A 57,671-nucleotide genomic window follows, 5' to 3' on the forward strand; every position below is an offset into this window, starting at 1 on the left:
CTGTACCGGGGGGCGATCTGCGCTGATATAAGAAACTTGGGCACAGCCTCGCGCTGCAGTTTTTGGACAAAGCCCGGGGGGTGCGGGGGGGGGGGCGGGCGCGGGTAGGGTTTCGCCATGTCTGCTTTCGTTTCCGGCCAGGAATTGAGCCGACGGTTCTATCTGGAAGCTGTCAGGCCGATCCTGGATTCCGCCTTTCCGGGTCTGCCGCACAGTGCGGCACTGCTCGGGCGCGGTTCCGAAGTCCTGGGGTACGACGACGAGATGTCGACGGACCACAACTGGGAACCCCGCGTCCTGCTGTTTCTTCAATCCAAGGACGATGTTGAAGTGCTCCGGGCCAAGGTGCCTTCTGAATTCGAGGGCCGGAAGACCGAATTCAGCGTGCACACCCTGCAGAGCTTCATCCAGCAGCACCTGGCCTTCGACCTCTCCCAGGAGATCGCACCGCGCGACTGGCTGACCTTCCCGGAACAACGACTCCGGATGATCACCGCCGGCGCTGTTTACCACGACGAGGTCGGCCTCGAAGAGCTTCGCGCTCGTTTCGCCTACTACCCACAGGACGTCTGGTATTACCTGCTGATCGCAGCCTGGTGGCGCGTCCACCCCGAATTCAACCTGGTAGGCCGAGCAGGTTCGGTAGGTGACGAACTAGGCTCCGGCGTCATCGGCGCCCAACTGGTCGACGACCTGATGCACCTTTGTTTCTTGATGGAACGCGAATACGCCCCCTACTCCAAATGGTTCGGTACGGCGTTCTCCCGGCTCCCCTGCGGCCCCTCATTGACCCCTCTGCTGCAACAGGTTCTGCACGCCCAGACTTGGCAGGATCGCGAATCGGCTTTGCAGACGGCGTACGAGGCCATCGCCACCCGGCATAATTCGCTGGAGATCACCCCACCCGTTCCTCTCACGGTGGAACAAATGTGGAACCGCCCGTTCAAAGTCACTTGGGGCGACTTCCCCACCGCACTGTCCGCTCAGATCGAAGACCCTCTGGTCAAAGAGATCGCCGCCCGCTGGCCGGTCGGCTTCATCGACCAGCTACGGGAGATCCTCTGGTTCCCCGGCGACCGAGAACGCCTACTCCGCCTTTTCGACTGACCACGGCTCAGCGGAAATACGAGTCGGTGGCCAGGTCTTCGAGCAGCGTGGGACCGGTCGGGGTCCAGCCGAGAAGTTGCTGGGTGAGCGTGCTCGACGTGGGGACGTCCATGCCGAAGAATCCGCCGATCCAGCCGAAGTGCGCCGGCGCATCCTCCCTGGTGACGGAGACGGCCGGTACTCCGAGTCCGCGACCGATTGCCTCGGCGATCTCGCGGGTGGGGACTCCTTCCTCGGCGATCGCGTGCAGGATCGCGCCCGCGGGCGCCTTCTGGAGTCCGAGGCTGACCAGCCGCCCGGCATCGGAGCGGTGTACTGCGGGCCAGCGACCCGCCCCGTCGTCCACGTAGCCGGCGACACCCTTCTCGCGGGCAATGCCGACGAGATGCTTGATCAGGCCGTGGTCGCCGTCGCCATGCACGGTCGGCGCAAAGCGCACGACGACCGGGTGCACCTCACGGTCGACGTACTCCAACCCGAGGTTCTCGCTCCCACCACGGGGCGAGTCGGGGCCGTGGTGCGGCGACGGATCCTGCTCGGTGAACGCGCGTCCCGGCGCGCTCCCGACACCTGAGGCCAGCAGGAAGACGCGGTTCGATCCGGCCAGAGCCTCTCCGATCGCCTCCACCGCTGCACGCTCGGCGCTGTTCGAGACGGCCGGGTTGCCGAAGTCGTGCTTGTTCGCGAGATGGATGACCGCATCGGCGGCCGCCGCGCCGGTCCGGATGCTGTCGAGGTCGTCGAGATCGCCTCGCTGGACCTGGGCACCCTTGGCCTTCAGTGCCGCGGCCGACGCATCGGAGCGGGCCAGGCCGACGACGTCGTGACCGCCGGCGAGCAACTCGTCGACGGTGGCGGAACCGATCCATCCGGACGCTCCGGTGATGAAAACACGCATGGGGAGATCTCCTTCTGATGACAGTGACTGACATCAATCCCTACACCCTCATGTCAGTCACTGTCATCACGTAGTCTGTCACCTATGGTGCGATGGGAGCCCGGGGCGCGGGACCGACTGCGGAAAGCGGCGTTGGAGCTCTATCTGCAGCAGGGCTTCGAGCAGACGACCGTCGGCGAGATCGCCCGGAGCGTCGGTCTGACCGAGCGCACTTTCTTCCGGCACTTCGCGGACAAGCGGGAGGTGTTGTTCGACAACCAGGACACGCTCCAGCACGCATTTGTGGACAGCGTGAACGCAGCTCCCCCGGATGCCTCGCCACTCGAGATGGTCGCCTCGGCCCTCGCCGCGACCAGGGAGTTCTTTCCCGACGAACGCCGTACCTGGTCACGCCAGCGCCAAGAGGTCATCATGGCGAACCCCCCACTCAAGGAGCGGGAACTCCTCAAGATGGCAAGGCTGTCGGAGGCGGTGGCTGAGGCACTCCGGGCCCGCGGCGTAGCCGAGCCCGCCGCAACTCTCGCCGCCGAATCAGCCATCACCGTCTTCACCGTGGCATTCCTCCAATGGCTGGCCGACGGCGAGACCCGGTCGCTGGCAGCCCTGGAACACGAGGCCCTCACCGAACTGGGAACCTTCACCGCCGCGCTGGCCAAAGCCTCGAAGGCCTAGCCGTACGTCAGGCTGCCAGGGCTCGGGCCACGATGTCGGCGGCAGCGTTGATGTCTGGGAGAGGACCGTCGAAGCGGCGGGCATTTGCCTCGTGCAACAGAACGGCCACATAGGTGTCGGCGGCCTGACGCCGCCTGCGCCGATCGAGCGACGCCGGGCTGGCGGCATCCAGCACCCGCTCGGTCAGCTCGATCAGCCCGGAATGCAACGCATGGAGATAATCCCGTACTTCGAGGTAGGTGCTCGCCTCGCGGAACAGGATCGTGCGGAGCACCTGCGACTCGTGCCGGCCGAGGTCGAGTTCACCGGCGAGCCGCACCAGCGAACCCGGCACATCACCGGCGACGACGAGGTCGTCAATGGCACACAGCGGATGCGGAGGTAGCCGTTCCGCGAACAGCGCCCGCAACAGATCGAGCTTCTTGGGGAAGTAGTAGAACAGCAGCCCTTTCGCGACGCCGGCCCGGTCGGCGACCCGTTTCGTCGGAGTCGCGTCGAAGCCGTCCTCGGCGAACAGCTGCTCGGCCGCGTCGAGGATCCTGGTCCGGGCAGCGTCGGTCCCACCGGGGTCGGCTTTGCGCACCCGGTGGGGCCGATGGGGCGTCCGCATCTGCCGTCAGGACATCGCGGCGGGCTTGTGATGCGACCTGGTGATCTGCAGATCCGCCGCGCCGACCAGGAAGGTGATGGCGCCGACGATCCAGGCCGTCCAGGCCATCGGGTGGGTGCCGCTGAAGCCCATCACCCACGGCGAGATGAAGAACAGCACGCCGAGCAGTGCGGTAGCGCCCTCAGCGGGCAGCAGATCGGGCCTGGCCAGTTCGACGACAGCAATCGCTGCGGTCAGAATGCCGAGCACGATCATGGTCGTGGTGGCCTTACTCGTTGTCGTCGTCCAGATCGGCGACAGGAAGGCGTAGATCCCTGCGAGCAATGCAATGAAGTCCTGCGGGTGGGTCCATCTCTTCATCCGGACCGACCACCTTTCCAACTGTGGTCCCGTCGCTCCCATAGGCGGGCCGAACATTTTCAGTGTCGTCCTGACTGACCGCCCGGTCAAGCCTTGCTTCCGGCCCACATCTCACGGGTCATTTCGTACTCGACCTCGCCCTGGTCGGAGTCGGGAAGGGCGTCCTCGCCCCAGTCGGTGAAGTAGGTGCGGACGTACCGGAGGCCGACCTTTTCCATCACGCCTCGGGAGCCGGCGTTCACCGCCATCGTCTGCGCGATCACCCGGCTCTGCCCGACGGTCTCGAAGGCGTGCTGCAACAGGACTAAGGACGCCTCGCTGGCGAGTCCTCGACGCCAGTACTTCCTCCGCAGCCGATAGCCGAGATCGCACACGGTCGGATCGTGCGGCTGATCGGGACCGTGCGCGGGCGGCAACATCATCAACCCGACGAAGTCCTTGTCCTCGGCACCGAAGGCGATCCAGTACCCGAGCCCGTCCACCACCTTCCCCAGCGCCATCCGCCGAGCATGCGACTCGACCACCTCATCCCTCGACCGCGCCCGGCCGAACAGATACCGCAGTACCTCCGGATCGGAGTCGAGCTCGACCTCCAACTCGAAATGCTCATCGGCAAGGGGCACCAGCAGGAGACGCTCGGTCCGCAGAATCGGTTGCGGCATACCCCTACCGTCGCACGCCCACCATCGCCCCCGCGAGGCGATTTCTACTTCGGCCAGAGCACCATCTGCGTACACCTGAACATCGCGATCGTCCGCCCACTCGACTCCGCGGTGACCTCGGCATCCCACACCTGCGTAGTACGCCCACGATGCACCGGCCGCGCCTCGCACACCACGACCCCGTCCCGCGCTGTCCCGAGGAAGTTGCTCTTCAACTCGATCGTCGTGAACCCGGTCGCCCCCTCCGGCAGATTCACGATCGTCCCGTACCCACACAACGTGTCCGCGAAGGAAACCACCGTCCCCGCATGCAGAAACCCGTTCGGAGCCAACAGCTCATCCCGTACTACGGTCCGCCCCCGCACCAACTCCGGCTCCACCGAGACGATCTCCACCCCGATCAACCCCGGCAGCCGCCCCACCCCGAACTCGTTCAACGCCTCAGCGTCGACGTTGCCCTCGTGCACAGTCACGATGATGTCCCCCTTCGGTGTCGGCACCTGTCTATCAGGAAGCGGAGAATGGGTGGATGGACAGTGTCTTCGTCAACGGGTCGGTCTTCGACGGGCAGCGGTACCGGCCGGGATGGTCAGTGGCGGTGGAGGCCGGCCGAATCGTTGCCGTCGGCCCCGATCTCGGACCGTCCCGCGGAGCCGAGGTGGTCGATCTCGCGGGTGGCTTGTTGCTGCCCGGCTTCGTCGACGCGCACATCCATCCGATGCAAGGCGGCCTCGAGCGCGGACGCTGCGACCTGTCGCCGGTCTGGGGCCGCGCGGAGACGCTGCGCACGATCTCGGCGTACGCCGCGACGCACCCCGAAGCCGAATGGATTCTCGGCGGCGGCTGGCACCAGCCCGACTACCCCGGCGGCGCCCCCACCACGACCGACCTCGACGCCGTCGTCAGCGACCGGCCGGCCTTCCTCGTCAACGCCGACCACCACGGCGCCTGGGTCAACTCACGGGCGCTCGCCCTCGCCGGCATCGACGCCCGTACGCCGGACCCCGCCGACGGCCGGATCGAACGCGGACCGGATGGCACCCCGACCGGCACGCTCCACGAGGGAGCAATGGATCTCGTCGGCCGGCTGGTTCCACCGACGACGCACGAGGAGCAGGTCGCCGCGTTGCTCGATGCGCAGGCCTACCTCCATTCGCTGGGAGTCACGGGGTGGCAGGACGCGATCTTCGGCGACTACGCGAATCTCAGCGACTCGACCCCGGCGTACGAGGAACTGGCCCGCAACGGACTGCTCACCGCACGCGTCAACGGAGCCCTCTGGTGGCGGCGCGACCTCGGCGCCGAGCAGATCCCTTCCCTGGTGGAACGACGTGAGGCACTCCGCTATCCACGACTCCGCGCGGGCAGCGTCAAGATCATGCAGGACGGCGTCGCGGAGAACTTCACCGCGGGAATGCTGGACCCGTACTACGACGGCTGCGGCTGCCGTACTCCGAACGCGGGACTCTCCTTCGTCGACCCACTCGCGTTGCGCGAGCACGTGACCGCGCTCGACGCCGCCGGGTTCCAGGTCCACGTCCATGCGATCGGCGACCGCGCCGTACGGGAGGCTCTGGATGCCTTCGAAGCGGCCGTTCTTGCCAACGGGGCCGGCGATCTCAGGCATCACATCGCGCATCTCCAGGTGGTTCATCCCGCGGATATCGCCCGGTTCGCCACGCTAGGAGTCACGGCGAACATGCAGGCGTTGTGGGCGGTCAACGACGCGCAGATGCTCGAGCTGACCATCCCGTTCCTCGGCCCGGAGCGCACCGGCTGGCAGTACCCCTTCGGCGACCTCCACCGCGCCGGCGCCCGGCTCGCCGCAGGATCCGATTGGCCGGTCTCCAGCCCAGACCCATTGGCCGCCATCCACGTCGCCGTCAACCGCCAGACCGACGACGAGGCCCCCTTCCTCCCCGAACAGTCACTGGACCTCACCACAGCCCTAGCCGCCTACACCTCAGGCAGCGCCTGGCTAAACCACGCCAACCAGACCGGCCTTTTAGAACCCGGCTTCCTCGCCGACCTGGCAATCCTCGACCGAGACCCCTTCCGCGCCCCACCAGAAGAGATCAGCCAAGCGCGCGTCACAGCCACCTACATCGAAGGAGACCGCGTCTTCGGTTAACCAGCAGTGACCGCACTCCCAACATCCCAACTCATGGCAGTGGAGTAGAGCGCAAGGCGGTAGTCACCGCCGCTCGAAGTACTTGTCGGTCGTCACCGACTAGAGCAACGAGGTTCCCGTTCAGCGTCCCGGACCTCCAGCCAGGCAGTCCGCCCCCGAACCCGGACGGTCGGAGCGTGACCGGTCGCCGATTGGCGCCCTCGATCCGACTACTGCCTGCCTGCAGATCCACCCCGTGCCTGGTTCGGCGGGGTTCGCTCCTCTCGGCGGGGTTCACCTCCTGCTATAGCAGGGGGTGAACCCCGACTGCAGGAGGTGGGCCGCCTCTTCGCCGAGGATCGGGCTCTGTCCCTTGGTCGTGTCGCCTCATCTGGGGTAGCCCTGGACGACCGAGATGATCGCCATGGCTACGAAGTACCCGAACCTGACCTAGGCGAGGCAGCCAAACAAACTGCGCCTTTGTCAGCGGCGCGTTGCGGGCAGCAGGATTCGGCCTCTTGGTGGACACGCGGCAGACGGGTCGGCGTTCACTTTCTCTGTCATTGTCGGAAGGGATGGATGCCGCCCCCGCATCCGGTGGTTCGCCCTGCCGGACGCGCCTCCCGAAAGAGTGCCGCATGAGAGTTGAACCCCCCAAGAAGAAGGGGAAGCGCCGTGTCCTCGGCGTCGCCCTCGGTACTGCAGCGCTGATGGTCACCAGTGCCGCAATGGCCTTCGCCGCACCGCCTCCGCATCTCCCACAGAACGCGGGTGGCTGGGAGCAGTCCTTCTCCCCGGCGTACGACTACGACACCGACGGCTGCTACGCCACGCCCGCGATCGGTCCGGACGGCACGCTCAACGGCGGCCTGAATCCGAGCGGTGCCGTGAACGGCAGCTGCCACGACCAGTCCGACCTCGACAACTCCCAGACGTACGCCCGGTCGAAGTGCAACAACGGTTGGTGCGCGGTCGTCTACGCGAGCTACTTCGAGAAGGACCAGGCCGTGGCTGGCAGCAGTCTCGGCGGTCACCGGCACGACTTCGAGCACGTCATCTCGTGGATCAACCAGTCGGCCAACGAGGTCCAGTACGTGACCACGACGCAGCACAGTAGCCAGGTGACCTACACCCGGTCGCAGCTGCGTTTCGACGGTACGCACCCGAAGGTCGTCTATCACAAAGACGGTTTGAGCACGCACTTCTTCCGGCTCGCCAACACCAACGACGAGCCGCCGGAGAACCACTACCACAACTGGCGCTACCCGCCGCTGGTCGACTGGAACGGCTGGCCGACCACCTCGCTGCGGGACATCCTGATGAACGCCGACTTCGGTTCGGCGACCATCAAGATCACCGACAAGGACGACCGGTTCCGGAACCTCCTGAACGCGTCGAAGCCGTCGGGAATCCCCTTCGATCCCTGGGCCTGAGCTTGTCGCTGAGGCGGGCCCCTGGTCGGCCCGGCTCAGCGACTCACATGCAGAAAGCTCCGCCCGCCTCAGCGACGTCCGTGCAGAAAGCTCAGTGTTTTGAGCGTTTTGGCGATGTCCTTCGGCGTCCGGCTGAAGGACAGCGTCGTCACCGGCGCTGTGAACCGCCTGCGCGCGATCGCCTTCGGCCGGGTGAACTCCTTCAACCCGTCCGGCCCGTGGATCCGCCCGAAGCCCGAGTCCCCGGTGCCGCCGAACGGCAGCGACGGGATCACCGCGAACGACTGCACCGAGTTGATCGAGGTCATCCCGGATCGCAGTCTTCTTGCCACCTGGTACGCCGTACGCCGGCTCCTTGAGAACACCGCGGAGCCCAAGCCGTAGCGACTCCCGTTCGCCTTGGCCACCGCCTCGTCGAGATCGTCGACCTTCGTGATCGTCAACGTCGGACCGAACGTCTCCTCCTGCACAGCCTCGCTGTCCTCCGGTACGCCGACCAGCACGACCGGTTCGACGTACGGCGCTCGCACCGACCCGACTCCGCCGACAACCGCCCGCCCGCCGCGTGCCAGCGCATCCTCGATGTGCCGTTGAATGACCGGGACCTGGCTCGGCATCGTGATCGGCCCGATCTCCACGCCGGCCGTGATCCGGCCGGCCAGTTCGCTCACCTTGTCGACGAAGGCGTCGTACACCGAAGCCTCGACGTACGCGCGTTCGATCCCCACGCAGGTCTGCCCTGCGTTGCCGAAGGCACCGAATGCGACCGCATCCGCAGCTTTGTCGAGATCGGCGTCAGCGGCAACAATCGCCGCGTCCTTACCGCCGGCCTCGATCAGCACCGGCGTCAGTGTCTCGGCGCAGGCAGCCATCACCTTCTTAGCGGTCGCCGTCGATCCGGTAAAGCTGATCTTGCCGACGTTCGCTTTGCAGAGCGCTGCTCCGGTCTCGGCGTATCCGGTGACTACTTGCAGAACGGGCTCTTCCGAGACCTCCGCAAAGGTGTCGACGAGCCAGACCCCGACGCCTGTCGAGTACTCACTCGGCTTGAAAACAACGGCATTTCCGGCGGCGAGGGCGTAGCCGATCGATCCCATCGGAGTGAGCACCGGGTAGTTCCACGGACCGATCACGCCGACCACACCAATCGGCTGATACTCGACCGCGGCCGCGAAGTCGATCCCGATCAGCCCGGATGGGACTCGTCGCGGACCGAGGACTTTTTCGGCGTTCTTCGTTGCCCAGCCGAGGTGGTCGATGGCGACGACACATTCGAGCCGGGCATCGTCGAGAGGCTTGCCGGTTTCCTCTTGCATGAGCTTGGCGAGTTCGTCGATACGGCGTACGAGGAGATGTTTCCAGGCCTTCAGGTGTTCTTTGCGACCGTTGAATCCTTTGGCTGCCCATTTGGTCGCGGCCTGGCGTGCTGCTTCTACGGTTGCCTGTACTGCGGCCTCGTCGAACACCGGATACTTGCCGACGACCTCGCCCGTCGCGGGCTGGTAGGACTCCAACATCATCGATGGTCTCCTCGCGCTCCAGTTTAGTGTTCAGGCTAGGAAGCGCGCGGCGCGGAGTGAAACAGCGAGTTCTCCGGGGATCTACACTCTTTTGTTGTGGACGTCTCCACCCGCAAGCTCCGGTACTTCGTCGCGGTCGCCGAGGAATTGCACTTCAGCCGGGCGGCCGCGCGGCTCTACGTCGCCCAGCAGGCGATGAGCAAACAGATCCGCGAACTCGAGGAATCAGTCGGTACGACGTTGCTTCGGCGGACGACCCGGAGTGTCTCACTGACCCCGGCCGGCGAACTGTTCCTGACCGCGGCCCGAGAGGCACTCGCGGTGCTGGACGCCGGCGTACTGGCGTCGCAGCAGGAGGGGCGGCGACTCGGTGGGACTCTGCGACTCGGGTTCATGATCGGGGCGGCGCTCGAGCTCACCACGCCGATCACCTCGGCGTTCGCGGACCGCTACCCCGGCGTACGGGTGGAACTGCGCGAATACGGCTTCAGTGATCCTTCTTCTGGGTTGGCCGACGGGTCGGCGGATCTCGCGCTGCTGCGGCTTCCGGTGCAGGTCAAGGACCTCCACTTCGAGAGGCTCTTCGAAGAACCTCTGATGCTGATGCTGCCGGCCGGGCATCGCTTGGCATCTCGTTCGTCAGTCTCCGTGAGCGAGATCCTGGATGAGCCGCTCGCGATAGGCCGATCTGCGGACACAATGTGGCGGGATTTCTGGACCCTGGCCGACCATCGTTCTCATGCCGCAACCGTCGTACGGGAAACCTCCTCGCAGACCGAGGAACTCGAGGTCGTCGCGTCCGGCGTCGCGTGTGCGATCACCGTCGCCGGAGCGGCTCGCTACACGGCCCATCCCCGCGTCCGCTACGTTCCAATCTCCGACGCCGGCGGGGCCGTGCTGGGCATCGGGTGGCGAGAGCCCAACGAACTGGTCGACCGCTTCATAGACGTCGCCCGCGAAGTCCGCGACTCTTCGCCCGAGTTATTGGCCTTAATCGAGTGCTCCACCCCTCCGCCTTCCTTCCCTTGAGCCCCTCACCTCGTTCCTTCCTTACACTCACCCGCCCAGAGCCGCTGACAACCAATCGTTGTAGATCCGCTGCGGTTCTGCTGTTTCACGAGGCCACAATCTCCCCTTAAGGTCCTCGCTTAAAGGGGAGGGCCATGACTCAGGTCGTCGCAGTACGCAGCAAGTGGTCGGCGATCGTGGCCTATGCCTTGGTCGGCGCCGCCACCCAACTCGTCTGGCTCAACTTCGCCGGCGTCACCACCGTCGCCTCCGAGCGCTACGGCGTCTCCGAAAGCGCCATCGGCTGGCTGGCCCAGGTCTTTCCGTTGCTGTACGTCGTACTCTCCATCCCCGCCGGCCTGGTCCTGGACCGCTGGTTCCGCACCGGTCTCCTGATCGGCGCTATTCTCACCGCCGTCGGAGCCTCGGTCCGCCTGATCGGCGACAACTACAGCTGGCTCCTAGTCGGCCAACTATTAGCCTCCGTAGCCCAGCCCCTGGTCCTGAACGCCGTCACCGGAATCACCGGCCGCTACCTAGCCGAAAAGGACCGCCCCACCGGCATCGCCGTCGGCACCGCCAGCGTCTTCGCCGGCATGGTCGTGGCCTTCATAATGGCCGCCATCCTGGCCGACGCCGACGAACTACCCACGATGCTCTGGCTCTCAGCCGCCTTCAGCGTTCTCGCCGCCCTGATCATGCTCGTCGCCCTGCGAAAGCCCGGCGAACACAAGGTCGAACGCCGCGGTCCCGTCCGAGGCGCCTTGAAGATCGCCTGGGGCGACCCCCTCATCCGTCGAGTAGCCCTACTGGCGATCTTCCCCTTCGGCGTCTTCGTAGCCATGACCACCTTCGCCCAGGCGTTGTTGGAGCCGGCTGGCGTGAGCGCAGAAACAGCCAGCACCATCCTGCTCATCAACGTAGTCGCGGGCGTGATCGGAAGCGCTCTCGTGCCGGTGTGGGTCGTCCGCCACCGAGCCGAATCTTCCCTACTGGTCCTAAGCCTTTCCGTAACAGCCCTAGCCTGCTGCCTCCTAGCCGTCTTCCCGTCCGCAGCCATGGGCTTCATAGCCATCACGGTCATCGGCTTCCTCCTCCTACCAGCCCTCCCCATCGTCCTAGAACTGGTAGAACGCCGTACCGGCGAAGCCGAAGGCACCGGCGCCGGCCTCATCTGGATGGCCGGCAACCTAGGCGGCCTCGTAGTAGCCGTAGCGGTGGGCCTACTGGTCGACCACCCACTAGTGGCTTTCCTGGTGATGGCAGGAGTCGCGCTGGTCGCAGTACCGGGAGCCCGCGCCCTGCGCAAACCTATTGCCGAGCTAACGCCACCGCAGTAGCCCCCGCAGCCACCAGCCCACCAGCGCCCGCCACAACAAAGGTGACCCGCGCATCCGTGTGCTGCAGCAACAACCCGCCAAACACATAAGAAATCCCCGCCGCTAACCCGATAGCGCCGTACAGATTCCCGAACACCCGCCCCAACATGTTCGCCGGCACCACGCGCTGCAAATGCGTATTGATCGCCACGTCCAGCGCCGCGATCCCCAGCCCCCGAATAGTCTGCAACGCCAGCGCAGCCCACACCGCCCAAGCCAATCCGGTGAGCAGATTGCCCGCGCTCGTCACTGCAAACCCCACCACCAGCAACGGCAGCATCTTCGTCATGCCCGCAAACCTGGTCAGCAGCGCAAACCCCACCACCAACCCGATCCCCACCCCCGCATACAACGCAGCCGCCCCTGAATCCCCCGCATGCAACTCATCCTTGGCCAGAAACACCATCGCCACATCATCAACCCCACTGAACGCCACCACCCCGAAAAACCCCAGCCCGATCACCCGAACAACCTTCGTCCTCCAGATGTACCCCAGCCCCGCCCGCGCGTTCCCCCACACCGACCCGCCCTCGTCACTGTGCACCGGAGGCATAGACGGCAACCGACTCAACAACACCGCCGACGCAAAGAAACTCACCGCATCAATAACCAAAATCCCCCGCACATCCAGCACCAAAAACAAGCCAGCCGCAATCAACGGCCCCACAGCCTCCAACCCATGCGTCCCCGCCCCCAACGCCGAATTAGCAGTCTCCAAATCCCTATCTGCCACCAGCGCCGGCACCGCACTCCGCGAACTGGCCTGAAACACCTGAGCCACCAAACTCCTGATGGCCACCAACCCCAGCAGTACCGGCAAGGGTGGCAACACCACAGCCATCACCACCACCAACCCACCCTGCAGAAGATCGCACCCCACCATCACCTTCCGCAGATCAACCCTGTCGCCGATGACTCCCGCAAACGCCCCAAACAACCCCGGCGTAAAGTCCCCAGCCAGCAACAACAACGCCACCGCCAACGCCGCCCCCGTCTCAGCCTCGACGTACAACAACAACGCCACCAACCCCAGCGAGTCCCCCAAAAACGAAACAGACCGAGCCACCCACAACCGCCGAAACCCCACGTTGGCCCGCAACACCGCAACCGCCCCCACCCGCGGCTCCCCGTCTCCCGCCGCACCGCCATCCCCCACAGCCCGGCCGTCACCCACCGCCCAGCCACCTCCCCTCCAGCCCCGGCAACAGCCCCCGCCGTCGCCACCTTCACCCCACCCAACACCACCCCAACCCGCTCCCCACACCCATTTCCATCCCCACCGCCCCGCATCCTCTACGATGGACCGGCACACCGGCCGGTGTGGCGCAACTGGCAGCGCACCGCTCTTGTAAAGCGGGGGTTAGGGGTTCGAGTCCCCTCACCGGCTCAAATACAGCTCCCCAGGACCGCCCGCACGCGTACGCCCCCACGCGGCTCCCGCAGCAGTTCCTGCACTCCTGCGCCCGCCCAACCCACGCTCGGCCAAGAGCCCGCCTGCCCCCACGCCCACCGCCGACCTCAAGAGCACTCGCTGAACTCAAGGGCGCCCTAAACTCCAGCCCATGCCGAGCGCCCACACCACTCGCCCCAACACCGGGGCAGCGAACCGGATCACCGCGATCGCATGACTGTCGCGACATCCTGGTCCCAGATCACCGGCTGGCTCGCCGTACACCACCCGACCGCCGCCACTCTGGTCAACCCACCGGCCACACCCGTCGACCTCCGGTACCTCCAGGCCGCGATCAACCGCCCACTCCCAGCCGACTTGGTCGAACTGCTTGAACTCGCCAACGGCACGCAGCACCGCGCGATCCGAGGCTCGCTCATCCCGACCCTCTACAACCTCATACCGGTCATGGAAATGCTCTCGTCGCGAAAGATGCTGCAAGAGATCCAGCGTGGCATTCACGGCTCCGGACCTTGGCCAGGCGACAGCCACCCCGCCGGACACCCAACGACAGACTGGCTCGACAGCTTCCTACCAATCGCAGACGCTTACGACGCCGGCCTCATCTACGTCGACCTGCGCGACGGTGATCAGTTCGGGTGTGTCGTCGAGTGGTACGCCGAGGGCAGCGGAGCCTCGGCCCCCTGGTGGGGCAGCGTCACCGAAATGCTCGACGATGTCGCCCAAGCGCTCAACGACGGCCGCCCAGCCCTCCAGTCCTACTCAAACGGAGCCGTCTGGCCAGCGAAGCAACTGCGCCCAAAGCTGGCAGAAATAGACGACGGCTACCTGCGATGGTTCACAGCGCACGAGTGACACGTCGGCCATAGACAGGCCCACCCACACGCGTTGACCGGTTGCCCCTCGACGCCAATCTCGAGCGCATCAGCTGCGAGCTGGTCAGGCACGGCGTTGATGAGGTGAAGTGTTCAGCTCAGGTCGCCGGCGTTCTCTAGGATCACTTCGTTGCGCTCGTAGCCAGGGCTCAGTTTCGGTAAGCCCGGCGGAAGAATCGGCGCTAGCGCAATCCACGCCAGGCACAAGGCGTCGTCGTCGAACTCTCGGGGCGACTCAGTGGCCTGTAACAGCACGTCTCCACTCTCCAGCCGCCGTACTGCCACGAAGGCCTCTGAGGCCAATAGTCCGGCCGCTCCACCCAGGCGATCGGCGAGCACCTTCGGGCACAAGGTGATCCAGCCATAGCCGCGGAGGAAGGTGGTGCTCTCTTCGATCGAGGTGATGAAGTCGCGCCCCAGAGCCATGTCCAACGAGGTCGAGTGGTTGATGTTGCCATCCAGGACGATCTGCCCGTAGTCCACAGATCGGGATCCGATCGAATCGGCCAGGAACGACATCCACCGCTCGCCGGAGTCCGCGGCCAGTAACTCCGGCGTACGGGCGTCGATTGTGAGCCGTACCTGCCCGGGCTTTCCGCCATGCTCGTCGATCGCGGTGATCTGGACGCTGCCTGTCGATTCCTCGGACTCGTCCACCATCGCCAAGGTCAAGCCCAGCGGCCGGGCATGGAGTGCCGCGAGGCGCTGCTGCCATCCCTCCTTCGAGAACGCCCGTGGGACATCCGCGCATTTCGAGGTTGATCCACAAAGGTCCCACTCGCCTTGGCGGACTGCAGCCGGTCGAACAACTCGGGAAAGAACGCCACGCCGCCCTGGAACCAGCCGCGGGTCACTGCCGCGAAGTCTGCGTCCGTGGAAAGAACACAGTTCACCTCGACATGCACGAGTGAGATCTGCCGCACCTGCCCTCCTTCATCATCACGCCGCGACAGCGCGGAGACAGCGTTGCGCACCGATCCTCGCGCAGCAACTCCCGATGCCGAAAGCATCGGTTCAGGCCTGGTCGGTGTGGTCGATGAGGGCCGTAAGGGTTTGGTTCCAGAGTTCTGGCGGGGGCTGCTGGTGACCGACGCCAGGGAGGGGGACTAGGTGGGCGTCGGGGATTTCGGCGGCGAGGGCTTCGCCATGCGCCAGAGGGAACATCGGGTCGCTGGTGCCGTGCAGGACCAGGGTTGGGGCGGTGATCTGGGATAGGCGGGCTTCGGGAGGAGTGTCGTCGGGGAGGAGGAAGTGGTTGGTGATTGAGGAGGCCATGTTGGTGGTTCGGGATTGCTCTTGGGCGGAGAGGCGGCGGAAGCGGGGTTCGTCGAAGCCGTTGGTTCCGGCGTAGGGGCGGTCGGCTTCTACTCGGTAGGTGAGGACTGATTCGGGGTCGGTCCAGTCGGGTTCCGGGTCCGGGTTGGTGAAGGTGGCCATTACCTGCGGTGTCGGAGGTGGCAGGTGGCGGTCGTGATCAGCCCCTACTGCGGGGCTGGAGGAGGCGAGGGTGAGGGTGCGGACTCGGGTGGGGTGGTCTAGGGCGATGCGTTGGGCTATGCCGCCGCCTAGGGAGAGGCCGACCAGGTGGGCGCGTTCGATGCCCAGGAAGTCCAGGATTCTTAGGGGGTCGGTGCGGAGGTCTTCGGCGGTGTAGGTGGGGTGGCCGGGCTCGGAGCTGGTGGAGCGGCCGGTGTCTCGGTGGTCGTAGCGGACTACGTGGCGGCCGGACTTGGACAGGCGGGTGCAGAACTCGGTTTCCCACCAGACCATGGATTGGGCTCCGCCGGCGATCAGGAGGATGGTCGGGTCGGTGGGGGTGCCGAAGGTTTCGAAGCAGAGGTCTATGCCGTTGGTGGTGAGGATCTGCTCGGTCATGGTGGGAGTCCTCTCGGTGGTCTTCGGGCTGGTTGCCTGAAGACGACGTTAGGAGAGGAAGAAGGCCGTGAAAAGCGATGATTGTTGATGGTAGTGATCGCCAGTAGTTATCATTCCAGGCGTGAGCGAGACGGAGCTGCGGCATCTGCGGACCTTGGTGGCGATCGCTGAGGAGGGGACGTTCGCGCGGGCGGCTGGGCGGCTTGGGTATACGCAGTCGAGCGTTAGTCAGCACATCGCGGGGCTTGAGAAGGCGGTCGGCGGGCAGGTGTTTGATCGGCCTGGTGGGCCGAAGCCGGTGCGGATTACGCCGTTGGGGGCGGTTGTTCTTGAGTACGGCAGGGAGGTGCTGGCTTATGCGGACGCGCTGGATGATGCGGTTGATCGGTTCAAGGCGGGTAATGGGCGCATCCATATTGGGACGCTGCAGAGCATCTCGAATGTGATCCTGCCTACCGTCGTACGGCGGCTTCAGGACGAGCATCCTGGGTGTGAGATCCGGCTCTCGGAATTAGCTCCGGATCAGACGGAGCTCGGCGATCTGGATCTGTTGTTCCATGATCGGGCGATCGGCGGCGATGCAGAACACGCGTTATTGATGGACGATCCGTATCTGGTGGTGGCTCGTCCGGATGAGCTTCCTGCCGGCAAGTTGGCCCTGAAGGCGTTGGATAAAAGGGGATTAGTCGCCTGGCCGACGACGCAGCCTAGGCTTGAAGAGGCGCTCGCGGAAGTGGGGGCTAAGCCGCGGATCGTGTTCCGGACACCGGGGAACGACACGATCCTGTCGATGGTGCGGGCCGGTCTTGGGTCTGCAGTCCTGCCCTGGTTGGCGATTCGCCATCTGGTGTGTCCCGACTGCGGTGACATTCATGGCTCGGATGGGCATGAGGACCAACCACTCAAGGTGCATGAGCTCGAGCCCACTCCAACCCGCGAGATCTATCTGCATTGGCCGGCGGGTCACGTAACGAGGTCGCCGCTTGCCGCGCACGCCATTGAGATCGCGGTCGAGGTGTCGCGGGGACTTGGCGAGCAAGCGGCACAGCGGCGTACAGGGTGATCGTCGGAGGCGATTGGTTCGATTGGAAATCATCGCTATACCTGACTGAAACGACGGCATAGCGTCGTGAGCCTCAGATAGAGGAGGCAACGATGAGTACCTTTGCGTTGATTCACGGCGCAGGCGTAGGTGGCGGGTGGTTCTGGCATTTGGTGGAGGCTGAGCTGCGATCGCTCGGGCATACAACCGTGGCACCCACGCTGTGGAAGGGCGATGTCACGGAGACGTTGTCCGGGTACGCCGATGCGGTGGTCGATCTGTTCGATCCAGGGGACGAACTCTTCGTCGTTGCGCATTCCTTTGGCGGGTTCACTGCTCCCCTGGTTGCCGAACGCGTTCCCACCACGGGATTGATCTACGTGACGGCCATGGTCCCTCGGCCTGGTGAATCGCCGGACGACTGGTGGGTCAACACCGGCTACGAAGAGGCGGTCCGCATTCAAGCCGCGAGAGACGGCGGGCTGACCGGCTCCCCTGATCCAACGGTCGGCTACTACCACGACGTACCGAAAGAACTGGCCGAGCAGGCGCAGAGCAGGGAACCGAGCTCACCGTCCAATAGCGCGTACTACGACGGATGGCCGCTCGATGCTCATCCGGCCACGCCAACTCGATACATCGTCTGCACGGAGGACCGGCTGTTCCCCGCGGATTTCCAGCGCCAGCTGGCACACGATCGCCTCGGCATCACGCCGGAAGAACTCAAGAGCGGCCACTGCCCTGCCCTCAGTCGCCCCAAAGAACTCGCCGCGATGCTCACGCACGATTAGATCGGTGATCTCGCGAGCCTGCCCAGCCGGCGGCGGGACGCACCTGATCGACGGCCACTGACCTAATATTCGGCCGATACCGCCAAAAAGACCCGTCAGCGGGCGAAAAGCCGTGCAGCCGGCGCGCGAGTTCCAGGATGTACTCCGCGGCGCTCCACCTCGCCGGCCATCCTGGAGGCCCTTCAGCAGATGTCGACCAGCTCCTGGCCGGGCACTCGGTGTCGAGACAGGTGGCTTGGCTCCGACGTTGGCTGTGAAGAAGGGAGCTGTCATGAATGCCGTATTGCCCACCGTTGTCGATCGCGAGTCCTTCGAAGCTGAGTTGGAGAGTGTGCGCGCTCGGGAGAAGGCACATACCCGCGAAGGCGACGCGATCGCCGCAGCCCGGCGTCGGTTGCCGATGGTCGAGGTCGACGCCAAGGCCGAGCTGATCGGTCCCGACGGACCGACCACCCTCCTCGATGCGTTCGACGGTCGCGGACAACTCGTCGCGTACTACTTCATGTGGCACGCAGGTCAGCCCGCGGCCGACCAGTGCCAGGGCTGCACCTGGTGCAACACCCAGGTCGCCGAACTCGCCTACCTGCACTCGCGAGACATCACCTACGCGGTCTTTGCCCAGGGCCCGTACGACGAGAGCCGGCGCTACCACGACTTCATGGGCTGGACGATGCCCTGGTACTCCGCGCTCGGCTCCCTGGACACCCTGCTCGGCAACCGGCCGCACAACGTGATGTACCTGATCTGCTACGTCCGCGACGGCGATCGCGTCTTCGAGACCTACTGGTCGACCCTGCGCGGTGTCGAGGCGATGGACAACAGCTACGCGCTGATGGACCTCACCGTTTACGGCCGCCGGGAGCAATGGGAGGACTCACCCGCGGGCTGGCCGAAGGAATGGGAACCCGGTCGCCCCAAGATCCTGAACGGCCGCCCGATCGCCCAGTGGTCGCGGATCGAAGCCGGGCGCTCCGATGACCTCGGCAATGGTTAGCTCGTAGTCCGTCGCATTCTGCGGACCTGGCGGTCGGTGACTCGGCGGACCAAGGGGGCGAAGAGGGGCGCCAAGCCGGACAGGGCTGCCATGCCGGGGTCTGCGTAGATGGGGTAGCGTTCGCGTTCGATGGCGCGAAGGATGCCTTGGGCAACTTTATCGGCGGAGATGGGTTTGAGGGAGCCGCTGATCGCGGCGGTTTCGGCTGGCTTGTAGAGGTTTTCCTCGGCTAGCTGTGGAGTGTCTACGTCGGGCGGGAACACACAGCCGACATGTACTCCGGTCGGCGCCAGCTCGCAATGCCTCCATAAGGCCCCGTACGGCGAACTTCGCCGGCGCGTACGCCGTGTAGCCGAAGAACCCGAGCAGCGCAGTGCCCGACGACACCGCCACGATCGAGCCACGCCCCCGCGCGACCATGCCCGGGGCAACCAGCCGGATCGCCTGCAGGGTGCCGAAGTAGTCGACCTCCATCATCTGCCGGAAGACCTCGTCCCCCAGTTCCAGGAAGTGCCCCGGTCGCGCCAGACCGGCTGCGCTGACGAGGATGTCGCACGGGCCGCCCTCTGCGAAGAAGCCTTCGAAGGCGCTTCTCAGCGCCACCGGGTCTGACACGTCGACCGCCGCCGTACGGACAGTTCCCCCGAGGCCGAGGCCGAGGGCGAGCGCAGCCTGGTCGAGGCGGTCGGCGCCGCGAGCTACGAGAGAGACCGAGGCGCCGCCGGCGACCAGCAACCTTGCCGTGGCCAGGCCGATGCCGCTGGAACCGCCGGTCACGATCGCGTGGGCACCGCGCACCTTCGTCATGGCTGGAGCCTGCCACGAACAGCGGCTTGAAACAATCGCTCGAATCGAATGTGAACGAATGTGCGCAGCAGAAACACACAGTCGCCTTTCTCGCGAAAGAATCTGGGTAGTAATTACCCATGGTGGTTCACCGATCCTGCTTGCAGGACAGGGATCTGAGCGACAGATCGGTGCCGATGGCATCGGAGTGCACACTTAATCATTTGTTTAAGAAAATGCCCCGATGAACAACTTTATTATGTCTTGGAATTCCGTTCGCCTGGTGCTCTAATGACTGGGCGCGACGGGCCCGCCGCAGTCAGTCCCCATTCATACGACGGAGGAATGTCATGGAGAAGAAGGACGTCAAGCCCGAACCCCGCAAGGTTCTCGTGCGCAAGCTCGAGAAGCTGGAGACCACCGTTCTGATCATCACGGACCCCGGCTGCCGCAACGCGGCCTGCGGCTGATCGATGCGGTCGGGACGCGGCGAGCACCCGCGTCCCGACCGTCCGACCGGCCTGCCGACCCGCCGGCCTGATGGCCGCTGGCCTGATGCCCGATGGCCTGCCTGGCCGGAAGGCCTGCTCGCCTAACGGCGTGCTGGCAACTGCGGACCGATGAACGCCGACACGCCGGGGAACAACGGACCGATGAGCGGGAGAGGGGTGGGGATGTGAGGCGGGCGAGGGTTAAGGGGATTCATAAGCCGGTGCGGCTTGCGCCGACGCTGATCAGGATTGGTGGGGCGCAGGTTGGGATCGGGGCGGAGATCGATGACGAGGATGGGCTGATCTGGCGGTTGCTCGCGTTGATGGACGGCACGCGTGAACGCCCCGAGATCATCGCGGCACTCATCAAAGACTTCCCCGAGCTCACCGAGGAAGAAGCTTTCGATGCGCTGCAGACGATCATCGACGCCGGGTATGTCGAGGATGCCGCCGCCGAGCCGCCGGCGAATCTCAGCCGGGATGAGATCGAGCGGTACGACCGAGCCATCCGGTACTACGCGTGGGTCGACCTGACTCCGCGCTCTTCGCCGTACGAGGTCCAGGCGAAGCTCAAGGCGGCGAAAGTCGTCGTACTCGGTCTCGGCGGCACTGGATCGGCGGTCGCTTCCGCCCTGGTCGCAGCAGGAGTCGGCCGGGTGCACTGCGTCGACTTCGACACCGTCGAGGCCGGCAACCTGACCCGCCAGCTGCTCTACACCGAGGACGACATCGGCAAGCCGAAGGTCCCGGTCGCAGTGGACCGGCTGAGCCGGATCAATCCCTATACCGAGGTCACCGGCACCGAACTCCGGGTCGACTCCGCCGACGCGGTCGCCGCGCTGATGCAGGATGCCGACCTGTTGATGCTCTGCGCCGACCAGCCGATGTTCGTCATCCGCGAGTGGACCAACGAGGCCGCGCTCCGGACCGGTACGCCGTGGATGATCGCCCAGTACGCCGGTCCGATGGCCGTCGTCGGCCTCTATGTTCCGGGCGAAACCTGCTGCCCTGCTTGCCTTCCCAGCGTCGAGGACCGCCTGAAGGACAAGCACGGCACCGATCCCGAGGACCTGTTCCCCTTCGAGGGCCACGCGGTGATCGCACCGACCGCCAACCTGACCGGCCACATCGCCGCGCTGGACGCGGTCTATCACCTGGGCGGTATCCCCACCAGCACACGCGGCGGCATGTTCCACCTGAGCCTGACCGATCTGACCTACCACTACATCGTGCGACCGACCGCCGGGAAGAAATGCGACACCTGCGGCTGGGTCGGATGATCGCGCTCGACGCGGACAGTCGGCTCGCGGTCGGCCATCTGATCGTCCGGCAGGAGAACGAGGACGAGTACGTCGTCGGCGACCCGGCCACCGGCACCTTCGTCGTCGTTCCTGAAATCGGTGCGCGGCTCGTAGAACTGTTCATCGCCGGCCGAACAATCTCCGAAGCCGCCAAAGCCGTCGAGCGCGAGCTGGGCGAGCCGATCGACGCGCTCGACTTCGCCGAGGTCCTGGTCGAGGCCGGCATCATCACCGACCAGGGAGCAGACAGATCGCACGGGAAGGTCTGGTCGGTATCGAAGATCCCGGCCTGGGTGGTCCGGCCGCTGTTCGGCAAGGTGGCCTGGACGTTCTACGTCGGTTGCCTGCTCACCACGTTGTGGATGTTCGTCGCCGAGCCGTCGCTGCGCCCGACGTACGAGGACACGTTCGTCTTCCCGGATATCGCGGCCAGCCTGTTGCTGACCAACGTGGTCGTCGTACTGCTGACGATCCTGCACGAGATGTGGCATGCCTTCGCGGGTGCGGCGGTCGGCGTACCGTCGCAGTTGCGGCTGGAGCGGCGAGGAGTCTTCCCGGTCCTGGAGACGGATCTGTCCGGGTTGTGGGCGCTGCCGCCGTCCAAGCGGTACGGGCCGTTCCTTGCCGGAATGGGGATCGACAGCGTGATCTTGTTTGCCGCGGTCGCGCCGAGGTATGCCTGGTCGCACGGCTGGATCGACCTTCCGCCGGGCCTGATCCGGATCCTCGCGATGGTTGTGCTCAGCCAGGTCGCGAAGCTCGCGTTCCAGACACTGGCCTATCTGCGTACCGACATGTACCTCGTGATGGCGACCGCGACCGGTTGCAACAACCTGCACCAGGTCACCCGGCTGTCCCTCAAGCAACTGGTGCGCAAACTGAAGCCGGCCGAGGCGACCATCCTGCGCGACGCGAATCCCCGCGACCTCCGGGTGGCGCGCTGGTATCGCCTGCTCTACCTGGCCGGGCTGGTCTGGATGGTGTTCTTCGCCTTGCAGTTCGTGCTGCCGAGCGCGAAGGTAGCGCTGGGCTGGTCGCTCGGCATCCTGTTCGGTGCGCCGATTGCCAGTCTCTATTGGTGGGAAGGCGTTCTGCTGATCAGCTTCACGCTGCTGGATGTCGCGCTGCCGCTGATCGTCCTTGTCCGCAACAGGATCCGGGCCCGGAGGGCAGCCGCATGAGTCAACAGCTCTTGGCCAGGCCGCGGCGACTCGGTCTGATCATCGGCATCGTCGTCACGGTGCTCAGTGTGCTGACGATGTCGAGCCTGGCGTTCGGCGTACTGCTGAACCAGTTCAACGACAAGGCTGCCCTTCCCTGCAATCAGGTCCCCGGTACGCCGGAGCCGTTCGAGGGCAACAATCACATCGCCTACCAGGGCGCGCCACACGCCGCGTACAAGACGATGCCGCCGACGTCGGGACCGCATTCGCCACGCGTCGTCATCCCCGGGATCTACCGCGACCCGATCCCCGAGGAGCTGCAGGTGCACATCCTCGAACACGGTCACGTACTGATCCAGTACGCGCCGGACGTCTCGAAGGCCGATATCGAGAAGATCGAACGGATCGGTCGCCAACATCCCCGCGATGCCGTCGTCGCGCCGTACCCGAAACTCGGCCACGGCATCGCAGTCACCGGCTGGCAGCGGCTACAGCGTTTCGACTCGTACGACGAAGCGGCCGTCCTCGACTTCGTCACAAAGGTCGCCAACCGCTACAACCATCTCTGGCGCAACGGCGCAACCGACTGCCTCAGTCCTTGAGCCCGTTATTCCTCGACGAGTCGCACGGATTCCGCATGACGGCGAGCGAGGTCGTGGTAGACGGTGGCGTTGTAGTCGACGAAGAGCTTGGCGTTGCCGTCCAGCGGGATGATCTTCTTGGCCGGGCTGCCGAGCGCGACCGATTCGGGTGGGATCACCGCGCCGGGCGTGACGGTGGCGCCGGCCGCGACCAGGGTCCGCTCGCCGATCACCGCGCCGTCGAGGACGAGGGCGCCGTTGCCGATCAGCGCCTGTTCGCCGATCGTGCAGTCGTGCACCAGGCACTGGTGGCCGACGGTCGCGTTCTTGCCGACCTCGCAGACGCCGTCACCGACGTGGATCACCGAGTTGTCCTGGATGTTCGCCCCTTCCCGGATGATGATCCGGCCGAGGTCGGCGCGGATCACCACGCCGTACCAGATCGAGGCGCCCTTCTCGACGATCACGTCGCCGACCAGGGTGGCGGTCGGCGCGATCCAGGCTTCCGGGTGCACGGTGGGGCTGACGCCCTCGAAGGAATACAGCGGCATGTCAGGACACTAGCTTGACGTTGCGAACCAGTACTGCGCCCGCCAAGGTGACCGCCGCTGCCAGGGCGTAGAGGACCGGATATCCGCCGACGTACTTCACCACTGGGGCGGCGATCACGGGAGCGATCACCTGGGGCAAGGAGTTGGCGATGTTGATGACGCCGAGATCCTTGCCGCGGTCGCGTGCGTTCGGGAGTACTTCGGTCAGCAAGGCGAAGTCGACCGAGAGGTAGACGCCGAATCCGATCCCCAGGATCACCGCACCAGCCAGCGCGGCTGTCCAGGTCGGCCAGACGGCCAGGACGGCAGCGCCGACTGCCATCACGACACCGGCCCAGGTGACGAACACCTTCCGCCGGCCGATCCGGTCGGACCAGATTCCGGATCCGACAGCGGTCGCCAGGGTGAAGACGGAGTAGACCGCGGTGAGAATCAGTACGCCGTTGTCCGGGTCGCCGTAGTGGACCGCGTCCTGTAGGTAGAAGAACAGGTAGAGGGTGCCGAGCCCGTTGCCGACATTCAGCAAGAACCTCGTCAGCCAGGCCCAGGCGAAGTCCGGGTATCGCGTTGGACTGACCCAGAAGCCGGCGAGGAACTGCCGCCAGATCAGAGTCGGCCGTTCAGCCAGTCGTTGGTCGCCATGGCCCAGTAGGTAGGGGACGACGGAGACCACTAGGAACGCCGCGCACGCGAGGTAGCCCGCAGCGATGCCGCCCACTGCGGTCGCCAGGCCGACGCCGACCAACGCTCCCAGGGTCTGCGCCAGCGCGACCCATCCGCCGACCGCTCCGCGCTGCACTTTTGGAACCCGGTCCGGTACTGCGGCAGTGATCGCCGCGAGCAGTGCGTTGCAGAAAAGTTGCACTAGGCACCAACCGAGCAGCATCAGCCCGATCGCGCTCGCACCGGCCAGGATCAGCAATCCGGCTGCTCCGCCGAGCGCGCCGGCCAGCACCCAGGGCACTCGCCGACCCCACCGCGCCGTCGTACGGTCGGACAGCGCGCCGAAGAGCGGATTCGCAAGGACCGACACCGCGGCACCCACACCGGTCACCAGACCGAACACAAACTCTTTGTTGCCGGGAGCAATAGCATCGGACTGTTTCGCCAACAACACCTGAATCGGCCCCAACCAAGCCGCGAACACCCCCACATTCACAAGCACCACAGCCGAAGTCCACCTACCGCGGACCGCAACCACCGGCTCCGCAAGGGCAAGCGCTAGACCTGGCCGCGCCGCCGGAGCCGGCGGCGGCTCCGAGGTCGTCATCCTCGGCTCTTGGTGATGAGGTTGCGGTACCAGTGGTAGGAGGCTTTGGGGGTTCGGGCTTGGGTTTCGTAGTCGACGTGGATGAGGCCGAAGCGCTGGGAGTAGCCGACTGACCATTCGAAGTTGTCGAGGAGGGACCACTGGAAGTAGCCGCGGACGTCGACGCCGTCGTCCATCGCCTGGCGGAGCTCCCGCAGATACCCGTCCAGGTAGTCGATCCGGCGCTGGTCGGCGACCACCCCGTCGACCGGTCCGTGGTTGATCGCGCACCCGTTCTCGGTGATGTAGATCGGCGGCAGCTTCTCCCCGTACCGATCCTTCAACGTCCGGAGGATCTCACCGAAAGCTGACGGAACGATCGGCCAGCCGAAGTCGGTCTTCTCGTACTCCGGTATCGCCCGCGGCTCGAACGGGAGCCCGTCCGGGATCGGGATGCCGTCGGTCGCGGCGGTGTCCGGGTCGCCGGTCGGCGCACCCACCCGGGTCGGCGCGTAGTGGTTGAGCCCGAAGAAGTCGATCGGCGTCGAGATGATCTCGAGGTCCTCGGCCACCGGCCCCGGCATCGCCTCGCCGAGACCTTCGGGGTACCGGCCGAGCAGGATCGGATCGACGAACAGCCAGTTGATCAGGTTGTCGTACAACCCTGCTGCCTCGACATCCTCAGCGCTGTCGCTGGCCGCCCAGGTCGGTGCGTGGTTGGTCGCGATCCCGATCTCGGCCGCACCCCCGGCCCGCAACGCCTGTACGGCGCGACCGTGGGCGAGCAGCTGGTGATGAGCCACCGGGAGCGCCTCGAACCCGAGCTGCTTACCCGGCGCGTGCCCACCCACGGCGTACCCGATCAGCGTGAGCACCATCGGCTCGTTGATGGTGATCCACAGCGGCACCCGGTCCGCGAACTTCGAAGCGAGGATCGACGCATAATCGGCAAACCGCGAGGTGATGTCGCGGTCCAGCCAGCCGCCCGCGTCCTCGAGCGGCTGCGGCGTGTCCCAGTGGTAGAGCGTCGGCGCGGGCGTGATCCCGGCCGCGAGCAGCTCGTCGATCAGCCGGTCGTAAAACGCCAGCCCCTCGGCGTTCGCCGGCCCCTTGCCGGTCGGCTGGATCCGCGGCCAGGCGAACGAGAACCGGTAGAAGTCCACGCCCAGCTCGCGCATCAGCGCGACGTCCTCGGCGTACCGGTGGAAGTGGTCGCAGGCCACCGCACCGGTGTCGCCGTTCAGGACCCGGCCCGGCTCGGCGCAGAACGTGTCCCAGGTCGAGGGCCCGCGACCACCTTCGGTCACGGCACCCTCGATCTGGTACGCCGACGTCGAGACCCCCCATTTGAAGTCCGGGCCGAAGTTCGGCAACTCAGCTGTCATTCGCATCATCCTCATCGTCGGCGGCTTTCGGGGTGGTGTCCTGCGGCCGCGGCGGCTCTACCTTGCGGACGATCACCGCGGTGCCGTAGGCGGCGACCTCGCTCATCGTCTGGGCGATCTCGTTGCAGTCGAAGCGCATCGCCAGGATCGCGTTGGCGCCCATCTGCTGGGCCATCTGGCACATCCGCATCACGGCGACGTGCCGCGACTCGGCCAGCATCTGGGTGTACTCCGGCACCTCGCCACCGCCGAGCGACCGGAAGCTCGCGGTGAAGTTCGAGCCGAAGTCGCGGCTCCGCACGGTCAGCCCGAAGACCTCGCCGAACACCTTCTCGGCCGTGAAGCCTGGCAGGTCGTTCATGGTCGAGACCAGCACCGGGTACGGCGAGCCCTGCGGAGCCACGTGCGGCACGTTCTGCTGCTGCGGCGCCGGCGCGTAACCGCCGGGCGCCTGGCCGTAGCCCGGTTGCCCGTAGCCCTGCGGCGGCGGGCCTTGCTGATAACCGGGCTGCGGCGCGTACCCGGGCGGCGGCGGGCGGTATCCCGGCTGCTGCGGCGGATAAGGCTGGTTGGGGTTCGGGGGAAAGTTCTGGTTCATACCGAGCATCTTTCCAGCCCACCGGTCATCATTGGCGGAAGACCTGCAGCTCGTACAGCGAGTATCCGTACGACGTCGTCCGATGCTGCCCGGTCACCCGCACATAGCGCGCCTGGGTCGCCCCGAAGCGAGCCACATCCTTGCCACCGTCCCCGTTGCTGGTGGCAAAGACCTGCTGCCAGCTCACGTTGTCCCGGGAGACCTCGATCTTGTACGCCGTGGCGTAGGCGGCCTCCCATTGGAGGGTCACCCGCCGGATGGACTGCTCGCTTCCGAGGTCCACCTTCAGCCACTGCGGGTCGGACCAGTCGCTGGCCCACCGGGTCCCGGTGTCGCCGTCGACCGCGTTCTTCGCCGGCGAGTTGAAGATCCCCGTTTCGGCACTGCTCGCGGTCGCCGTCTTCCCCTGCGCCAGGTTGCTGACGTCGTCACCACGCCGGGCCGGGAACTCGACCACCTGCTGGTACGTCGGCCGGTTGACCCACGCCATCCGGTCCTGGGTGATGCCACCCATCGGCTGGTGCACGATCTGGTCGGCACAGAACTGGTCACCGGCCGCGCAGTCCGCCGTGGCCGGGTACGTCGTTGCGGCCGGCACCTTGGTTGCTTCCAGCAACGAGTCGGTGAGCACCGACCGACAGCCCGCCAGCGATCCATTGCCGCAGTACGTCACAGGCTGGGCGGTCTTCACCGGGTCGCCCAGCACCTTGCGGAGATCGCGCTGGACGAAGCCCCACCAGCCGCTCTGGAACGCGGATCCCTGCGGGCTCGGCCGCTCGTCGATCTTCAGCGTGCTGACGAGGGAGTTGTAGAGATCCGGCCCGAGGCCCGGCTGGAACTCCGCCGGGACCAGGATCGGCCACCAGGCGTCGAGGATGCGGATGGCGTCTGCGTGGTCGTAGGTCTTGGACGCTTCGTTCGGCGTCTTCCGGTGTGCACCCGCCGCTTGCCAGGCCTGCAGCTTGGCAACCGCGTCGGCGACGGCCGGATCGGTGATCGGCGCGCTCTTCAGCACTCGGAGCAGATAAGGAAGTACTTCGTCGCCGCGCAGATCGACGGTCGCCGCGCTCTCCATCGCCTCGACCAGCTTGCCGCGGGTGAACTTCTGGCCGGACGAGATGACCGACTTGATCCGGTCGTCAAGCGGCTGGCTGCGGTAGACGGAGTTGTAGGCGAAGTTGCCGTCAGCCGCGGAGAAGCCGGGCGCCTGCTTGTTGTTCCAGCTGGTCAGGTAGTCCTGGTTGACCACTTGCGGATGCTGGGCAGGGGGCGTGTACGTCGCGCGGTTGGTGACCGGGTTCCAGCCCTGCCATTCGTACTGCTGGTAACCCCAGGTCGGCAGGTTCGGATCGGCACCGGCCGGGCGGACCGGGTTGTCACCGGAGTTGAAGTACGCGATGTCGGTCTTGTCCGTGTAGAACCAGTTGAACGTGTAGCCGATGTTGGTCGCAGCCGCCTTGAAGTCGGTCGAGTTGTGAATCCGGTCCGGGTCGTTCAGCTGCATGAACCCGAGCGCCGAGCCCGCCTCGTTGCCGTACGTCGAACGGTTGATGGTGAACAGCACCGGTTTGCCGGCGACCGTGCCGCGATGGGTGACGATGCCAAGTTTGGTGCGCTGAGCAACCAAGGTGTAGGAGCCGGCCGGTTCGGAGGAACCGAGGCTGGAGTACCAGGCGTTGTGGCGTTCGAGTTTCTCGATCGGCAGACATTGGCCGCGGAACACGTAGTACGTAGAGGTCTTGGTCGGGGTGTTGCCATCCGGCTCACAGAGCGGTACGGCGTACGTGTCGGTGATGTCCTGGCCGGCCGACGTGGCGCTCCATGAGTAGTCGGCGCCGTGGCCGATCAGGGTGTAGAAGTTCAGCCCGGCGAAAGCGATGCCGCGGGAGCTGACGCCCGGACCTTGGAGTTCTTGGCGGAGCAGCAGTTGCGGAGCGAAGTACGAGGTCTGTGGTCCGAAGACCGCGATCGGGTTGCCGCTCTGGGTGTTCTGGCCGGAGACCAGTAGGGCGTTCGACATTCCCTTGGGACCGAAGCCTTCGGGGAAGACGCCGCCGTTGAAGATGCCCTTCAGAGAGTCCTTGCCCTGGGTCTTGTTCGGCGGCTTGACGCTGTCGCTGCTCTTCGGGGCGACCTTGGCCTTGGCGGCCGAGCCGGTCTGGTCGACGACCTCCGGTTCAGGCGTCACCGAGCCACGGTCGGGCATTGCGCGACCAGCTGGATTCGCGGGCGTGGTTCCGTAAGGAAAGGTCGTTCCGTTGTGCACGGTGGTGGGGGCCTCGGGATCGTTCTGCGAGCGGAACGACTCCCAGACCTTGGTCCCCTGCGCCACGCCGTACTTCGCCTGTGCCTCCAGCAACGCGAGCGCCGAGGCCATCTCGCCGCCACCACCGTTGCCGAAGATGCCGGCCACCACCGCTGCCGTGGCGACGACGTCGGTGACCTTCCACGGTTGGGGTGTGGGCAGACCGAGGGCGACGTACTCACCGGGGTACGCGATGCCGACCGTGTTGATGTAGTAGTTGACGCCGTCGACCCAGGCCTGGATGTCCTTCTGCATCTTGAGCCCGTCGGCGCCGTAGAGCTCATCCGCGTCGTCGAACTGCCGTTGCAGATCGGCCTCGGTGTACGGCGCGGTCCGCCAGAACTGCTGCTCGAATTCGCGGTTCGCCGCCGCGCCACCCGCGAACGGGGTGAGCTGGCCGCGACCGAGGTGCCGGAAGACGTCCATCACGAAGAGGCGGTCCTGCGCACCGGCGTACCCGGCGCCGAACATCGTGCCCTCACGGGTGGTGCCGGTGATGTGCGGGATGCCGCGCGATTTGTCGCGGACGATTGTGACGTCCGCTCGGGGACTGTAGGTGCTCGCGACGTCGCCTGACTTCACTCCGAACGACGAGTCGTCGTAGTACGGATCGAGGCCGTCGTCGGTGATGCCCTGGGAGTTCCAGACCAGCCGCTCGTACGGTTTGAGGGTGTCGCTGAAGTGGGCGGGACGGGTCCCGAATCCCTTGAAAAGAATGAGATCCGTGAAGGTGGCGTTGCCGTTCTGGCCGGGCGGCACGATGTCCGCGCACCGTCCGGCGCAGTAGTCGGTAGGCGGCGCCGCGGCTGCTGCGGCCGGTTTGGCCTGACTTGGGGTGGTCAGGCCGAGGGCCAGTACGGCACCGATCGCCGCGATGGCGGTCGTCGTTCGGAATCCAGCCGTGCGGAGAGTTGGGCGGCGCGTCACGGGGTCCTCCCTGGGGGTTCGTCGAAAGGAGACGGCAGGGAACGTCTGGACCGACGATGACTCACCAGTAGCTTTTGGTCAAGAGTCTTGGACACTTGACCTGGAAGTCGTAGTGTGGCAGCTCAGAGGGCAGCGTTGGCGAGAGGAGTCGGATGGCACGGGTAGCCGCGGAGGTCCGGCGGGGCGAGCTGATCCAGGCGGCGATCCAGGTGGCGACCCGGGAGGGGTTGGCCGCCACCACGACCCGCCGGATCGCCCAGGAGCTGGGGATCTCGGTCGGCATCGTGCACTACTGCTTCCGGTCCAAGGAGGAGCTGCTGCACGAGGTGATCCGGGTGATCACCGAGGCGCAGATCGTCGCTGCCCGGGAAGCGATCGTGCCCGGTGCCGACGTCGCGTCGAGTGTGCGGAACGCGTTCCTCGGGTTCTGGCAGCTGGTCGAGGCGACGCCGGATGCACAGCTGCTGACGTACGAGCTGACCAGCTGGGCGTTGCGGAACGCGGAGACCGAGCCACTCGCGCGCGAGCAGCGGGCGAGTCAACTGGCCGGGATCGAGCAGATCCTCGACGAGGTCTCCATCGCAACCGGCGTCCGCTGGGCCCTTCCGACCGATCGGCTGGCCCGGATGACGCTGGCGATCACCGACGGGGTGACGCTCGGCTGGCTGGTCGATCGCGACACGGCGTCCGCAGTACAGGCGCTGGAGACGTTCGCCGATCAATTGCTTGCTTCAGCGGTCTGAACTTCCGAACCCGGCGAGTTTGATCAGATCTCTCGCCAGCGTCCGGTATCCGGGTCTAGGGTGATTTCCACCATGGGCGCTCACGAGAGATATGGGCTGACTGAGGTCGTCAACGCCAGAGGGACGTTCACGCCGCTGGGTGTGTCGCGGAGTTCGGCCGGCGTGGCCGCCGCGGTGGCGGAGGCACTGCCCGAATTCTTCGTGATGGACGAGCTGGCCGACCGGGCCGGCCGCGCGCTCGCCGCCGCGACCGGCGCCGAGGCCGGTGCGGTGACGCACTGCACGGCCGCATCGATCACGCTGGCCGTCGCGGCCGCGATGGCCGGTACCGATCCGCACCGGATCGAATCGTTGCCGGACGCAACGGACATGCACAATCGGGTGGTGCTGCCGGCCGGTCATGTGGTGAGCTATGGGCAATCGATCACGCAGGCCATTCGGCTTTCCGGCGCTTCCGTAATTCTCGCCGGGTCAGCCGAAACCCGTTGTACTGCAGAGGATCTGGACGACGCGTTGTCGGTCGACGACGTGACGTGTTTGTTGCTGGTGTCGTCGCGATTGGTCCACGGCGAGCCTGTTGATCTGCTGGCCGCGGTGAAGGCCGCGCATCGGCGAGGCGTCCCCGCGATCATCGACGGCGCCGCTCAGTTCCCACGCACCGCGGATCTGCTGGCCACCGGCGCCGACCTCGTCCTGGTCAGCGGGCAGAAGTACCTGGCTTCACCGACCGCGGGGCTGGTGGTCGGCAGCCGCCGACTGGTTCAGGCCGTGCGGGCGCAGGAGAACGGCATCGGTCGGGCGATGAAGGCAACGAAGGAGGCCATCGTCGGAGTGCTTGCTGCTCTCGAGGAGTGGCAGGCGATGGACCGGGCCAAATGGGAAGCCGACCAGGCAGCGAAGGTCAGTTCGTTCGCCCGCCGCGCCTGCTTGATTCCGGGTGTGGCCGCCGAGGTGCTGGCCGACCCCACTGACCTGCCGCTGTCCCGAGTCCTTCTTTCGGTTGCTGATGGCATCGATTCCGCACAACTGGTCGCCGACCTGCGGGCCGGTTCGCCGTCGATCCACGTCCTCACCGAGGGCCGCCAGCTGATCCTCGAACTTGTGCCGCTCGAGGACGACGAACTCACCGTCATCCTCGAGCGACTTGCCACCATCGTCGCGCGGCTAAGGGGTTAGTCCGTAGACGTGGGTGATCCGTTGGCTGAGCGATCCGCCGGCGGCATCGGTGGCGGTGATCCTGAGGTCCGCCGACTTGGCCGTCGGCGGATTGGTCACGGTCGTCGTGTACTTGTCGTGCCCGAGAGCCCTTAATTTCAAGGGGTTCCAGTGCATCCCGTCGTACGAGATCTCCAGCTTGGCGCCGGTGATGGCCGAGGTCGGTGACCCCGTCTGGTGCCGCAGCCCGAAGTCGATCCGGATCGGTTTGCCGGCGGGGACCGTGCCGGTCGCCGTCGCTGCGGGGACGTCGAGGTCGGGAACGATCATCGGCATCAGCTCCTCGGCTCCCCCGGCCGACCGGAACTTCCAGACCGAGCTGATCGCGGTGGAGTTCTGCCACCACTTGGTCGCCCGGGATGAATCCAGGGTGATCTCGTACTCCGCTGCCTCCTGCGGTACGTCGAACGGGTACGCCGTGGTGTCGATCGTTCCGACCTCGACCCCGTTCCGGCGGACCGTCAGCTGATGGGTGCCGCTCGGGAAGTTGTACGGCCACTCGAACAGATCGGGTCCGTGCATGAAGGGCGCGATCGCCACCGTCAATTCGCCACCGGTCCGGCTGACGTAGCTGTCGCCGAGTCCGAGACCCTTGAGATCAGGCAGACCTGCCGTTGCGACGGGCGCGAAGAAGCGTTGCCTTATTTGCTGTCCAGGCCGGTAGCTGGCCGGAATTGAGAGCCATTCTGCAGAGCCATCACTGCCGTCTGTGAAGACATCCACCAATTGGTTCCACTTCACGTCACCTGCCAGCACGTAGTCCTTGCGCCTGAGCGGTGCCTCCCAGGCTTGGTGATACCAAAGGCCCGCGATGCTGGTCCCCTCGGTCCGGCCGTACCTGGTCTCCTGGAAACGCGTCCCCGCATCGGGGGCACCGAGGGTCAGGTCGATCAGGGCGAAGTCCCGCTGCGCCGAGGAGTAGACCGGATGCTGCGGGATCGCACCGGACCAGGCCTTCAGCTGCTCGTAGACGACCGGGCTCGATGCGACTCCCGTGACCTTGATCCTTACCGGTCCGTGCGCGAGCTGCCGTAGTACGGCATCTGCTGCCACTCTCGTGGTGGTGAAGACAGCCTGCTCCAGATCCTCGATGCCGTAGATGTTGCGCATCACGCCGGGAGTCGCCGGATCGAACATCATCACCCCCGCCGCACCTGCATCGACGGCACGCTTGACCTGTTCCTCCAGCTGCTGATCGGGTGCCGCACGGACGATCGCCAGCTTGCCCTTCACACCGTCGAGTTGCGCGGGCACCGCCGTACCGGCATCAAAGGCGGCGAGCGTTTTGACTCCGGTGAAGCGAGGCCCGAGGAAGAAGTCATCCACCGGCAGCGCGGTGCCACCAACGACCTGCGCCTTGTACGGCGGTACGTGGAGCCGGCCGCCGAAGCCGAAGTCCAGCGTTCCGTGCGTCACCGGCTTCGTCGGGCTGACCGTCAGTTCCCAATGGTCGGACCGGGCGTCGATGCCGGCACCACTGATTGTGCTGCCGTCGGACGCCTTCCGGGTCAGGTCGAGATCATTGCTCTCCGGGCGGAGGTCGCCGTGCCCTCGCACCGAACGCGCGACCGGCACCGTCTTGCGGGCATCGAACACGATCTCCAGATCGCTGCCGACGGTGAACTCGGGTTCGATCATGACCGCGTCGGTGTCCGGCGTCTGGTCGGTCGCCGGCGTCTCGACCGCGGTGCCGAGGGAGTAGGTTCCGGGCGGCAGTTCCAGGTCGAGATGTCCGTTGCGGAGAGCCTCGAAGATCCCGTTGCCGCCGTCGGTCCTGCCGCCCATCACCAGGCCGTCGAACGGTTTGCCGGCGCTGTCGAGGCCAGTGACACTGACCTTGAAGAGTTCCGGCTTGCGCTGCCATCGGAAGCCGGTGACCAGCGGATCGCCGGTGCCTGGGGTCGCGACGATCCGACCGGTGAAGAGACCCTCGGTGGCGTCCTCGTTCGCTGTGATCGGGACAGTCACCTGCCCATCCGCTGGTACGACGATTGTCGGCGTTCCCGGAGTCGGCGCAGGACCGGCGGTGTCCATCGTGGCGGTGATCTTCAGGTCGATCGGGGTGTCGCCGGAGTTGCGGTAGGTGATTGCTTTGGTCGGGTGCGGAGGTGGGGTTGGAGCGTTCGACGTACCGAAGTCCAGTACTGCGGTGTCGGCGGTCAATGCGGTGTCGGTGCCCTGATCCGCGTCCACCCGGCCGAGGCCTTGCTCCGACAGGGTGCTGTTGGCTTGCGGGTCAGCGGTGGCCATCAGCTGGGTCTTGAGTTGGGCGGCATTCCAGTCCGGGTGCTCACCGGCGAGGAGGGCCGCCGTACCGGCGACGTGGGGTGTGGCCATCGACGTACCGGACAGGGCGGTGTAGTTGTCGTCGACCGGGTCGCCGATCGTCGTACCGGCTGCGCGCGCGGCGACGATGCCTTCGCCGGGCGCGGAGATCTCCGGTTTGATTGCCTGGTCTCCTTCGCGTGGGCCGCGGCACGAGCTGTCGCTGACGGAGCCGTCGTGGGCCAGGTTGCCGACGGCGAGGGCTGCATCGGCGGCCGCCGGTGACGAGACCGTCTCCGGCTGCGGGAAGCGGCAGTTGCCTGCAGCAACGACGAAGAGGGCGCCGGACTGCGCGCTCAGGGTGTCGAGCGCCTGGGAGACCGGATCGGTGCCATCGGTCGGTCCGCCGCCGAGGCTGAGGTTGACCACCTTGGCGCCCTGGGCAACGGCCCACTCCATCCCGGCGATCACGCCCGACTCCGAGCCGAAGCCTTCGTCGTCGAGCACCTTGCCGTTGAGGAGGCTTGCGTCCGGGGCGACGCCGCGGTACTTGCCGCCGGAGGCCGCGCCGGTACCGGCCAGGATGCCGGCGACGTGGGTGCCGTGGCCGACATGGTCGGTGACCTCGGGGCTATCGCTGAAGCTCTGCTGCGCGATCACCCGGCCGGTCAGATCGGGGTGGGTCGCGTCGATGCCGGTGTCTAGGACGGCAACTTTCACACCCTTGCCGGTCAGGCCACGCTTCCAGGCTTCCGGAGCGCCGATCTGCGGGACGCTCTGGTCGGTGACCGCGCGGATCCGGTGGTCGAGCCGGATCTGTTTGATCGTCGCGTCGGCGGTTGTCTTCCAGAACTTGCCGGCCGACTTGTCGACCTCGACGGCTCGGGCGCCGATGCTCGGCAGGGCCTTGCTGGTCTTCGCGCCTTGCGGCTTGGCTTGTACTGCGCGGGTCCTTGCGAGCGTCGTACCGCCTGCGTAGGTGACGATGACCGGCAGGGTTCGCGAATGCGCGTCGTCGTAGCCGGCGGCGAGCAAGGTGGTGACGTCGAACAGATCCTTGTCGAGGCGGCCGGTCGCGATCTGAGCCGCGACGCCGGGTGGCAGAGCGTAGACGTGGTCCCCGTTCCGCAGTACGGAGGCAGCGCCGGAGCGACTGCCCTTGCCTGGGACGAAGCTCACCTGGTCGGGTTGGCCTTGTTGCTGCACCACCTTGACCTGATCGCCGGTGAGCAGGGTGATCGTCTTTGGCAGCTTTGGTTTGGTGGCGGTTGGTTTCGGAATCGGTGCCGATGCCGGTGGTGTGGCGGTGGCGCCGGTGATCGGCGCGAAGACCAAGGCACCGGCGACCGTGATGGCGGACAGCGCAGACAGCCGCACGATGGAGCTCCCCTCCTGGACGGTTCTGGTACTAAGACGTCCGGGAAGGCGAAACGCGGCAACAGAAAGACCCCCGGCAAATTTGCCGGGGGTCTTTCAGTGTTCAGTGTCAGCGGACTTCGAAGGTCCTGCCGTTGCCGCGGTCGGAACGGCCCTTGTAGCCACCGCCGCCACCGCTGCGGCCTTCGTAGCCACGACCCGACGGGCGGCTTCCGCCACCGCCGAACCGCTTGCCACCCTTGTTGAAGCCACCGCCGCCACGCTGCGGCTTCGGGGCGGGCAGCTTGACCGGGTAACCGGACGGCTTGGTGCCGCCGGTCAGCTCCGCGACGTTCTCGTCGCCCGGGCGGACCCGGACCGGCTCGGTGACGACGCCGGCCGACTCGGCCAGCCGCATCATCCCGCGCCGCTGGTGCGGCAGAACGAGGGTGACAACAGCACCCTTGCCGCCTGCGCGCGCCGTACGGCCCGCACGGTGCAGGTAGTCCTTGTGGTCCGCCGCCGGGTCAGCCTGTACGACGAGGCCGACGTCGTCGACGTGGATGCCGCGGGCAGCGACGTCCGTGGCGACCAGCACCGGGACCGAACCGTCCTTGAACTGGTCCAGCGTGCGGTTCCGGGCACCCTGGGTCAGGCCGCCGTGCAGCGCCGCCGCCATCACGCCCCGGTCGCGCAGCTGGGTGGCGACGCGGTCGGCGCCCAGCTTGGTGCGGACGAAGACGATGGTCCGGCCGTCGCGGCTGGCCAGCTCGGCCGTCAGCGACTGCTTGTGGGCCGGCTCGATGACGAGCAGGTGGTGCTCCATGGTGGAGACCGAGGCCTGGCCGGACTCGGTCGAGTGCGTGACCGGGTCCTTCAGGTAGGTCTTCACGATGGTGTCGACGTCGTTGTCCAGCGTCGCCGAGAACAGCAGCCGCTGGCCGGTCGTCGGGGTCATGTCGAGCAGCGTGGTGACGGCGGGCATGAAGCCCATGTCGCACATGTGGTCGGCCTCGTCGAGGACCGCGACCTCGACCGCACCGAGATCGGCAGCGCCCTGCTCACACAGGTCGATCAGCCGGCCGGGGGTCGCGATCAGCAGGTCGACACCGCGACGCAGCGACTCGATCTGCTTCGGGTACGGCAGGCCGCCCGCGATCAGCTTGATCGAGACACCCATCACGTGGGCCAGCGGCTCGAGCGCGTCGTGCACCTGCATCGCCAGCTCACGGGTCGGCACCAGCACCATGCCGCGCGGACGGCGCGACTCGGTGTGGCCACCGGCCAGCCGCATCAGCGTCGGCAGGCCGAACCCGAGGGTCTTGCCGGAACCGGTCTGACCACGGCCGAGCACGTCCTTGCCGGCCAGCGCGTCCGGGATGGTCGCTTCCTGGATCGGGAACGGCGCGGTGATGCCGTCACGAGCCAGTCGCTGGACGAGCCGGGGTGCGATGCCGATCGCGGAGAACCCGTTGCCCTCGGCTACTTCACCGAGGTCTTCCGGCAGCTCGACCCGCTCCGGGCGAACCCGCTCGTAGTCACGGTCGGGGTCCCGCTGGAATCCACGGTCGTTCCGGTCGTTGCCGCGGTAGTTGCTACGTTCCGGGCGGTCGTTGCTCCGCGGGTAGCTGCTGCCGCGCTCGTTGTTGCCCTGGTAGCTGCTGCGCGCGGGACGGTCGTCGCTCCGCTGGTAGCTGCTGCTGCGTTCCGGGCGGTCGTTGCTGCCCTGGTAGCCGCCGCTGCGCTCCGGGCGGTCTCCGCCGCCCTGGTAGCTGCTGCGCTCCGGGCGGTCGGAGCTACGGGGATAGCTCGTGCGCTCGGGACGGTCGTTGCTGCGCGGGTAGCTGCTGCCGCGCTCGTTGTTGCCCTGGTAGCCGCCGGTGCGCTCCGGACGGTCCGAGCTCCGCGGGTAGCTCGTGCTGCGTTCCGGACGGTCGAAACCGCGGCCGTCCCGGTCGGCCGGGCGGTCGAAGCCCCGGCTGTCGCGGTCGGTCCGCTGCCCGAACGACGGCTTGCTGTACGAGTTGCCCTGGTACGAGCTCTTCGGGTACGACGTGCTCTCGGTGCGGGCCGGACGCTCGGTGCGCTCCGCGGCACGGTAACCCCGCACCGGGCGATCGCCCCGGTTGTCGCTGCTCCGGTTGTCGCTGCCCCGACGGTCGTTGTCGCGGCGATCCGGGCCGCGGCTGCCGCGGTCGGAGTACTGGCTGGGTCCGCCCCGGCGCTCGACCTGGGCAGGCTTCTCCACCCGGGCCGAACTGCGCTCGGTACCGGGGGTGCTGGGTGCGTCCAGCTCGGCGGCCATCCGCTCGCCGTACGACTGGGTCTGGAACTTCTTGTGCCGCGGCTTCTTCGCCCGGTCAGCGGCCTCGTTGCCGTCGGCGGGCACAAACTGGTCCTGGTAGTGCTGGGACACGCAATCTCTCTCTCAACGTCACGGCTCAATGCCGCATCGGAGCCGCACGGAGTGTCCGACCATCAAAAATGGCCGGATCTGTCGTGCAAGGCAGGAGATAAGGCATCGACCTGCGGGTGCTATCGCGTTGCACCCATGTCGCCGGGGAATCATCAGCGGGTTGCTGAAACCGACGGGTCGGAGCGCCTGGGAAATGCTCTGGTGACGCGACTCGCGCACCGACGCCGAAAAGTATACCCGACCTAACCCCCACCCCTTGACCACCCCCCCAGGCAGCGCGAACCAACCCACCCCCAAACACCCCCCCTCGACCCCCCAAAGCGAGCGCAGGCCCCCCCCCCCCACCCCCCCCGCGGCGGCGCCCCCCCCCCCCTCTCCACCGGGGGTGGTTGCTGTGAGGTGGGTGAGGAGAGTTGCTGCGACTCGTCGTACGAAGTTCAGACCGGCTGAGCCGTCTATGAGGTTGAAGATTAGGAGGCCGGTGGGGCGTAGTACGCGGGAGCATTCGGTGGTGAACTCGGCGGTGACGAGGTTGGCGGGGACTGCCTCGTGGACGAAGGCGTCGACGATGACGACGTCGACGGAATCCGGGTAGATGTCGGCGATGCCGGCGCGGCCGGTGACCGGGCGGACCTTGATCCCGGCGCGTTTCGGCAGCGGCAGCGCCTCGCGGACGAAGTCGGTCAGGTCCTCGTCCGGTTCCAGCACGATCTGCCGCGACCGCGGTCGCGTCGCCGCGACGTACCGGGCCAGCGTGAGACCCGCCCCACCGATATGCAGCACCGAGATCGGCTGCCGGCGCGCCGCCACCGCATCGAGCACGTCCCCGATCCGGCGCACGTACTCGAAGGACAGATGGGTCGGATCGGCGAGATCCACCTGCGACTGCAGGGAGCCGTCGACCCGCAGTACGAAGGTCCCGTCGGCCTCGGCCTCGACCGTCGCGACCCCACTACCGACCTTGCGCTCCATGCCCCGAGCCTACGGAGCCCGAGCCTGCGGGAACCTACTGGCCTTCGCGACGGACGTCACTGGTGGTGAGGATCACTGGACCCGGCGTCGGCTTCGGGCGTGCGACTTGCTAGCGTCCGAAGGCAAGTCCGTCGAAAACCTCTGAGGAGCGATGTCGTGAGCACTACACCCGTGAAGGTCGCCGTCACCGGCGCCGCCGGCCAGATCGGCTACAGCCTGCTGTTCCGCATCGCCAGCGGTGCCCTGCTCGGGCCGGACACCCCGGTCCAGCTGCGGCTGCTGGAGATCACGCCGGCGCTGAAGGCACTCGAGGGTGTCGTGATGGAGCTCGAGGACAGCGCGTTCCCGACGCTGGCCGGGATCGAGATCGGCGACGACGCGAACACCATCTTCGACGGTGCGAACGTGGCCCTGCTGGTCGGCGCCCGCCCGCGGACCAAGGGGATGGAGCGCGGTGACCTGCTCGAGGCCAACGGCGCGATCTTCACGGTCCAGGGCAAGGCGCTGAACGACCACGCCGCCGACGACATCCGGATCACCGTGACCGGCAACCCGGCCAACACCAACGCGCTGATCGCGAAGAGCAACGCACCGGACATCCCGGCCGAGCGCTTCACCGCGCTGACCCGGCTGGACCACAACCGCGCGCTGGCGCAGCTGGCCAAGAAGACCGGCACGCACGTGACCGATCTGAAGAAGCTGACGATCTGGGGTAACCACAGCGCCACGCAGTACCCGGACATCTTCCACGCCGAGGTGGCCGGCAAGAACGCCGCCGAGGTCGTCAACGACCAAGCCTGGATCGAGAACGACTTCCTGCCGACCGTGCAGAAGCGCGGCGCGGCGATCATCGAGGCCCGCGGCGCATCGTCGGCCGCCTCGGCCGCGGCTGCCACGATCGACCACACCCGCGACTGGCTGCGCGGCTCGGCCGACGGCGACTGGCTGTCGATGGCGGTCGTCTCGGACGGCTCGTACGGCGTACCGGAGGGTCTCATCTCGTCGTTCCCGGTGACCACCAAGGACGGCAACTGGGAGATCGTCCAGGGCCTGGAGATCAACGACTTCTCCCGCGGCAAGATCGACGCCAGCACCAAGGAGCTCGGCGAGGAGCGCGACGCAGTCAAGGCCCTCAACCTGCTCGGCTGACACCAAATGAAACGCCCGGCCAGGAGAATCCTGGCTGGGCGTTCTGCTTTACCGCACTCGGTAGGCGTTGATCACCGTTTGCGTGACCGAGTTGCCGTTCTTGTCGGTGAGAGTCGACCGGACCGAGATCAGCTTTCCTGCAGGCGTCTTGAAGATTGCTCGATAAGACTTCCCGGTCGGCAGGACGGATGCCTTCGTCCAGGTCTTCCCGCCGTCGCCCGAGACCTGCAGCGTCACCTGCTTCACCGCGCCGACCTTCGCCCCCGGCTGGGTCGCCACGTCGAGCGGCAGGATCGAGATCGGCTGCCGGGCGACCGAGTTCGCCGGATCGACCTTCGGCCGGAACAGCACCACCCACAAGGGAAGCGGTGCCGCGTCGCTACCGGCCTGCGAGCTGAAGGTCCACACCGTGCTCATCTTCGTCGCCAGCTGCAGCAGCGATCGCGTCTGCGACGACTCCAGCCGGTACGCCGCCTTGCCGGCCGGCAGCCCGTCGACGTTCAGCTGCCCGGGAAGGGTGTCCGACCCGATCAGCTTGCCATCGCGGTACAGCTTGATCGCCGACTGATCCATCTCGAGCGAGTCACCGGAGTGACCGTCCGCGTCGGCGTTCGGCTGGACGTAGATGTTCATCTCACCACCGGTCCGGTTCGAACCACCGTCCGCAACAGCCGGTACGGCGACGGCCGCGCCCCAGCGTTCGGCGTACGACCTGCCTGCCCGGTAAATCTGCTCGCCAGAGATGTGGTTGGTCAGCCACCGGCCGTCCCCGCTGTCCGGCTGATAGGTGTCGACCATCGAGGACCACGTCACTCCGGGCTCGACGTAGTGCGTGATCCGGCTCGGCCGGGAGAACGCGAAAATCTGACCGGAGCTGCTGCCCCCCATCCCGGCCACGACGCCGAACCGTTCGTCGAGCGCCAGCAGCCCCGGCTGATCCGCGGCGTACTGGGTGACGATCTTCGCCAGGTCCCGGTCGCGAACCGTCCTGCTGTAGCCGGTGAAGTAGCTGTCTTGCTTTGCCTGCAACAGGTTGTACGTGTACGGCGAATCGAGGAACTGGCCGTCCGGCTTCGGAACACCCCAGCGGGTGGAGATGAACGAGACCATCTCGCCCTTCGGTGCCGGCTTCCCCAGTGACCCGACGAAGACCTGGTCCAGCGCCGGCGCATAGATGGAGTTGCTCTCCGGCCCCTCGGACATGGTCCGCTGGTAGCCGATCTGCACCTGCCCGAGGCGCGCATCGGCACGCGGCAAGGTCATCCGCACCGGCTTGGCCTTGCGGGCGTCGATCGGCGCGGTGGTCGCCCGGTCCAGTACGACGTGCGGCCAGACGAGTTGGTAGAGCCGGCCCTGGTCGTCGCCGACCTTGCCGTCGATGAAGTACCGGCCCTTCGGCAACCGGAGCTTGGCGGTCCCGTTCGCAGCCGGTGTGACCTCGGCACTGAACTCCTTGTCGAGCGAGTAGACCAATGTGCCGGCCAGCTCGGTGCCCTTGCCATCAGGTCCGAGGTGCGGAAGGACCAGGTCGTAGCTCTGGACCTCCTTGTCGACCGCGAGCGGCGTACCGATGGTGACCTTGCCCGCGGTGGCGACCACCTGGCCGGAGTACAGGCTGTCGGGGCCGTTGTGCTTGGTGTTCGAGGTGACCGTCACCGAGGCGCTGCCGCCGGCCGGGACCGTCAGCGAGGTGGCGCTGAGCTTGAACGCCGAGGCCGGGGCGGGCTTGCCGTCCGCCGCGGTTGCGGTGAGCTTGAGGGCCAGCTTGACCGGGGTCTTGCCGAGGTTGCGGTACGTCAACTGCTTCGCCACCGGCTTGTCGTCGGTGTGCGGCCACAGGGCCGTGCCGAACGAGAGGCTGCCATGTGAGACCAGGACGGTCGCGGTGATCGCCTTGGCGACGTCGATCCGGCCGGCACCCTGCGCGAAGACTCCTTGACCGGGGAGCTTCTTGGCCGAACCCATCAGGGCCGCCTTGAGCTCAGGACCCTTCCAGTTGGCGTGTTCCTGCGCGAGGAGGGCGGCCGCGCCGACGACGTGCGGGGTGGCCATCGACGTACCGGACAGCTTCAGGTAGTACTGGCCGACGGGTTCGCCGATCTCGCCGTTCTTCGCCCGGGCGGCGACGATGTCGACACCGGGCGCGGTGACATCGGGCTTGATCGCGCCGTCGCCGATCCGCGGCCCCTGGTTGGAGAACTCGGCCAGCTGGTCCTTCTTGTCCACGGCACCGACGGTGAGCGCGGCGTCCGCGCTTCCGGGCGAGGTCACGGTTTCCGCGCCGGGTTCTTTGTTGCCTGCAGCAACGACAAAGAGGGTGCCGGTCTGTGCGGTGAGCCGGTTGAGGGCCTGCTCCATCGGGTTCACCTCGGGCGTGTCCGGCCAGCCGAGGCTGATGTTGACCACCTTGGCCTTCTGCTCGACGGCCGCCCATTCCATCGCAGCGATCACGGCCGACTCGTCGCAGTTCCCCTCGCCGTCGCACACCTTGCCGTCGAGCAGCTGTGCATCGGGCGCGACGCCCTTGTACTTGCCCTTCGATGCTGCGGCGGTGCCGGCGATGATCGAGGCGACGTGAGTGCCGTGCCCGTACTTGTCGCCGGCCGGGTCGCTGGTGAAGTTCTTCGCCCCGACCACTCTGGTTTTGAGGTCCGGGTGCGTGTTCTCGATGCCGGTGTCGAGCACCGCCACCTTGATGCCCTTGCCGGTGTACCCCGCCTTCCAGGCAGCGGGAGCGCCGATCTGCGGAACGCTCTGGTCGAGCAGGACCCGGCCCTTGCCGTCCAGCCAGATCTTCTTGATCCCACCGGCCGACCGGGCGGTGCCGCCCAGGTGCCTGAGGAACTCCCCCGAGGCGTTCTTCTGCACCTGGACGGCCGCTCCGCCGATGAACCGCAGCTGCCGGGTCACCGTTGCTCCGGGCAACGAGAGCGCCGACCGCTGCCGGGCGTCGTACTCCACCAGCAACGGGGTCGCCCGGACGTGCGCGTCGTCGTACCCCATCCTGATCAATCCGGTCACGTCGAAGAGGCGCCGGTCGAGCTGGCCGGATGTCACCGCCGAGCTGACATCCGTCGGCATCACCACGAGACCGAACTTGCCGCGCCGGACCTGGAACATCACGCGCTCGCGTCCCTGACCCCGCTCGATCCGGAGCCTGGCCGGATCACCACCCGGCAGGATCACCTTGTCCCCGGTGATCAACGTGACCACCTGATCAGCCCTGCGCCCCGCCTGACCAGCCCCATACCCCACCTGATCGGCGCCGCGTCCCGCCTGACCGGCGCTGTGCCCCACCTGTGCGGTTCCGTGCCCGGCCGGCTCGGCGTTCGCTCCCTGTGCCGCCACGGCGCTGCCGGTGATCGCCACCGCCAGCACCGTCGCCAGCGCGAGCGCCGGCCCCCTCTTCCTCCGTCGCATCCCGTTCTCCCCAGTAGTCGCGCCGGGGCCCGCGCTGCGCGGGCCCCGGCAGATGTGACGCTGACCCAGCCGAAAAAGATCGGGTGCCCGGGAAACTCCCCGGGCACCCTTCCCCTAGCGCAGCGGGTAGGCCGCGATCGTGGTCTGCTCGGTGGTATTGCCACCGGCATCGACCAGTTTCGCCTTCAGGGACACGGACTTCGCGCCCTTCGGCGTGACGAAGACGGCCTTGTAGCCATCCTTTCCAACCGGTACTACGGCGGCCGGGTGCCAGGTCTTGCCGTTGTCACCCGACACCTGGATCTCCAGCTTCTTGACCTTCGGCAGAGTGGCGCCAGGGAGACCGTCCACCTGGACCGGCAACACCGTGACCGGGGTCCGCTTCACGATGTTGTTCAGATCCACCGCCGGCCGGTACCGCAGCGAACGCATCGGTACGACGGTCTCCTCCTCCGAGGCGGCCGAGCTGAAGGTGAGCGCCAGCTCCGTGCGCGTGGAGAAGCCCGAGACGGAGGTCCTCGTACCGGTCGTGACGTACTTGTACTTCGCCTTCGCGGCCGGCAACCCGGTCGCATCGATGTAGCCGAAGTCCTCCGACTCCGCGACCTGCTTGCCGTTGCGGAACAGCTTGCTGCTCGCCGAGTCCGTCAGCGTGAAGCCCTGGTGCCCCTCGGCGTCGGTGTTCGTGTAGATGCCGACCTGGAGTTCGTCACCGAGCCGGGAACCGAGCCCGACCTGGGGAACGAACGCGGCGGTGTTCCAGTTCTCGTGGACCGTTCGCCCCGCCTTGTACTGCACGTTCTCGGCGCTCAAGTCGGTCACGACGACCGGGAACGGATCCTGCGGATCCTGACTCGGGACGATCTCGGCGAAGTCGGTGGTCCAGCCTACGGGGCCGGCCTCGAGATAGTTCCGGGTGACCGTCGGCAGGTCGTAGGTGAGGATCGGGGTCCAGGCGCCGCTCTGGTTCGGCAGGATCACCGAGGTGGTCTTCGTCGCCGACCGGTCCGCGGTCTTGTGGAAGACCTGCTCCACCGTGGCCAGCTCCTGCTGCCGGACGGTCCGGCTGAAACCGGTGGGGAACTTGCCGGGAATGCTGTTCGCGATCCCGTACAGGTACGGCGTCCCGTTGAACCAGCCCGTGCCGTCCGGCTTGCCCCAGTTCGACACGACGTGGCCGGTCAGCTCGGCCCGTGCGAGTGCTGGGCCGACCTGCGCCGTGTGAACGCTGCTGAGGTCGAAGACGAGAGCGGAGGAACCGAGCGACGAGGTCGCGTACCGGTCGTAGCCGACGTCGGCGAGGATGAGCTTCGCGTCCTTGCGCGGCACGGTCGTCGAGACCGGCCGAGTGGCCCTCGCGTCGAACACCACCGTCTTGTCGGCGGTCAGTCCGACCTTCGGATCGAGCATCAGGTAGCTGTCCCCGTGCTCCTCGTCCCGAGGTACGTACTGGTCAGCCTCCAGCAGGTAGGTCCCCTTCGGCAGCCGGACCTTCGCGGTCCCGCTCGGGTCACCAGCGAACTCGAACCTGAACTCGTCCAGCCCGAAGACGAGCGTGCTATCGCCGGACGGTTTGCCGTCCGGGCCGATCTGCTTGATCGTCAGCGTGTAGCTCTCGACCTCCTTGTCGACCCCGATCGGCGAGGTCACCGCGACACCATCCGCGGTGGCATTGATCCGGCCGGAGTAGCCGCCGTCCGGACCGTTGTGCTTGGTGTTCGAGGTGGCCTGGACGGTAGCGGTGCCACCGGCCGGGACGGTCACCTCGTGAGCACTCAACGACAGTGCGCCGGCCGGAGCAGGGTTTCCGTCCGGTCCGGTCAGCGTGGCGTTCAGCGCCAGCGTGACCGGCTTGTCGCCGAGGTTGCGGTACGTCACGGTCTTGGTGACCGGGGTGTCGTCGTTGTGTGGCCACTGAGCGGTCCCGAAGGAGACGCTGCCCGGCTCGGCGATCACCGACGCGGTGATGGCCTTGGTGAGGTCGATCCGGCCGGCGCCTTGTTCGAACGCGGTCTGGTTCGCCGCCACCTTCGCCGAGGCCATCAAGGCGCCCTTGAGCTCGGCTGCCTTCCAGGTCGGGTGCTCCTGGGCCAGGATCGCGGCGGCGCCCACGGTGTGCGGGGTGGCCATCGACGTTCCGGAGAGCTTCAGGTAGTACTGGCCGACCGGTTCGCCGATCTGCGAGTCCTTCGACTTGGCCGCGACGATGTCCACGCCCGGCGCGGTGACGTCGGGCTTGACCGCACCGTCGCCGAGCCGCGGGCCGCGGCTGGAGAAGTCGGCCAACTGGTTCTGCTTGTCGACCGCACCGACGGTCAGCGCGGCGTCGGCGCTGCCCGGCGACTCGATCGAGCCGACGCCCGGACCGCTGTTACCGGCGGCGATCACGAACAACGTGCCGGTCTCGGCCGTCAGCTTGTTCACCGCCTGCTCGAGCGGGTCGATCTCCGGGGTGTCCTGCCCGCCGATGCTGAAGTTGACGACCTTCGCCTTGACCTCCTTGGCGGCCCACTCCATCCCGGCCAGCAGCGCCGAGTCGGGGCAGCCGTCGAGCTCACAGACCTTGCCGTCGTACAGCTTCGCGTCCGGTGCGACGCCCTTGTACTTGCCGGCCGACGCCGCCGCGGTACCGGCGATCGTCGAGGCCACATGGGTGCCGTGACCGACGAAGTCACCAGTCTGCTCATCGGTGAAGTTCTTCTCGCCGGCAACCTGGGTGGCGAGGTCGGGGTGGGTCTTGTCGATGCCCGTGTCGAGCACCGCGACCGAGACACCCTTGCCGGTGTAGCCGGCCGCCCAGGCCGTCGGAGCGCCGATCTGCGGCACCGACTGGTCCAGGGTGACGTGACGCTTGCCGTCCAGCCAGATCTTGTCGATCCCATTGGCCGATCGCGCTGTCGTCAGGCCCTTCAGGAAGCCCGCCTTCTTGTCCACCGTGACCGCGGCGCCGTTGATCACCGGCAGGGACCGCGTCACGGTCGCGCCGGCGGGCGCCGAGCGGTTCGCCTTGCCCTGATAGCTGACCAGCAACGGGATCGACGAACTCGCCTTGTCGTCGTAGCCGGCCTCGATCAGCCCGGCGACCTCGAAGAGCCGCCGGTCGATCCGGCCGGAGGCCACTAGCGGGTTGACGTCCGACGGAATCACGTACAGCTTGCCGTTGGTCCGCTGGGCACTGAAGGTCACCCCTCTGCGGCCCGGTCCTGGCTCGATCGAGGCCCTGGCCGGATCGCCGCCGTGCAGAGTGACCCGGTCACCGGTCAGCAGCGTGACGTGCTGGTCCGGCTTCAGCTTGGCCTTGCTGATTCCGGCCGGCTTCGGTGGTGCGGCTAGTGCTTGCTGCGCAGCACCGGACATAGCGATGCCGAGTACTGCAAGCGAGGCGACGGCCGGTAGGCCGAACCGCCTTGCTCTGGATATAGATCCCACGATGAATCCCCTCCAGATCGGTTGTCCTCAACAGGTGCCGCCCCGCGGCCCTCACAGTGCGGAAACGAGGCGACACGTTGAGTGAGACGCATGAACCCCTGTCGACCGTTGCCCCGGATCTCAGATCTGCACTTTCAGGCAGAAATCCGGCCCCGGTTCAGCCTGAAATCGCGCAGTTCAATCGGAGATTGAGAAGGCGCGCAGTACGGTCTGCTCCATCGAGTTGCCTTGGACATCGGTCGCCGTTGCCCGCAACGACACCTCCTTCGCTCCGTGGGGCAGCGCGACCACCAGCCGATAACCACCCCGACCAGCCGGTACGACGTACGCCGGGCGCCACGTCTTGCCGTCGTCACCGGACACCTGAGCCGTGATCTTCCGGATCGCCGGCAGCGTCGCCCCGGCCGGTGCATCAAAGGTGAACGGCACCACGAGGACCGGTTTGCGCTGCACCGCGTTCCACTTGTCCACCTCCGGCAGATACCGGATGGTTCGCAACGGCAGCGTGGTGGCGGTCTCGGTGGCAGCCGACGTGAACCGCCAGGTCAGCTTGGTCCGGGTGGAGAACGTCGAGAACGAGCTCCGGTCGATCCTCGTCTCCACCCGGTACGCCGCCTTGGCCGGATCGAGGCGAGCCAGCTGGACGTCCGCGAAGTACGGCGAGGAGCCGACCTCGACGCCGTTGCGGAACACCTTCGTCCCACTCGAGTCCGCCATCGACTGGCCGGAATGGTTGTCGGCGTCGGAGTGCGAGTAGGCACCGATCAGCAACTGGTCGCCGTCGCGGACGGCGCCGGCGTACCCGCCGAAGGTCGGCACGAAGGCGGCGGCGTTCCAGCGCTCGCGGTAGGTCTGTGCCGCGTGGTAGCTCAGCGTGCGGCTGTTGAGGAACGTGACCTGCAGCGGGAAGCCCTCGGCATCCGGCTGGTACTCGTCGAAAAACGTGGTCCAGGAAGCCGTCGGCGCGGGCTCGACCAGGTGCACGACCTTTGTCGGCTGCTTGAAGTGCAGCAGCAGGAAGATCCCACCGACCCCGTCGCCGGTCTCGCCCGCCAGTCCCACCTCGGTCGAACGAGCCGAGGTCGCATTGCGGGTGGACACGATCCTGGCCAGGTCGCTGTCCCGGACCTGCCGGACGTAGCCGTCGTAGAACCCTGGCTTGCTCTCGAAGAGGTGGTAGTTGACCGGACTGTCCACGAAGTCGCCATCCGCATCGGGGATGGACAACTGGTTCCCGACGTACGAGACGAGTTGGTCGCCCGGACGCGCTTCGCCGACGTGGCCAGCGAAGAGGGTGGCGCCCACCCCGACGGAGTACGCCGAAGAGCCGATGCTCTGGGTCGGTGTGGTGAGGTGGATGCCGGCCTCGACCAGCGCGGTCGTGACGTCCGGACGGTACGCCGTGGCCTTGATCGGTTTGGCGAGCCGGTTGTCGGCGACCACTGTCAGGTCGTGGGTCAGGCTGACGTTCGGCACCTGGATCGAGTAGAAACCGGACGCCTCCGAAGAGTTCCAGGTCAGCTGGTAGTCCGCCTTGGGAAGCCGGACGGTCACCGTGTCGCTCTCCGCGAACTGGATGTTGCCCCACCCGGAATCGAGATCGGTCAGCGGGCCGAATCCACCGGCCAGCGGGGCTCCATCGGTGCCGACGGTCTTGATCGTGAGGTCGTAGCTCTCGACCTCCCGCTCCAGACTCAACGGGGTGACGACGGCGGAATCACCAACGGTGGCGACGATCCGGCCGCTGTAGGTTCCGTCCGGGCCTTCTGTTCTGGTGTCGGAGGTGACAGTCACCGAATTGGTCGAACCGGCCGGCACGGTGAGGGTATTGGCGCTCAAGGTGAGTGCACCGGCCGGCGCCGGGCTGCCGTCCGGCGTACCGAGGTTCGCCGTCAGGTGCAGCGTCACCGGTGTCGCGCCGGTGTTGCGATAGGTGAGCTGCTTGGCGACGGGAGTGTCGTCGTTGTGCGGCCAGCTCGCCTTGCCGAAGGCCAGACTGCCCGGTACGGCGAAGACGTTCTGGGTGATCGCCTTGGTCAGATCGACCCGGCCGGCGCCTTGCTCGAAGACCGTCTGGTTCGCCGCCGGCTTGGCCGACGCCATCAGTGCGGACTTGAGCTCGGTTGCCTTCCAGCTGGGGTGTTCCTGCGCCAGCAGGGCGGCTGCGCCGGCGACGTGCGGTGTCGCCATCGACGTGCCCTGGAGCCGGAGGTACTGGTCGCCGACCGGTTCGCCGATGACCGAGTTCTTGGACTTCGCGGCGACGATGCCGACGCCGGGCGCAGTGATGTCGGGCTTGACGGCGCTGTCGCCGACGCGCGGCCCGCGGCTGCTGAAGTCGGCCAGCTGATCCTGCTTGTCGACAGCGCCGACGGTGAGCGCCGCGTCCGCGCTGCCGGGCGACTCGATCGTCGCGGTGTCCGGCCCATCGTTGCCAGCGGCAATCACGAACAAGGCGCCGGTCGATGCGGTAAGCCGGTTGACGGCTTCCTCGAGCGGATCGATCTCCGGGAAGTCGGTGGCGCCGAGGCTCAGGTTGATCACCTGGGCGTGCTTGTCGGTGGCAGCCCAGTCCATCCCGGCCAGGATTGCCGACTCGTAGCAGCCGTCGAACATGCAGATCTTGCCGTCGAGCAGCTTGGCGTCCGGAGCGACGCCCTTGTACTTGCCGTTCGAGGCCGCCGCCGTACCGGCGATGGTGGACGCGACGTGGGTGCCGTGGCCGACGAAGTCACCGGCTTGCTCGGTGGTGAAGTTGGCGGCACCGGCGAGCTGCGGGGCGAGATCGGGATGAGTGGCGTCGATCCCGGAGTCGAGAACCGCGACCGTGACGCCCTTGCCGGTGTAGCCCGCCTGCCAGGCCGTGGGGGCGCCGATCTGCGGGACCGACTGGTCGAGGCTGAGCTTGCGCTTGCCGTCGAGCCAAATCTTCCGGATGCCGATCTTCGCGCTGACGGCCGACTTGTAGAAGCCGCTCGCGTTCTGCTTGGCGAGCCGGACCGCCTCGCCGTTCACTGCCGGCAGCGCCTTGCCAGTGGTGGCCTGCGGCAACTTGGCGCGCGTCGTACCGGCGTACGTGACGATCAGCGGGATCACCTTGCTGTGCGCATCGTCGTACCGGTCCTTGATCAGGCCGGTGACATCGAACAGCCGCCGATCCAACCGGCCGGCCGCGATCGCCGGGGCGACGTCGGCCGGGATCACCGAGACCGCAGCGCCTTTGCGGAAGAGCTGGAACCCGATCCCTTGGCGTCCGGGAGCCGGGTCGACCGCGATCTTGGTGGGATCCCCACCCCGCAGTACGACCCGGTCCCCGGTCAGCAGCGTGACCGCCTGATCCGGCTGCACCCTCTCCGGCCGCCGTCCGGCTTCTGCCGGCGCTGCGTGCGAGACGCCCGCTGAAACCACCAGCAGTGCCGTGACCGTCAACGCCGACCATCCCAGCCGCCGGCTCCCTACCCCACTGATCTGCATACCGAGTATGCATACGTGCTACTCGGTCCCGCGGCAATCCTTTCGAATTTCCTCGAAAGGTTCGCGCTCAGACTTTGTAGGCGCGGAGGATCGTCTGGTCCACCGTGTTGCCGCCCCGATCGGTCGAACGGCCGCGCAGGGCGACGTACGCCGTACCGGAGGGTGGCACCACCTTGGCCTGCCAGCCGCCGGCTCCGTGTCGCAGCGGGGCCGAGTGCCAGGTCTTTCCGTCGAAGGAAGCCTCGATCGCGAGGGTTGCCACCGGTTCTGCGGTCGGTTGCGGTTCCACTCGCACGCCGATCCAGCCCGGCTTGGCCCGGTTGTGATCGTCCAGCGCCGGTGAGAACCGGATCGCGGACAGCGGCAAGGCCGTGTCGGCACCGGTGTTCGCCGAACGGAAGGTCCAGGCCGCCCGCACCTCACTCGTCAGGCCGCCTTGCGAGGCGCGGACGGCGTCCACCTCCAGCCGGTACGCCGCGTCGCCGGGCGGCAGGTCTGCTGCGAGCGCACCGGCCGTCGTGGTGTTCTCGGCGACGACCGTGCCGTTCTGCGTCAACGTGGTCCGGGTCCGGTCCGTCGGCGAGAAGCCCGGGTGCCCTGAACCGTCGGTGAACAAGGGCAGATCGGCGTACAGATGATCTCCTGTCCTCCCGGCCCACGGGCGCCGGGCCGGATCGAACGGCCGCCGGTCGGTGGCGGGGAAGCCTGGTCCGAAGACGCCCTTGTTCCACTGCTCGAAGCTCGTGGTGCCAGGCCGGTAGATCCGGGGCGACGCACCGAATTCGGTTCCGTTGCCCCAGTTGCCGGTGTCCGGATCGACAACAATCTCCCGGTACTGCGTGGACCACCGGATGCCCTCCGCCTGGAGGTAGAAGGTGGTGTTGCCGGGCAGCTTCGGGAAGAGACTGAACCCGGTGGTGGACTGCTCGGGCAGATCCGCGACCGGTCTGGCGATCCGGGCCATCTCCATCCTGTCGTTGGTGGTGAACGCATGATCGGCCTTGACGACGGCCAGGTCCTGCGGGCGCACGACCTTGTCGAAGCCGGTGTAGAGCTTGCCCGGCACGAACCACTGCAGCAGGTACTGGTACGGCGAGGCGTCGTCGCAACCCATCGGTTCACCGGGCTTGCACCACTGCGTCAGCAACGTGCTGGCGAAGTCCTTGCCCGCGACGGCCGGGCCGATCTGGGCGGTGGAGAGACCGTCGAAGGAGCTACCGGTGAGGTAGGCGAAGGACAGCGACGTACCGCGGGCGAAACCGAGTTCGATCGAGTACGGCGCGGCGTCTGCTCGCGGTGCCGCGACCTTCACCGGCTTGGCCAACGCGCTGTCGAAGGTCACCGTGGTGTCCTTGCTCAGGTCGACCTCCGGCATCGCCAGGAAGATGCGGTCCTTACTCCCATCACTCGTCGGCATCCGCAGATAGCTGTCCAGGGTGTACTTGCCCTTCGGCATCCGGACCACGCTGACTGGGTCGTAGGCGAACTCGGCCGCCTCGAGATCGGTGTGTGACGCCACCACCGTCTCGACCGGAGACGTCAGCGCGCCTTGCCGGTCCAGGTGCCTGATGGTCAGGTTGTAGCTTTCGGCCTCGCGCTCCACCGAGAGCGCTGTGATCAGCCGGATCGTGCCGGCGGTAGCAGTGACCCGGCCGGCGTAGAAGCCGTTCGGGCCGTCCAGCCGGGTGTTCGCGGTGACGGTGACCTGTGCGGTGCCTCCTGCGGGGACGTGCAGCGAGGACCGGCTGACGGTGAAGGTGCCGGCCGGCTTCCCGTCGGGACCGTTGCCCATAGCCGCCAGATTGAGGTCGACGTCCGCCGTACCGGCGTTCTGGTAGGTGATCGTCTTGCTGACCGGCTTGTCGTCGGTGTGCGGATAGACCTGGACCGGGTAGGAAAGGCTGCCTTCCAGGGGCGCGACGCTTTGCCTGGTCGCACCAGCGACGTCGACCCGGCCGGCGCCTTGCTGGAAGAGATTCTGGTCCGGATTGATCTTCGCCGAGGCCATCAGCGCCGCCTTGAGTCCGGCCGGCGTCCAGCCCGGGTGCTGCTGGGCCAGGATCGCGGCCGAGCCGGCGACATGCGGCGTAGCCATCGACGTACCGGACAGCTTGGTGTAGTTCTCGTCGACCGGCTCACCGATGATGCCGTCCTGGGCGCGGGCAGCGACGATGTCGACGCCGGGCGCGGTGAGGTCCGGCTTGATCGCGTGGTCGGCGAGTCGCGGGCCGGTGCAGGAGAAGTCCGCCAACGCGTCGGCCTTGTCGACGGCGCCGACGGCGAGGGCCGCATCGGCGGTGGCCGGTGACGATACGCCGTACCGGGGACTGGTGCAGTACGGCCAGTTGCCTGCGGCAACGACGAAGAGGGCCTGCGAGCTGAGCCGGTTGACGGCCTCTTCGAGCGGATCGACCTCGGGGGTGTCGATGCCGCCGAGACTGAGGTTGACGACGTCGGCGCCCTGGGCGACGGCCCACTCCATCCCGGCCAGGATGTCGGAGTCGGAGCAGCTGTCATAGAAGCAGACTTTGCCGTCGAGCAGTTCGGCATCCGGTGCGACGCCGCGGTACCGGCCACCCGACGCGGCGCCGGATCCGGCAATGGTCGAGGCGACATGGGTGCCGTGGCCGAAGTGGTCCCCGGGGGTGTCCTCGGTGAAGTTCTCGGCGGCGATCACCTTGCCGGCCAGGTCGGGATGCGACGCATCGATCCCGGTGTCGAGAACGGCGACTTTGATGCCCTTGCCGGTCAGGCCGGACTTCCACGCCTCCGGGGCGCCGATCTGCGGAACGGACCGGTCGAGGCTGAGCCTGCGCTTGCCGTCGAGCCAGACCTTGCGGACGGCCCCGGCGAGCCGCTGCCCCTTCACCAGATCCGCCCAGCCAGTCGCGGCCTCGGTCTTGGCGAAGCGGGTCGGCGAGGCGTTGATCGAGCGGAGCTTCCCGGTCGGCTGGGAGTACTCGACCAGCAGCCGCACCTCCTGGCTGTGCTGGTCGTCCATGCCGTCCGCGAGCAGGGCGCTGACGTCGAAGAGGCGGCGATCGAGTTTCCCCTGGCTCAGCAGGGTCGCGGCATCGGACGGTACGACGTACAGGTGGCCGGCGACCTTCTGCACGGCGTACGAAATGTCTTTGCGGCGAGTTTTGAGTTCGGGCTGACCGGTCGGGCCGAGCCGGACGGTGTCACCGGTCAGCAGGGTGACGCTGTGGGACGGATCCCAGCCGGCCTTGGGCGCCGGCGTCTTCGAGTGGGCCGGCGGGACCTGGCCGGCCAGCAGAAGGACACCGCTGATCAGGGCGACCGTTCTTCGGTGGGAGCTGCGCATGATGGAGGAGGAGTCCTTCCTCGGTGGGACTAGGACTCCCCTTCAACGCGCCGGTGACGCCGTTGCGGTGACAGTTCAGGACGGGACGATGAGGCCCAGGAGGAGGATCGCGGCGCCTACTCCGAGGAGGAGGGCGGCGTCGAACATGCGGCTGCGGACGTGCAGCAGGCCGGCGGCGTCGTCACCGAGGGCGGCGCGGAGCAGGCCGGCCAGCAGGACGCCACCGGCGAAGATCAGGATGCCGTTGCGCCAGTCGTAGAAGGTGAGGATCACCAGGCCGGCCGCGGCCACCAGGCCTGACAGAGCCAACGGCCACTCGCTGTGGCGCTGCGCCTCTCCTGCCATCAGCCGGCGACGGCCGCTTCGGCCGCTTCCACCACGTTGGTGAGCAGCATCGCCCGGGTCATCGGGCCGATCCCGCCGGGCATCGGCGCGATCCAGCTCGCCACCTCGCGGGCGGCCGGGTCGATGTCGCCGACGATCTTGCCCTCGGCGCTCCGGCTGGTGCCGACGTCGAGCAGGACGGCGCCGGGCTTGATCATGTCGGCGGTGACGAGCCCGGCCGAACCGGCCGCGGCGATCACGATGTCACCGGTCCGTACCACGGCGGCCAGGTCCTTGGTGCCGGTGTGGCACTGGGTGACGGTCGCGTTCTCGGACTTGCGGGTGAACAGCAGGCCCATCGGGCGACCGGCGGTGACGCCACGGCCGATGACGACCACATGCGCCCCGGCGATCGGTACGTCGTACCGGCGGAGGATCTCGACGCAGCCCTTCGGCGTACAGGGCAGCGGGCCGTCCTGACCGAGGACCAGCTTGCCGAGGCTGACCGGGTGCAGGCCATCGGCGTCCTTCAGCGGGTCGATCAGGCCGAGGATCGCGTTGGTGTCGACGTGCTTCGGCAACGGCAGCTGGACGATGAAGCCGGTGCAGTCCGGGTTCTCGTTCAGCTCGATCACCTTCGCGGCGATCTCGTCCTGGGTCGCGGTATCCGGCAGTTCGACCTGGAGCGAGGAGATCCCGACCGCGGCGCAGTCACGGTGCTTCCCCGCGACATAGGCCCGGCTGCCCGGGTCGTCGCCGACCAGGATCGTGCCCAGCCCGGGCACCACCCCCTGCTCGGCCAGCTTCGCCACGCGCACCGCCAGCTCGCTCTTGATCGCCGCCGCGGTCGCCTTGCCATCCAGAATCTCCGCCGTCACGCCCTGATCCTCCCACGCACCTTGTCAGGGCTGACGTGGGGTGACTTGGGCCACAAAACTGACCGATCGGTTGAAAACTGGCCGATCGGTCAGGATAGTGATGGATATGGCGACAACCACCCCGGCGCGGGAGCGGACCCGGCGCGAGATCGAGCAACAGGCGATGGCGCTGTTCGGGAGCCGTGGGTACGACGCGAGCTCGTTGCAGGACATCGCGACGGCCGCAGGATGCTCGAAGGCGACCGTGCTCTATCACTTCAACGGCAAACCGGCGGTGCTCGCCGCCGTTCTCGAACCTTCGCGGATCGCGTTGAACGAGTTGGTCGCGGCAGCCGAGGAGATGCCTGCCGCGGCGGCGCAGGAATTCGCGCTGACCCGTTTCATCGACCTCGCCGTCGAGTTCCGCGGCCTCATCAACGTGCTGCAGGATCTGCTGGGCACGCTGGATCAGTACCCGGAGTTCGCCCAGCTGATCTCAGCCGGGCTGCGGCTGACCGAGATCCTGGCCGGCGGCACCGACGACCAACTCGAGATCGATCTGGCGAAGTTCGCCATCAACGGCCTGCTCGGCGAGTGCCGGCACCCCGGCGAACGCAGCGACGCCGAACTGCACACCCTCTGCGACACGGCGCTGCGCCGCATCCTCCGGCTCAACCCCTGACCCCCGCCATACTCCAGCGAACGGACGCCTTCTGCCATGGCCAACCTCCTGTACCGGCTCGGCCGGTTCTCCTATCAGCGGCGCCGGCTCGTCACCGCGATCTGGGTGTTCGTGCTCGTCCTGCTCGGCGTCGGCTCCCTGACGCTCGGCGGCAAGACGGCGAACACCTTCTCGATCCCGGGCACCGAGTCGCAGCGAGCCCTCGACGCCCTGAAGACGGAGCTCCCGGCCGCCAGCGGCGCCTCCGCGACGATCGTGGTGAAGGCACCGGCCGGCCAGACCCTGACCACGCCCGCAGTGAAGGCCGCGGTCGGCGCAGCCGTTGCCAAGGCCAACCAGTTGCCCGAGGTCGTCGGCGCAGTGGATCCCTTTACCAGCAAGGCGATCAGCCCGGACGGTACGACGGGGCTGATCAACGTCCAGTTCACCAAGCCCGCGGACGAACTGGCGAAGACCACGACCACGGCGTACGACGAACTGGACGCGCTGAGCTCGGGTGATCTCCAGGTCGTGCCCGGCGGGCAGATCGTCGGTGGCGCGCCGCCGCTCGGCATCACCGAAGTGATCGGCGTCGTCATCGCGGCCGTCGTACTGGTGATCACCTTCGGCTCGCTGGTTGCTGCTGGGATGACGTTGCTGACCGCTCTGGCCGGCGTGCTGGCCGGGATGGCTGGCCTGTTCCTGGTGACCGCGGTGGTGGATGTCTCGTCGACGGCTCCGATCCTGGCGTTGATGCTCGGGTTGGCGGTCGGGATCGACTACTCGTTGTTCATCAGCTCGCGGCATCGGTCGCAACTGGCTGAGGGGATGGACGAGGAAGAATCGGTGGCCCGGGCAACCGCTACCGCTGGGTCGGCGGTGTTGTTCGCCGGTGCGACGGTAGTGATTGCCCTGGCTGGGTTGAGTTTGGTGGGGGTTCCGTTCCTGACCGCGATGGGGCTGGCCGCGGCGGCGACGGTGCTTACCGCAGTACTGGTTGCTGTGACGCTGCTTCCCGCGCTGCTTGGGTTCATCGGGCCGCGGGTCTTGCCGCGGAAGCTTCGCAAGCCGGGGGCCGCCGCCGTCAAGACTGCTCGTGGGTTCGGGTTCCGGTGGGCGCGGTTGGTGACCCGGTTGCGGGTGCCGATCGTTGCCGTGGGCATCATCGGGCTCGGCGTACTGGCGATTCCGACGCAGGACATGCGGCTGGCGCTGCCGGACGGCGCGTCGGCGGCGGCCGGGACCAACCAGCGGGTTGCCTACGACTTGGCGGCTGCTGCCTTCGGTCCGGGATCGAACGGGCCGCTCGTGGTTGTGGTGCGGAGCGACGATCCCGCGAAGACGGGTGCGCTGGTCGAGCAGGTGCTCGCGAAGACCAAGGGCCTCAAGGATGTCGCGGCGGTTCAGCCCGGGCCGGCCAGCGCCAACGGTACGACGCGGTTGGTGACGGTGATTCCGACCGGCGGGCCGGCAAGTGAGCAGACTGCCGAGCTGGTGAAGGACCTGCGGAACGTGATCCACCCGCTGGCCAGCGGCGACGAGACGATCTCGGTGACCGGCAACACGGCGGTCGGCGTGGACGTGTCGAACAAGCTGACCGCAGCACTGCCGCTCTATCTGATCGTGGTGATCGGGCTTTCGTTCCTGCTGCTCCTGCTCGCGTTCCGGTCGATCCTGGTACCGCTGAAGGCGACGCTCGGCTTCCTGCTGACGATCGGGGCGACCTTCGGGATCACGGTCGCGGTGTTCCAGAAGGGCTGGGGCGCCTCGCTGCTCGGCGTCGATTCGCCCGGGCCACTGGTGAGCTTCCTGCCGATCATCATGATGGGCATCCTGTTCGGGCTCGCGATGGACTACGAGGTATTCATCGTGTCCCGGGTCCGGGAGGAGTTCGTGCACGGCCGGGCCGCGACCGAGGCGACCATCGAAGGCGTCGGCCACGGCGCCCGGGTGGTCACGGCGGCGGCACTCATCATGGCGG

At 66.9% G+C, this 57,671-nt stretch carries 43 protein-coding genes and 1 tRNA gene (1 of these 44 running past the window's edge); 19 read left to right on the forward strand and 25 right to left on the reverse strand.

Features of this window, described 5'->3' with window-relative positions:
- Positions 1-117: 117 nt before the first annotated feature.
- Positions 118-1,107 (forward strand): DUF4037 domain-containing protein, encoded by a 990-nt coding sequence (locus ABZ004_RS27975; RefSeq protein ID WP_355684044.1) that lies wholly within the window; start codon positions 118-120, stop codon positions 1,105-1,107.
- Positions 1,108-1,114: 7 nt separating this feature from the next.
- Here ABZ004_RS27975 and ABZ004_RS27980 read toward each other — a convergent pair whose 3' ends face one another.
- Positions 1,115-2,005 (reverse strand): SDR family oxidoreductase, encoded by an 891-nt coding sequence (locus ABZ004_RS27980; RefSeq protein ID WP_355684045.1) that lies wholly within the window; start codon positions 2,003-2,005, stop codon positions 1,115-1,117.
- An 84-nt stretch (positions 2,006-2,089) separates the two neighbouring features.
- On the opposite strand from ABZ004_RS27980, the gene ABZ004_RS27985 reads away from it, so the two are divergent.
- Complete coding sequence (locus tag ABZ004_RS27985) at positions 2,090-2,677, forward strand: TetR family transcriptional regulator (protein WP_355684046.1); 588 nt, start codon at positions 2,090-2,092, stop codon at positions 2,675-2,677.
- Between the two features lie 7 nt (positions 2,678-2,684).
- Here the strand turns inward: ABZ004_RS27985 and ABZ004_RS27990 are convergent, their stop codons facing one another.
- The 4 genes from ABZ004_RS27990 to ABZ004_RS28005 all read right to left on the reverse strand — a co-directional run bounded on the left by ABZ004_RS27990 (position 2,685) and on the right by ABZ004_RS28005 (position 4,809).
- On the reverse strand, positions 2,685-3,287 hold the full coding sequence (locus tag ABZ004_RS27990; RefSeq protein ID WP_355684047.1) for a helix-turn-helix domain-containing protein: 603 nt from the start codon (positions 3,285-3,287) through the stop codon (positions 2,685-2,687).
- A 6-nt stretch (positions 3,288-3,293) separates the two neighbouring features.
- On the reverse strand, positions 3,294-3,647 hold the full coding sequence (locus ABZ004_RS27995) for an SPW repeat protein (protein ID WP_355684048.1): 354 nt from the start codon (positions 3,645-3,647) through the stop codon (positions 3,294-3,296).
- A gap of 86 nt (positions 3,648-3,733) precedes the next feature.
- Positions 3,734-4,309 (reverse strand): GNAT family N-acetyltransferase, encoded by a 576-nt coding sequence (locus tag ABZ004_RS28000; protein WP_355684049.1) that lies wholly within the window; start codon positions 4,307-4,309, stop codon positions 3,734-3,736.
- 44 nt (positions 4,310-4,353) lie between these two features.
- Complete coding sequence (locus ABZ004_RS28005; RefSeq protein ID WP_355684050.1) at positions 4,354-4,809, reverse strand: PaaI family thioesterase; 456 nt, start codon at positions 4,807-4,809, stop codon at positions 4,354-4,356.
- 29 nt (positions 4,810-4,838) lie between these two features.
- Here ABZ004_RS28005 and ABZ004_RS28010 point away from each other — a divergent pair, with 29 nt between their 5' ends.
- Both ABZ004_RS28010 and ABZ004_RS28015 read left to right on the forward strand, forming a co-directional pair.
- Entirely contained in the window at positions 4,839-6,440 is a 1,602-nt protein-coding gene (locus ABZ004_RS28010) for an amidohydrolase (protein WP_355684051.1), read from the forward strand.
- Between the two features lie 617 nt (positions 6,441-7,057).
- The gene (locus ABZ004_RS28015; protein ID WP_355684052.1) at positions 7,058-7,852 is read left to right on the forward strand and encodes an NPP1 family protein; all 795 of its coding nucleotides are present in this window, start codon (positions 7,058-7,060) and stop codon (positions 7,850-7,852) included.
- Between the two features lie 68 nt (positions 7,853-7,920).
- Here the strand turns inward: ABZ004_RS28015 and ABZ004_RS28020 are convergent, their stop codons facing one another.
- Positions 7,921-9,372, reverse strand: coding sequence for an aldehyde dehydrogenase family protein (locus ABZ004_RS28020; protein WP_355684053.1), 1,452 nt, complete (start codon positions 9,370-9,372; stop codon positions 7,921-7,923).
- 96 nt (positions 9,373-9,468) lie between these two features.
- Here ABZ004_RS28020 and ABZ004_RS28025 point away from each other — a divergent pair, with 96 nt between their 5' ends.
- Both ABZ004_RS28025 and ABZ004_RS28030 read left to right on the forward strand, forming a co-directional pair.
- Positions 9,469-10,401: a LysR substrate-binding domain-containing protein gene (locus ABZ004_RS28025; RefSeq protein ID WP_355684054.1), complete on the forward strand. Its 933-nt coding sequence runs from the start codon at positions 9,469-9,471 to the stop codon at positions 10,399-10,401.
- Between the two features lie 134 nt (positions 10,402-10,535).
- A complete protein-coding gene (locus tag ABZ004_RS28030) occupies positions 10,536-11,720 on the forward strand; it encodes an MFS transporter (protein WP_355684055.1) in 1,185 nt (394 codons plus the stop codon).
- On the opposite strand, the gene ABZ004_RS28035 is transcribed toward ABZ004_RS28030, so the two are convergent.
- A complete protein-coding gene (locus ABZ004_RS28035) occupies positions 11,692-13,071 on the reverse strand; it encodes an MFS transporter (RefSeq protein ID WP_355684056.1) in 1,380 nt (459 codons plus the stop codon). The genes ABZ004_RS28030 and ABZ004_RS28035 overlap by 29 nt on opposite strands.
- Positions 13,072-13,073: 2 nt before the next feature.
- Between ABZ004_RS28035 and ABZ004_RS28040 the strand changes: the two genes are divergently transcribed.
- Positions 13,074-13,146 (forward strand) — tRNA-Thr (locus tag ABZ004_RS28040).
- Between the two features lie 237 nt (positions 13,147-13,383).
- Positions 13,384-14,025 carry an SMI1/KNR4 family protein gene (locus ABZ004_RS28045; protein ID WP_355684057.1) on the forward strand — a complete coding sequence of 214 codons (642 nt, stop codon included), beginning with the start codon at positions 13,384-13,386 and terminating at the stop codon, positions 14,023-14,025.
- A gap of 113 nt (positions 14,026-14,138) precedes the next feature.
- On the opposite strand, the gene ABZ004_RS28050 is transcribed toward ABZ004_RS28045, so the two are convergent.
- The 3 genes from ABZ004_RS28050 to ABZ004_RS28060 are packed head-to-tail and all read right to left on the reverse strand — an operon-like array spanning position 14,139 to position 15,920.
- A complete protein-coding gene (locus ABZ004_RS28050; RefSeq protein ID WP_355684058.1) occupies positions 14,139-14,702 on the reverse strand; it encodes a hypothetical protein in 564 nt (187 codons plus the stop codon).
- Positions 14,703-14,713: 11 nt separating this feature from the next.
- Positions 14,714-15,019, reverse strand: coding sequence for a hypothetical protein (locus tag ABZ004_RS28055; RefSeq protein WP_355684059.1), 306 nt, complete (start codon positions 15,017-15,019; stop codon positions 14,714-14,716).
- A 40-nt stretch (positions 15,020-15,059) separates the two neighbouring features.
- Entirely contained in the window at positions 15,060-15,920 is an 861-nt protein-coding gene (locus ABZ004_RS28060; RefSeq protein ID WP_355684060.1) for an alpha/beta fold hydrolase, read from the reverse strand.
- 121 nt (positions 15,921-16,041) lie between these two features.
- Between ABZ004_RS28060 and ABZ004_RS28065 the strand changes: the two genes are divergently transcribed.
- The 3 genes from ABZ004_RS28065 to ABZ004_RS28075 all read left to right on the forward strand — a co-directional run bounded on the left by ABZ004_RS28065 (position 16,042) and on the right by ABZ004_RS28075 (position 18,747).
- Entirely contained in the window at positions 16,042-16,983 is a 942-nt protein-coding gene (locus ABZ004_RS28065; RefSeq protein ID WP_355684061.1) for a LysR family transcriptional regulator, read from the forward strand.
- A 92-nt stretch (positions 16,984-17,075) separates the two neighbouring features.
- Positions 17,076-17,753: an alpha/beta hydrolase gene (locus tag ABZ004_RS28070; RefSeq protein WP_355684062.1), complete on the forward strand. Its 678-nt coding sequence runs from the start codon at positions 17,076-17,078 to the stop codon at positions 17,751-17,753.
- A gap of 271 nt (positions 17,754-18,024) precedes the next feature.
- Positions 18,025-18,747, forward strand: coding sequence for a DUF899 family protein (locus tag ABZ004_RS28075; RefSeq protein ID WP_355684063.1), 723 nt, complete (start codon positions 18,025-18,027; stop codon positions 18,745-18,747).
- 156 nt (positions 18,748-18,903) lie between these two features.
- On the opposite strand, the gene ABZ004_RS28080 is transcribed toward ABZ004_RS28075, so the two are convergent.
- Positions 18,904-19,554 (reverse strand): SDR family NAD(P)-dependent oxidoreductase, encoded by a 651-nt coding sequence (locus tag ABZ004_RS28080; RefSeq protein ID WP_355684064.1) that lies wholly within the window; start codon positions 19,552-19,554, stop codon positions 18,904-18,906.
- A 691-nt stretch (positions 19,555-20,245) separates the two neighbouring features.
- Here ABZ004_RS28080 and ABZ004_RS28085 point away from each other — a divergent pair.
- Genes ABZ004_RS28085 through ABZ004_RS28095 form a run of 3 tightly spaced genes read left to right on the forward strand, consistent with a single transcriptional unit; the run spans position 20,246 to position 23,090 of the window.
- Positions 20,246-21,304: a ThiF family adenylyltransferase gene (locus ABZ004_RS28085; RefSeq protein ID WP_355684065.1), complete on the forward strand. Its 1,059-nt coding sequence runs from the start codon at positions 20,246-20,248 to the stop codon at positions 21,302-21,304.
- Positions 21,301-22,506 carry a hypothetical protein gene (locus tag ABZ004_RS28090; RefSeq protein WP_355684066.1) on the forward strand — a complete coding sequence of 402 codons (1,206 nt, stop codon included), beginning with the start codon at positions 21,301-21,303 and terminating at the stop codon, positions 22,504-22,506. The genes ABZ004_RS28085 and ABZ004_RS28090 overlap by 4 nt, the downstream gene beginning before the upstream one ends.
- A complete protein-coding gene (locus tag ABZ004_RS28095; protein WP_355684067.1) occupies positions 22,503-23,090 on the forward strand; it encodes a DUF3105 domain-containing protein in 588 nt (195 codons plus the stop codon). Before ABZ004_RS28090 ends, ABZ004_RS28095 begins: the two co-directional genes overlap by 4 nt.
- 5 nt (positions 23,091-23,095) lie before the next feature.
- Here the strand turns inward: ABZ004_RS28095 and ABZ004_RS28100 are convergent, their stop codons facing one another.
- The 5 genes from ABZ004_RS28100 to ABZ004_RS28120 form a co-directional block, all read right to left on the reverse strand.
- Positions 23,096-23,620: a gamma carbonic anhydrase family protein gene (locus tag ABZ004_RS28100; RefSeq protein ID WP_355684068.1), complete on the reverse strand. Its 525-nt coding sequence runs from the start codon at positions 23,618-23,620 to the stop codon at positions 23,096-23,098.
- Between the two features lies 1 nt (position 23,621).
- A complete protein-coding gene (locus ABZ004_RS28105; RefSeq protein WP_355684069.1) occupies positions 23,622-24,686 on the reverse strand; it encodes an MFS transporter in 1,065 nt (354 codons plus the stop codon).
- A 200-nt stretch (positions 24,687-24,886) separates the two neighbouring features.
- Positions 24,887-26,254, reverse strand: a complete 1,368-nt coding sequence (locus ABZ004_RS28110; protein WP_355684070.1) for a GH1 family beta-glucosidase — start codon at positions 26,252-26,254, stop codon at positions 24,887-24,889.
- Positions 26,244-26,852: a heavy metal-binding domain-containing protein gene (locus ABZ004_RS28115; protein ID WP_355684071.1), complete on the reverse strand. Its 609-nt coding sequence runs from the start codon at positions 26,850-26,852 to the stop codon at positions 26,244-26,246. Before ABZ004_RS28115 ends, ABZ004_RS28110 begins: the two co-directional genes overlap by 11 nt.
- A gap of 28 nt (positions 26,853-26,880) precedes the next feature.
- Positions 26,881-30,084: a penicillin acylase family protein gene (locus tag ABZ004_RS28120; protein WP_355684072.1), complete on the reverse strand. Its 3,204-nt coding sequence runs from the start codon at positions 30,082-30,084 to the stop codon at positions 26,881-26,883.
- Positions 30,085-30,236: 152 nt separating this feature from the next.
- Here ABZ004_RS28120 and ABZ004_RS28125 point away from each other — a divergent pair, with 152 nt between their 5' ends.
- Both ABZ004_RS28125 and ABZ004_RS28130 read left to right on the forward strand, forming a co-directional pair.
- Positions 30,237-30,827 (forward strand): TetR family transcriptional regulator, encoded by a 591-nt coding sequence (locus ABZ004_RS28125; protein WP_355684073.1) that lies wholly within the window; start codon positions 30,237-30,239, stop codon positions 30,825-30,827.
- Between the two features lie 72 nt (positions 30,828-30,899).
- The gene (locus ABZ004_RS28130) at positions 30,900-32,003 is read left to right on the forward strand and encodes an aminotransferase class V-fold PLP-dependent enzyme (protein WP_355684074.1); all 1,104 of its coding nucleotides are present in this window, start codon (positions 30,900-30,902) and stop codon (positions 32,001-32,003) included.
- Here ABZ004_RS28130 and ABZ004_RS28135 read toward each other — a convergent pair.
- From ABZ004_RS28135 to ABZ004_RS28145, 3 genes are all read right to left on the reverse strand, one after another.
- Positions 31,992-35,684 (reverse strand): S8 family serine peptidase, encoded by a 3,693-nt coding sequence (locus ABZ004_RS28135; protein ID WP_355684075.1) that lies wholly within the window; start codon positions 35,682-35,684, stop codon positions 31,992-31,994. The two genes, ABZ004_RS28130 and ABZ004_RS28135, sit on opposite strands and share 12 nt — an antisense overlap.
- A 109-nt stretch (positions 35,685-35,793) precedes the next feature.
- The gene (locus ABZ004_RS28140) at positions 35,794-38,079 is read right to left on the reverse strand and encodes a DEAD/DEAH box helicase (protein WP_355684076.1); all 2,286 of its coding nucleotides are present in this window, start codon (positions 38,077-38,079) and stop codon (positions 35,794-35,796) included.
- Positions 38,080-38,097: 18 nt separating this feature from the next.
- Entirely contained in the window at positions 38,098-39,051 is a 954-nt protein-coding gene (locus ABZ004_RS28145) for a fused MFS/spermidine synthase (RefSeq protein ID WP_355684077.1), read from the reverse strand.
- A gap of 156 nt (positions 39,052-39,207) precedes the next feature.
- Here ABZ004_RS28145 and ABZ004_RS28150 point away from each other — a divergent pair, with 156 nt between their 5' ends.
- Entirely contained in the window at positions 39,208-40,200 is a 993-nt protein-coding gene (locus tag ABZ004_RS28150) for a malate dehydrogenase (RefSeq protein ID WP_355684078.1), read from the forward strand.
- 48 nt (positions 40,201-40,248) lie between these two features.
- On the opposite strand, the gene ABZ004_RS28155 is transcribed toward ABZ004_RS28150, so the two are convergent.
- From ABZ004_RS28155 to ABZ004_RS28180, 6 genes are all read right to left on the reverse strand, one after another.
- Positions 40,249-43,620 carry a S8 family peptidase gene (locus ABZ004_RS28155; RefSeq protein WP_355684079.1) on the reverse strand — a complete coding sequence of 1,124 codons (3,372 nt, stop codon included), beginning with the start codon at positions 43,618-43,620 and terminating at the stop codon, positions 40,249-40,251.
- A gap of 114 nt (positions 43,621-43,734) precedes the next feature.
- The gene (locus ABZ004_RS28160; protein ID WP_355684080.1) at positions 43,735-47,049 is read right to left on the reverse strand and encodes a S8 family serine peptidase; all 3,315 of its coding nucleotides are present in this window, start codon (positions 47,047-47,049) and stop codon (positions 43,735-43,737) included.
- A gap of 177 nt (positions 47,050-47,226) precedes the next feature.
- Positions 47,227-50,523: a S8 family serine peptidase gene (locus ABZ004_RS28165; protein ID WP_355684081.1), complete on the reverse strand. Its 3,297-nt coding sequence runs from the start codon at positions 50,521-50,523 to the stop codon at positions 47,227-47,229.
- Between the two features lie 67 nt (positions 50,524-50,590).
- Positions 50,591-53,848, reverse strand: a complete 3,258-nt coding sequence (locus ABZ004_RS28170; protein WP_355684082.1) for a S8 family serine peptidase — start codon at positions 53,846-53,848, stop codon at positions 50,591-50,593.
- Between the two features lie 75 nt (positions 53,849-53,923).
- On the reverse strand, positions 53,924-54,157 hold the full coding sequence (locus ABZ004_RS28175; RefSeq protein ID WP_355684083.1) for a DUF3017 domain-containing protein: 234 nt from the start codon (positions 54,155-54,157) through the stop codon (positions 53,924-53,926).
- A 35-nt stretch (positions 54,158-54,192) separates the two neighbouring features.
- Positions 54,193-55,050, reverse strand: coding sequence for a bifunctional methylenetetrahydrofolate dehydrogenase/methenyltetrahydrofolate cyclohydrolase (locus ABZ004_RS28180; protein ID WP_355684084.1), 858 nt, complete (start codon positions 55,048-55,050; stop codon positions 54,193-54,195).
- Positions 55,051-55,156: 106 nt separating this feature from the next.
- On the opposite strand from ABZ004_RS28180, the gene ABZ004_RS28185 reads away from it, so the two are divergent.
- Together ABZ004_RS28185 and ABZ004_RS28190 are read left to right on the forward strand one after the other, a co-directional pair.
- Positions 55,157-55,711, forward strand: a complete 555-nt coding sequence (locus ABZ004_RS28185) for a TetR/AcrR family transcriptional regulator (RefSeq protein WP_355684085.1) — start codon at positions 55,157-55,159, stop codon at positions 55,709-55,711.
- Positions 55,712-55,747: 36 nt separating this feature from the next.
- Positions 55,748-57,671, forward strand: the 5' portion of a protein-coding gene (locus ABZ004_RS28190; protein WP_355684086.1) for an MMPL family transporter. 251 nt of this gene lie beyond the right edge of the window; 1,924 of the gene's 2,175 nt are visible here — the first part of the coding sequence; the start codon lies at positions 55,748-55,750; its stop codon lies off the right edge, out of view.

Origin of the sequence: Kribbella sp. NPDC006257, from assembly GCF_040613535.1 — a bacterium.
GTDB lineage: Bacteria > Actinomycetota > Actinomycetes > Propionibacteriales > Kribbellaceae > Kribbella.

Excerpts from the sequence above, each read along its gene's own strand:
- ABZ004_RS27975 (WP_355684044.1), top strand. The coding sequence starts at position 118 with ATGTCTGCTTTCGTTTCCGGCCAGGAATTGAGCCGACGGTTCTATCTG.
- ABZ004_RS27980 (WP_355684045.1), bottom strand. The coding sequence starts at position 2,005 with ATGCGTGTTTTCATCACCGGAGCGTCCGGATGGATCGGTTCCGCCACC.
- ABZ004_RS27985 (WP_355684046.1), top strand. The coding sequence starts at position 2,090 with ATGGTGCGATGGGAGCCCGGGGCGCGGGACCGACTGCGGAAAGCGGCG.
- ABZ004_RS27990 (WP_355684047.1), bottom strand. The coding sequence starts at position 3,287 with ATGCGGACGCCCCATCGGCCCCACCGGGTGCGCAAAGCCGACCCCGGT.
- ABZ004_RS27995 (WP_355684048.1), bottom strand. The coding sequence starts at position 3,647 with ATGAAGAGATGGACCCACCCGCAGGACTTCATTGCATTGCTCGCAGGG.
- ABZ004_RS28000 (WP_355684049.1), bottom strand. The coding sequence starts at position 4,309 with ATGCCGCAACCGATTCTGCGGACCGAGCGTCTCCTGCTGGTGCCCCTT.
- ABZ004_RS28010 (WP_355684051.1), top strand. The coding sequence starts at position 4,839 with ATGGACAGTGTCTTCGTCAACGGGTCGGTCTTCGACGGGCAGCGGTAC.
- ABZ004_RS28015 (WP_355684052.1), top strand. The coding sequence starts at position 7,058 with ATGAGAGTTGAACCCCCCAAGAAGAAGGGGAAGCGCCGTGTCCTCGGC.
- ABZ004_RS28020 (WP_355684053.1), bottom strand. The coding sequence starts at position 9,372 with ATGATGTTGGAGTCCTACCAGCCCGCGACGGGCGAGGTCGTCGGCAAG.
- ABZ004_RS28030 (WP_355684055.1), top strand. The coding sequence starts at position 10,536 with ATGACTCAGGTCGTCGCAGTACGCAGCAAGTGGTCGGCGATCGTGGCC.
- ABZ004_RS28045 (WP_355684057.1), top strand. The coding sequence starts at position 13,384 with ATGACTGTCGCGACATCCTGGTCCCAGATCACCGGCTGGCTCGCCGTA.
- ABZ004_RS28060 (WP_355684060.1), bottom strand. The coding sequence starts at position 15,920 with ATGACCGAGCAGATCCTCACCACCAACGGCATAGACCTCTGCTTCGAA.
- ABZ004_RS28070 (WP_355684062.1), top strand. The coding sequence starts at position 17,076 with ATGAGTACCTTTGCGTTGATTCACGGCGCAGGCGTAGGTGGCGGGTGG.
- ABZ004_RS28075 (WP_355684063.1), top strand. The coding sequence starts at position 18,025 with ATGAATGCCGTATTGCCCACCGTTGTCGATCGCGAGTCCTTCGAAGCT.
- ABZ004_RS28080 (WP_355684064.1), bottom strand. The coding sequence starts at position 19,554 with ATGACGAAGGTGCGCGGTGCCCACGCGATCGTGACCGGCGGTTCCAGC.
- ABZ004_RS28090 (WP_355684066.1), top strand. The coding sequence starts at position 21,301 with ATGATCGCGCTCGACGCGGACAGTCGGCTCGCGGTCGGCCATCTGATC.
- ABZ004_RS28095 (WP_355684067.1), top strand. The coding sequence starts at position 22,503 with ATGAGTCAACAGCTCTTGGCCAGGCCGCGGCGACTCGGTCTGATCATC.
- ABZ004_RS28100 (WP_355684068.1), bottom strand. The coding sequence starts at position 23,620 with ATGCCGCTGTATTCCTTCGAGGGCGTCAGCCCCACCGTGCACCCGGAA.
- ABZ004_RS28110 (WP_355684070.1), bottom strand. The coding sequence starts at position 26,254 with ATGACAGCTGAGTTGCCGAACTTCGGCCCGGACTTCAAATGGGGGGTC.
- ABZ004_RS28115 (WP_355684071.1), bottom strand. The coding sequence starts at position 26,852 with ATGAACCAGAACTTTCCCCCGAACCCCAACCAGCCTTATCCGCCGCAG.
- ABZ004_RS28125 (WP_355684073.1), top strand. The coding sequence starts at position 30,237 with ATGGCACGGGTAGCCGCGGAGGTCCGGCGGGGCGAGCTGATCCAGGCG.
- ABZ004_RS28130 (WP_355684074.1), top strand. The coding sequence starts at position 30,900 with ATGGGCGCTCACGAGAGATATGGGCTGACTGAGGTCGTCAACGCCAGA.
- ABZ004_RS28145 (WP_355684077.1), bottom strand. The coding sequence starts at position 39,051 with ATGGAGCGCAAGGTCGGTAGTGGGGTCGCGACGGTCGAGGCCGAGGCC.
- ABZ004_RS28155 (WP_355684079.1), bottom strand. The coding sequence starts at position 43,620 with ATGCGACGGAGGAAGAGGGGGCCGGCGCTCGCGCTGGCGACGGTGCTG.
- ABZ004_RS28165 (WP_355684081.1), bottom strand. The coding sequence starts at position 50,523 with ATGCAGATCAGTGGGGTAGGGAGCCGGCGGCTGGGATGGTCGGCGTTG.
- ABZ004_RS28170 (WP_355684082.1), bottom strand. The coding sequence starts at position 53,848 with ATGCGCAGCTCCCACCGAAGAACGGTCGCCCTGATCAGCGGTGTCCTT.
- ABZ004_RS28185 (WP_355684085.1), top strand. The coding sequence starts at position 55,157 with ATGGCGACAACCACCCCGGCGCGGGAGCGGACCCGGCGCGAGATCGAG.